General features: G+C 54.3%; 54 protein-coding genes, 1 pseudogene and 1 riboswitch (2 of these 56 cut by a window edge). Of the genes and pseudogenes, 25 read left to right on the forward strand and 30 right to left on the reverse strand.

Annotation, left to right across the window (positions count from 1 at the left end; genetic code table 11):
• The 3 genes from glnP to ybiO all read left to right on the forward strand — a co-directional run.
• Window positions 1-34: the final stretch of a glutamine ABC transporter permease GlnP gene (glnP, locus tag F4V72_RS14470; protein ID WP_001159076.1), read on the forward strand. It extends 626 nt beyond the left edge of the window; 34 of the gene's 660 nt are visible here — the last part of the coding sequence; its start codon lies off the left edge, out of view; its stop codon occupies window positions 32-34.
• A complete protein-coding gene (gene glnQ / locus F4V72_RS14475) occupies window positions 31-753 on the forward strand; it encodes a glutamine ABC transporter ATP-binding protein GlnQ (protein ID WP_023246504.1) in 723 nt (240 codons plus the stop codon). The genes glnP and glnQ overlap by 4 nt, the downstream gene beginning before the upstream one ends.
• Window positions 754-871: 118 nt before the next feature.
• Window positions 872-3,094, forward strand: a complete 2,223-nt coding sequence (gene ybiO / locus F4V72_RS14480; protein WP_121767792.1) for a mechanosensitive channel protein — start codon at window positions 872-874, stop codon at window positions 3,092-3,094.
• Here ybiO and rlmF read toward each other — a convergent pair.
• Complete coding sequence (gene rlmF / locus F4V72_RS14485) at window positions 3,091-4,017, reverse strand: 23S rRNA (adenine(1618)-N(6))-methyltransferase RlmF (protein WP_023246502.1); 927 nt, start codon at window positions 4,015-4,017, stop codon at window positions 3,091-3,093. The genes ybiO and rlmF overlap by 4 nt on opposite strands.
• 204 nt (window positions 4,018-4,221) lie before the next feature.
• On the opposite strand from rlmF, the gene F4V72_RS14490 reads away from it, so the two are divergent.
• A complete protein-coding gene (locus F4V72_RS14490) occupies window positions 4,222-4,488 on the forward strand; it encodes a DksA/TraR family C4-type zinc finger protein (RefSeq protein WP_053510071.1) in 267 nt (88 codons plus the stop codon).
• A gap of 284 nt (window positions 4,489-4,772) precedes the next feature.
• A complete protein-coding gene (gene ybiJ / locus F4V72_RS14495; protein WP_000849089.1) occupies window positions 4,773-5,033 on the forward strand; it encodes a DUF1471 family protein YbiJ in 261 nt (86 codons plus the stop codon).
• A 154-nt stretch (window positions 5,034-5,187) separates the two neighbouring features.
• Here ybiJ and ybiB read toward each other — a convergent pair whose 3' ends face one another.
• Window positions 5,188-6,162: a DNA-binding protein YbiB gene (ybiB, locus tag F4V72_RS14500; protein WP_136058395.1), complete on the reverse strand. Its 975-nt coding sequence runs from the start codon at window positions 6,160-6,162 to the stop codon at window positions 5,188-5,190.
• A gap of 29 nt (window positions 6,163-6,191) precedes the next feature.
• Window positions 6,192-8,336 (reverse strand): ATP-dependent DNA helicase DinG, encoded by a 2,145-nt coding sequence (gene dinG, locus F4V72_RS14505; RefSeq protein WP_136058396.1) that lies wholly within the window; start codon window positions 8,334-8,336, stop codon window positions 6,192-6,194.
• 68 nt (window positions 8,337-8,404) lie between these two features.
• Here dinG and F4V72_RS24145 point away from each other — a divergent pair, with 68 nt between their 5' ends.
• On the forward strand, window positions 8,405-8,554 hold the full coding sequence (locus F4V72_RS24145) for a hypothetical protein (RefSeq protein ID WP_170245763.1): 150 nt from the start codon (window positions 8,405-8,407) through the stop codon (window positions 8,552-8,554).
• Window positions 8,555-8,557: 3 nt separating this feature from the next.
• Here the strand turns inward: F4V72_RS24145 and rhlE are convergent, their stop codons facing one another.
• A complete protein-coding gene (gene rhlE, locus F4V72_RS14510; RefSeq protein ID WP_070804209.1) occupies window positions 8,558-9,919 on the reverse strand; it encodes an ATP-dependent RNA helicase RhlE in 1,362 nt (453 codons plus the stop codon).
• Between the two features lie 229 nt (window positions 9,920-10,148).
• On the opposite strand from rhlE, the gene cecR reads away from it, so the two are divergent.
• The 5 genes from cecR to F4V72_RS14535 are packed head-to-tail and all read left to right on the forward strand — an operon-like array spanning window position 10,149 to window position 15,808.
• Window positions 10,149-10,823: a transcriptional regulator CecR gene (gene cecR, locus F4V72_RS14515; protein WP_053510082.1), complete on the forward strand. Its 675-nt coding sequence runs from the start codon at window positions 10,149-10,151 to the stop codon at window positions 10,821-10,823.
• Window positions 10,823-11,818 (forward strand): secretion protein HlyD, encoded by a 996-nt coding sequence (gene hlyD, locus F4V72_RS14520; RefSeq protein WP_053510083.1) that lies wholly within the window; start codon window positions 10,823-10,825, stop codon window positions 11,816-11,818. The genes cecR and hlyD overlap by 1 nt, the downstream gene beginning before the upstream one ends.
• A complete protein-coding gene (locus tag F4V72_RS14525; protein WP_079836655.1) occupies window positions 11,811-13,547 on the forward strand; it encodes an ATP-binding cassette domain-containing protein in 1,737 nt (578 codons plus the stop codon). The genes hlyD and F4V72_RS14525 overlap by 8 nt, the downstream gene beginning before the upstream one ends.
• Window positions 13,540-14,670 carry an ABC transporter permease gene (locus F4V72_RS14530; protein ID WP_023246492.1) on the forward strand — a complete coding sequence of 377 codons (1,131 nt, stop codon included), beginning with the start codon at window positions 13,540-13,542 and terminating at the stop codon, window positions 14,668-14,670. The genes F4V72_RS14525 and F4V72_RS14530 overlap by 8 nt, the downstream gene beginning before the upstream one ends.
• Before the next feature lie 31 nt (window positions 14,671-14,701).
• Entirely contained in the window at window positions 14,702-15,808 is a 1,107-nt protein-coding gene (locus F4V72_RS14535) for an ABC transporter permease (RefSeq protein WP_000469042.1), read from the forward strand.
• On the opposite strand, the gene F4V72_RS14540 is transcribed toward F4V72_RS14535, so the two are convergent.
• On the reverse strand, window positions 15,770-16,180 hold the full coding sequence (locus F4V72_RS14540; RefSeq protein ID WP_023246491.1) for a YbhQ family protein: 411 nt from the start codon (window positions 16,178-16,180) through the stop codon (window positions 15,770-15,772). The two genes, F4V72_RS14535 and F4V72_RS14540, sit on opposite strands and share 39 nt — an antisense overlap.
• A 132-nt stretch (window positions 16,181-16,312) precedes the next feature.
• Between F4V72_RS14540 and F4V72_RS14545 the strand changes: the two genes are divergently transcribed.
• The 3 genes from F4V72_RS14545 to F4V72_RS14555 are packed head-to-tail and all read left to right on the forward strand — an operon-like array spanning window position 16,313 to window position 19,271.
• Window positions 16,313-17,071 carry an endonuclease/exonuclease/phosphatase family protein gene (locus tag F4V72_RS14545; RefSeq protein ID WP_053510087.1) on the forward strand — a complete coding sequence of 253 codons (759 nt, stop codon included), beginning with the start codon at window positions 16,313-16,315 and terminating at the stop codon, window positions 17,069-17,071.
• Window positions 17,068-18,309 (forward strand): cardiolipin synthase ClsB, encoded by a 1,242-nt coding sequence (gene clsB / locus F4V72_RS14550; RefSeq protein WP_053529665.1) that lies wholly within the window; start codon window positions 17,068-17,070, stop codon window positions 18,307-18,309. Before F4V72_RS14545 ends, clsB begins: the two co-directional genes overlap by 4 nt.
• Window positions 18,309-19,271, forward strand: coding sequence for a lysylphosphatidylglycerol synthase transmembrane domain-containing protein (locus F4V72_RS14555; RefSeq protein ID WP_001129825.1), 963 nt, complete (start codon window positions 18,309-18,311; stop codon window positions 19,269-19,271). The genes clsB and F4V72_RS14555 overlap by 1 nt, the downstream gene beginning before the upstream one ends.
• 93 nt (window positions 19,272-19,364) lie before the next feature.
• On the opposite strand, the gene F4V72_RS14560 is transcribed toward F4V72_RS14555, so the two are convergent.
• The 6 genes from F4V72_RS14560 to moaA form a co-directional block, all read right to left on the reverse strand.
• The gene (locus F4V72_RS14560) at window positions 19,365-20,069 is read right to left on the reverse strand and encodes a Bax inhibitor-1/YccA family protein (RefSeq protein ID WP_000373611.1); all 705 of its coding nucleotides are present in this window, start codon (window positions 20,067-20,069) and stop codon (window positions 19,365-19,367) included.
• Between the two features lie 47 nt (window positions 20,070-20,116).
• Window positions 20,117-20,569, reverse strand: coding sequence for a molybdopterin synthase catalytic subunit MoaE (gene moaE / locus F4V72_RS14565; RefSeq protein ID WP_053529664.1), 453 nt, complete (start codon window positions 20,567-20,569; stop codon window positions 20,117-20,119).
• 1 nt (window position 20,570) lies between these two features.
• Window positions 20,571-20,816, reverse strand: a complete 246-nt coding sequence (moaD, locus tag F4V72_RS14570; RefSeq protein WP_170245764.1) for a molybdopterin synthase sulfur carrier subunit — start codon at window positions 20,814-20,816, stop codon at window positions 20,571-20,573.
• Entirely contained in the window at window positions 20,809-21,294 is a 486-nt protein-coding gene (moaC, locus tag F4V72_RS14575; RefSeq protein WP_023248171.1) for a cyclic pyranopterin monophosphate synthase MoaC, read from the reverse strand. The genes moaD and moaC overlap by 8 nt, the downstream gene beginning before the upstream one ends.
• A 2-nt stretch (window positions 21,295-21,296) precedes the next feature.
• A complete protein-coding gene (gene moaB, locus F4V72_RS14580) occupies window positions 21,297-21,809 on the reverse strand; it encodes a molybdenum cofactor biosynthesis protein B (RefSeq protein WP_053510092.1) in 513 nt (170 codons plus the stop codon).
• Window positions 21,810-21,830: 21 nt separating this feature from the next.
• Window positions 21,831-22,820: a GTP 3',8-cyclase MoaA gene (gene moaA / locus F4V72_RS14585; protein ID WP_136058398.1), complete on the reverse strand. Its 990-nt coding sequence runs from the start codon at window positions 22,818-22,820 to the stop codon at window positions 21,831-21,833.
• Window positions 22,808-22,951, reverse strand: a riboswitch (molybdenum cofactor riboswitch). (Overlaps the previous gene by 13 nt.)
• Window positions 22,952-23,215: 264 nt before the next feature.
• On the opposite strand from moaA, the gene yvcK reads away from it, so the two are divergent.
• Window positions 23,216-24,124, forward strand: a complete 909-nt coding sequence (yvcK, locus tag F4V72_RS14590; protein WP_023248174.1) for a uridine diphosphate-N-acetylglucosamine-binding protein YvcK — start codon at window positions 23,216-23,218, stop codon at window positions 24,122-24,124.
• 92 nt (window positions 24,125-24,216) lie between these two features.
• On the opposite strand, the gene slrP is transcribed toward yvcK, so the two are convergent.
• From slrP to bioB, 6 genes are all read right to left on the reverse strand, one after another.
• The gene (gene slrP / locus F4V72_RS14595) at window positions 24,217-26,490 is read right to left on the reverse strand and encodes an SPI-1 type III secretion system effector E3 ubiquitin transferase SlrP (protein ID WP_080070652.1); all 2,274 of its coding nucleotides are present in this window, start codon (window positions 26,488-26,490) and stop codon (window positions 24,217-24,219) included.
• A gap of 528 nt (window positions 26,491-27,018) precedes the next feature.
• Window positions 27,019-29,040: an excinuclease ABC subunit UvrB gene (uvrB, locus tag F4V72_RS14605; RefSeq protein ID WP_114048682.1), complete on the reverse strand. Its 2,022-nt coding sequence runs from the start codon at window positions 29,038-29,040 to the stop codon at window positions 27,019-27,021.
• 649 nt (window positions 29,041-29,689) lie between these two features.
• The gene (gene bioD, locus F4V72_RS14615) at window positions 29,690-30,376 is read right to left on the reverse strand and encodes a dethiobiotin synthase (protein WP_023248176.1); all 687 of its coding nucleotides are present in this window, start codon (window positions 30,374-30,376) and stop codon (window positions 29,690-29,692) included.
• Window positions 30,369-31,124 (reverse strand): malonyl-ACP O-methyltransferase BioC, encoded by a 756-nt coding sequence (bioC, locus tag F4V72_RS14620; protein ID WP_023248177.1) that lies wholly within the window; start codon window positions 31,122-31,124, stop codon window positions 30,369-30,371. The genes bioD and bioC overlap by 8 nt, the downstream gene beginning before the upstream one ends.
• Window positions 31,108-32,265 carry an 8-amino-7-oxononanoate synthase gene (bioF, locus tag F4V72_RS14625; RefSeq protein WP_136058399.1) on the reverse strand — a complete coding sequence of 386 codons (1,158 nt, stop codon included), beginning with the start codon at window positions 32,263-32,265 and terminating at the stop codon, window positions 31,108-31,110. The genes bioC and bioF overlap by 17 nt, the downstream gene beginning before the upstream one ends.
• A complete protein-coding gene (gene bioB, locus F4V72_RS14630) occupies window positions 32,262-33,302 on the reverse strand; it encodes a biotin synthase BioB (protein WP_000090726.1) in 1,041 nt (346 codons plus the stop codon). The genes bioF and bioB overlap by 4 nt, the downstream gene beginning before the upstream one ends.
• Window positions 33,303-33,388: 86 nt before the next feature.
• Here bioB and bioA point away from each other — a divergent pair, with 86 nt between their 5' ends.
• Window positions 33,389-34,678, forward strand: coding sequence for an adenosylmethionine--8-amino-7-oxononanoate transaminase (bioA, locus tag F4V72_RS14635; RefSeq protein WP_150342469.1), 1,290 nt, complete (start codon window positions 33,389-33,391; stop codon window positions 34,676-34,678).
• Between the two features lie 57 nt (window positions 34,679-34,735).
• A complete protein-coding gene (locus F4V72_RS14640) occupies window positions 34,736-35,212 on the forward strand; it encodes a kinase inhibitor (protein WP_000767415.1) in 477 nt (158 codons plus the stop codon).
• Between the two features lie 84 nt (window positions 35,213-35,296).
• Here the strand turns inward: F4V72_RS14640 and hutH are convergent, their stop codons facing one another.
• The 5 genes from hutH to hutI form a co-directional block, all read right to left on the reverse strand.
• A complete protein-coding gene (hutH, locus tag F4V72_RS14645; protein WP_070801867.1) occupies window positions 35,297-36,817 on the reverse strand; it encodes a histidine ammonia-lyase in 1,521 nt (506 codons plus the stop codon).
• A gap of 1 nt (window position 36,818) precedes the next feature.
• The gene (hutU, locus tag F4V72_RS14650) at window positions 36,819-38,504 is read right to left on the reverse strand and encodes a urocanate hydratase (protein ID WP_053510107.1); all 1,686 of its coding nucleotides are present in this window, start codon (window positions 38,502-38,504) and stop codon (window positions 36,819-36,821) included.
• Between the two features lie 196 nt (window positions 38,505-38,700).
• Window positions 38,701-39,426: a histidine utilization repressor gene (locus F4V72_RS14655; RefSeq protein WP_136058400.1), complete on the reverse strand. Its 726-nt coding sequence runs from the start codon at window positions 39,424-39,426 to the stop codon at window positions 38,701-38,703.
• Window positions 39,427-39,471: 45 nt separating this feature from the next.
• Complete coding sequence (gene hutG / locus F4V72_RS14660; protein ID WP_023248184.1) at window positions 39,472-40,413, reverse strand: formimidoylglutamase; 942 nt, start codon at window positions 40,411-40,413, stop codon at window positions 39,472-39,474.
• Window positions 40,410-41,633: an imidazolonepropionase gene (gene hutI / locus F4V72_RS14665; protein WP_136058618.1), complete on the reverse strand. Its 1,224-nt coding sequence runs from the start codon at window positions 41,631-41,633 to the stop codon at window positions 40,410-40,412. The genes hutG and hutI overlap by 4 nt, the downstream gene beginning before the upstream one ends.
• 237 nt (window positions 41,634-41,870) lie before the next feature.
• On the opposite strand from hutI, the gene F4V72_RS14670 reads away from it, so the two are divergent.
• Complete coding sequence (locus tag F4V72_RS14670) at window positions 41,871-43,154, forward strand: putative acyl-CoA thioester hydrolase (protein WP_023248186.1); 1,284 nt, start codon at window positions 41,871-41,873, stop codon at window positions 43,152-43,154.
• Window positions 43,155-43,247: 93 nt separating this feature from the next.
• On the opposite strand, the pseudogene F4V72_RS14675 reads toward F4V72_RS14670, so the two are convergent.
• Together F4V72_RS14675 and pgl are read right to left on the reverse strand one after the other, a co-directional pair.
• Window positions 43,248-43,885: pseudogene (locus F4V72_RS14675) on the reverse strand (hypothetical protein); the annotation flags it as partial.
• 15 nt (window positions 43,886-43,900) lie between these two features.
• Complete coding sequence (gene pgl, locus F4V72_RS14680) at window positions 43,901-44,896, reverse strand: 6-phosphogluconolactonase (protein ID WP_053510113.1); 996 nt, start codon at window positions 44,894-44,896, stop codon at window positions 43,901-43,903.
• Between the two features lie 163 nt (window positions 44,897-45,059).
• On the opposite strand from pgl, the gene F4V72_RS14685 reads away from it, so the two are divergent.
• Window positions 45,060-45,878, forward strand: coding sequence for a pyridoxal phosphatase (locus F4V72_RS14685; RefSeq protein ID WP_063390949.1), 819 nt, complete (start codon window positions 45,060-45,062; stop codon window positions 45,876-45,878).
• Here the strand turns inward: F4V72_RS14685 and modC are convergent, their stop codons facing one another.
• The 4 genes from modC to F4V72_RS14705 all read right to left on the reverse strand — a co-directional run bounded on the left by modC (window position 45,879) and on the right by F4V72_RS14705 (window position 48,718).
• A complete protein-coding gene (modC, locus tag F4V72_RS14690) occupies window positions 45,879-46,937 on the reverse strand; it encodes a molybdenum ABC transporter ATP-binding protein ModC (RefSeq protein ID WP_023248191.1) in 1,059 nt (352 codons plus the stop codon).
• Window positions 46,938-46,939: 2 nt separating this feature from the next.
• Window positions 46,940-47,629 carry a molybdate ABC transporter permease subunit gene (modB, locus tag F4V72_RS14695; RefSeq protein WP_136058401.1) on the reverse strand — a complete coding sequence of 230 codons (690 nt, stop codon included), beginning with the start codon at window positions 47,627-47,629 and terminating at the stop codon, window positions 46,940-46,942.
• Window positions 47,629-48,402 carry a molybdate ABC transporter substrate-binding protein gene (gene modA / locus F4V72_RS14700; protein WP_023248192.1) on the reverse strand — a complete coding sequence of 258 codons (774 nt, stop codon included), beginning with the start codon at window positions 48,400-48,402 and terminating at the stop codon, window positions 47,629-47,631. Before modA ends, modB begins: the two co-directional genes overlap by 1 nt.
• A 166-nt stretch (window positions 48,403-48,568) precedes the next feature.
• Window positions 48,569-48,718, reverse strand: a complete 150-nt coding sequence (locus tag F4V72_RS14705) for an AcrZ family multidrug efflux pump-associated protein (protein ID WP_053510115.1) — start codon at window positions 48,716-48,718, stop codon at window positions 48,569-48,571.
• A gap of 128 nt (window positions 48,719-48,846) precedes the next feature.
• Between F4V72_RS14705 and modE the strand changes: the two genes are divergently transcribed.
• The 6 genes from modE to galM all read left to right on the forward strand — a co-directional run bounded on the left by modE (window position 48,847) and on the right by galM (window position 55,647).
• Window positions 48,847-49,635, forward strand: coding sequence for a molybdenum-dependent transcriptional regulator (gene modE, locus F4V72_RS14710; protein WP_023248194.1), 789 nt, complete (start codon window positions 48,847-48,849; stop codon window positions 49,633-49,635).
• Between the two features lie 67 nt (window positions 49,636-49,702).
• The gene (modF, locus tag F4V72_RS14715; protein WP_136058402.1) at window positions 49,703-51,175 is read left to right on the forward strand and encodes a molybdate ABC transporter ATP-binding protein ModF; all 1,473 of its coding nucleotides are present in this window, start codon (window positions 49,703-49,705) and stop codon (window positions 51,173-51,175) included.
• 213 nt (window positions 51,176-51,388) lie between these two features.
• Window positions 51,389-52,405 carry a UDP-glucose 4-epimerase GalE gene (gene galE, locus F4V72_RS14720; RefSeq protein WP_053510119.1) on the forward strand — a complete coding sequence of 339 codons (1,017 nt, stop codon included), beginning with the start codon at window positions 51,389-51,391 and terminating at the stop codon, window positions 52,403-52,405.
• 10 nt (window positions 52,406-52,415) lie between these two features.
• Window positions 52,416-53,462: a galactose-1-phosphate uridylyltransferase gene (gene galT / locus F4V72_RS14725; protein ID WP_136058403.1), complete on the forward strand. Its 1,047-nt coding sequence runs from the start codon at window positions 52,416-52,418 to the stop codon at window positions 53,460-53,462.
• Window positions 53,463-53,464: 2 nt separating this feature from the next.
• Window positions 53,465-54,613, forward strand: coding sequence for a galactokinase (gene galK / locus F4V72_RS14730; protein ID WP_079795965.1), 1,149 nt, complete (start codon window positions 53,465-53,467; stop codon window positions 54,611-54,613).
• Complete coding sequence (gene galM, locus F4V72_RS14735) at window positions 54,607-55,647, forward strand: galactose-1-epimerase (protein ID WP_136058404.1); 1,041 nt, start codon at window positions 54,607-54,609, stop codon at window positions 55,645-55,647. The genes galK and galM overlap by 7 nt, the downstream gene beginning before the upstream one ends.
• 37 nt (window positions 55,648-55,684) lie before the next feature.
• Here the strand turns inward: galM and chbG are convergent, their stop codons facing one another.
• Both chbG and F4V72_RS14745 read right to left on the reverse strand, forming a co-directional pair.
• The gene (gene chbG, locus F4V72_RS14740) at window positions 55,685-56,431 is read right to left on the reverse strand and encodes a chitin disaccharide deacetylase (protein WP_079817489.1); all 747 of its coding nucleotides are present in this window, start codon (window positions 56,429-56,431) and stop codon (window positions 55,685-55,687) included.
• A gap of 15 nt (window positions 56,432-56,446) precedes the next feature.
• Window positions 56,447-57,671: the 3' portion of a 6-phospho-beta-glucosidase gene (locus F4V72_RS14745; protein ID WP_070801865.1), read on the reverse strand. Its footprint extends 128 nt past the window's final position; 1,225 of the gene's 1,353 nt are visible here — the last part of the coding sequence; its start codon lies beyond the right edge, outside the window; the stop codon is at window positions 56,447-56,449.

The following is a 57,671-nucleotide window of genomic DNA, read 5'->3' on the forward strand; positions in this document are numbered from 1 at the left end:
GCGTCGTCTTGAAAGAAGGATGAAAATCCTGTGATTGAATTTAAAAACGTCTCCAAGCACTTTGGCCCCACCCAGGTGCTACATAACATTGATTTAAACATCCGTCAGGGCGAAGTGGTTGTGATCATCGGCCCTTCCGGTTCGGGTAAATCCACGTTATTACGCTGTATCAACAAACTGGAAGAGATCACCTCCGGCGATCTGATTGTCGATGGTCTGAAAGTCAACGATCCTAAAGTAGACGAACGGCTGATTCGCCAGGAAGCCGGCATGGTGTTTCAACAGTTTTATCTGTTCCCGCATCTGACTGCGCTCGAAAACGTTATGTTCGGCCCTTTGCGCGTGCGTGGCGCGAAGAAAGAAGAAGCGGAAAAACAGGCGAAAGCACTGTTAGCGAAAGTTGGACTGGCGGAACGGGCGCACCACTATCCCTCCGAGCTTTCCGGCGGTCAACAACAGCGCGTCGCCATTGCCCGAGCGCTGGCAGTGAAGCCAAAAATGATGCTATTTGACGAGCCAACCTCCGCTCTGGACCCTGAACTGCGCCATGAAGTGCTGAAAGTAATGCAGGATCTGGCGGAAGAAGGCATGACCATGGTCATTGTCACTCACGAAATCGGCTTTGCCGAAAAAGTCGCCTCACGGCTGATTTTCATCGATAAAGGCCGTATTGCCGAAGATGGCAGTCCGCAGGCGTTGATCGAAAACCCGCCAAGCCCACGTTTACAGGAATTTTTACAGCACGTCTCCTGAGATATCGCCCTTCCTGCCCTGTGGCAGGCAGGGCATCATGGAATAGTCCCATTTCATTTTCCCTCCCCTGTGCCATCTATACTTAGTGTTTTGCGTCTCTTTTCTCACTGGAGGAGTCATGCGGTGGACCCTGTTCATCCTGTTTTGTCTACTGGGCGCGCCTGCCCATGCGGTCGCCATACCCGGCGTGACCACAGGGACATCAACCAGCCAGCAAACAACACCAGAGCCCAGCCCTGAACAAAAAAAAGCGGCCTATGCGGCCCTGGCTGACGTACTGGAAAACGAGGCTTCACGTAACGAATTGATAGCGCAACTACGCGAAGCCTCAACCACGCCGCCGACCGAACCGGCGCCAGCGCTTGCGCCGCCTGCGGCCAAAGATGAGAAAACGGTACTGGAGAACGTCACCACCATCACCCGCCAGTACGGCGACGCTTTCGCCACCCGTTTCGCCCAGCTTTATCGCAACATCACCGATGCACCGCACAAGCCGTTTAACTCGCAGACCTTCACTAATGCGTTAACCCACTTTTTATTTCTGGCAGTCGCAGTATTTGGTTTTTATAGCGTGATACGGCTTTGCGCCCTGCCGTTATATCGAAAAATGGGTCTGTGGGCGCGCAAGAAAAACCGTGAACGCAGCAACTGGCTACAGCTCCCGGCGATGATCGTCGGCGCGTTTATTATCGACCTCCTGCTACTGGCGCTCACATTATTTATCGGTCAGATGCTCAGTGATAATTTCCATGCCGGAAGTCGAACTATCGCTTTTCAGCAAAGCCTGTTCCTGAATGCCTTCGCACTGATAGAGTTCTTTAAAGCGATTCTGCGGCTTATTTTTTGCCCTAATGTACCGGAATTACGTCCATTCACGATTCAGGACGCGACAGCGCGTTACTGGAATCGCCGTATGAGTTCGCTTAGCAGTTTGATTGGCTATGGGCTAATTGTTGCCGTTCCGATTATTTCCAACCAGGTGAATGTTCAGGTTGGCGCGATGGCTAATGTGGCGATCATGCTCTGCATCACTATCTGGGCGCTGTACCTGATCTTTAAAAACAAAGCTGAGATTACGCAGCATTTGTTAAGTCTGGCGGAACGATCGTTAGCCTTTTTTAGTCTGTTTATCCGCGCCTTCGCGCTGGTGTGGCACTGGCTGGCCAGCGCTTACTTTATCGTGCTGTTTTTCTTCTCGTTATTCGATCCCGGCAATAGCCTGAAGTTTATGATGGGCGCGACCGTCCGCAGTCTGGCGATTATTGGTATCGCGGCGTTTATCTCCGGTATGTTTACCCGCTGGATAGCGAAAACCATCACCCTGTCGCCCCATACGCAACGCAATTACCCGGAATTACAAAAGCGGCTTAACGGCTGGCTCTCCTCGGCGCTAAAAGTCGCACGCTTTCTGACCGTCTGCGTCGCCGTCATGCTGTTGCTCAACGCCTGGGGGCTATTCGATTTCTGGCACTGGCTACATTATGGCGCGGGGGAAAAGATGGTCGATATCCTCATCCGTATCGCGTTAATCTTATTCTTCTCTGCCGTGGGATGGACGATTCTCGCCAGTCTGATTGAGAATCGCCTGGCCTCCGATATTCACGGTCGCCCGCTGCCCAGCGCCCGCACGCGCACGCTGCTGACGCTGTTTCGCAATGCGCTGGCGGTGATTATCAGCACCATAACCATCATGATCGTGTTATCGGAAATCGGCGTCAATATCGCGCCATTGCTGGCTGGCGCGGGGGCGTTAGGTCTGGCGATCTCTTTCGGTTCGCAAACCCTGGTGAAAGATATTATTACCGGCGTCTTTATCCAGTTTGAAAACGGGATGAATACCGGCGACTTAGTCACCATAGGCCCACTGACGGGGACGGTCGAAAGAATGTCGATTCGTTCCGTCGGCGTGCGGCAGGATACCGGGGCATACCATATTATCCCGTGGTCCTCGATCACCACTTTCGCCAACTTTGTGCGGGGTATCGGCTCTGTTGTCGCCAACTATGACGTGGATCGCCATGAGGATGCGGATAAAGCGAATCAGGCGCTGAAAGACGCGGTAACGGCGCTGATGCAGACGGAGGATATTCGCGGGCTGATTATCGGTGAACCCACATTCGCCGGTATTGTCGGTTTAACGAACACGGCGTTTACTTTACGCGTATCGTTCACCACCCTACCGCTCAAGCAGTGGACGGTGCGTTTTGCCCTTGATAGCCAGGTGAAAAAGCATTTTGATCTGGCCAATGTTCGCGCGCCGGTACAAACGTATCAGGTTCTGCCCGCCCCCGCTGGCGGCCCGTCGCCTGATTCTCTGCCGCCGCGCGAACCGACGATTTAGCGTTTACGGGTGATAAAACGGCGACGCTGGTCGTCATCCATAAAGGTCCAGGCAATAAAGCGGCTTTGCTTTTGCCCCTGGGCCATCTCTTTTTTCACCACTTTCACCGCGCCAGCCTCCGTCAACGCCCGGTAAAGCGGCGGTAAATTCTCGCCACGCGACACCAACGTCGTAAACCACAACACCTGACGGCGGAAGGCTTGGCTTTCAGCAATCATTTTTTTAATAAAAGCGACTTCGCCGCCTTCACACCATAGCTCCTGCTGTTGACCGCCAAAGTTCAGCGCATCATCTTTATTCTGCCCCAAATTGCGGCGCTTACGCTCGCTGCCCGCGCGGGCTGCGGCGGCGGAGTCGTGAAAAGGCGGGTTACAAAGCGTTGCGTCAAAAGATTCATTTTTATGAATGATACCGGTAAAAATGGCCGCCGGATCTTTTTGCCGACGCAGACGAATCGCGCGGCTTAACCCCGCATTTGCCTGAATGATAGCCTGCGCGCTGGACATCGCTGCGTCGCTGACTTCACTACCGGTAAATCGCCAGCCATATTCATGTACGCCAATAAGCGGATAAATACAGTTAGCGCCCACGCCCACGTCCAGAATGGTTGCCTGCGCCGGAATACTCCCTGTCGTTTCACCAAGCAGATCCGCCAGATGGTGAATATAATCCGCACGACCAGGCACCGGCGGACATAAAAACCCTTGAGGAATGTCCCAGTGTGTGACGGCATAAAAATGCGCCAGCAATGCCTTATTGAGCGCTTTTACCGCTTGCGGATTAGCAAAATCAACGCTCTGTTCACCTGCGGGCGTGCGGGTAAGAAAGGAGGTCAATTCCGGCGTGGTCTGACACAGTGCGGCGAGATCATAACGGTGTTGATGGCGGTTGCGCGGGTGTAACCCCGGTTTCTGGGCGGACATGGCATTCTCCTTTTAGCAGCGGCGTAAGATACCCGTATAACGCCACGGGGTAAATATACCACCGCGAATTCCCTGTCTCGCTCGATTTATCGGATACCTGAATATCATTGGCTCTGCTCATGGTCTGAAAAGGTCGTGCGATGCGATTTTTTCGCCTGACGGCGCTACACTTAACCTCAGGCACCCTACAATCAGGAGAGCGTGATGGCATCCGGCTGGGCAAATGACGACGCAGTGAATGAACAAATCAACAATACCATTGAAGATGCCGTTGCCCGCGCTCGCGGCGAACTTCCGCACGGCGAAAGTCTCGATGAATGCGAATCTTGCGGCGACCCTATCCCTGAAGCGCGGCGTAAAGCCGTACCGGGCGTTCGGTTATGTCTATCCTGCCAGCAGGAGAAAGATTTACATAACGCAACATTTTCAGGATATAATCGCAGAGGTTCAAAAGACAGCCAGTTACGCTAACCTTTCTTTACCTAAACCGCCAGTATTATCTATTCCTTTACGCTCATGCTTTTTAGCGTTCTGCGTCGCAGAATGTGCCGTTAACCTCGGTTCTGTAAAGCCAGATGACAAGAACGGTAAATTCCACCGTTGAATTAATTAATAATCAATAGGTTATTTGTCATTCAAAAATTTTGAGCAAGGCCGTCAATTCTATTCGATTTTATCTTTCGCAAAAAACCGTGATACTCATCACATCGACGAAACAACGTCCCATAAACAGAATAACCTGCGAGAGATGAACCATGAAAACCATTAAATATGCTGTTGCAGCCATCGCGCTTTCCACCCTTTCTTTTGGCGCTTTTGCCGCAGAACCGGTTAGCGCTTCTCAGACGCAAAACCTGCATAAAATCGGCGTAGTTTCTGCCGACGGCGCCACCACGCTGGATGGCCTGGAGGCTAAACTGGCCGAAAAAGCCGCTGCTGCTGGCGCAAGCGCTTATAACATCACCTCCGCCGTGGGTAATGACAAAATGAGCGGTACTGCGGTGATTTATAAATGATTTACCTGCCCGCCAGATTTCAGGCTGTAACATCGCTGTTGTTTGGATTCTGACGGGTATTACCCTCGTCTGCTTGCCAACAGACCCACTGCTCCAACCCTCATTAACCCTGTTTGTTACCCTTATTTGCCCGTCCGCCACTGGACGGGTTTTTTTATTCGCTAAAAGTCTGTTCGACTCGCGCAAGCCCGTCTTTTAACGTCGCCGCCTCTCCCGTCGCAACCAGACAACAGACCATTTGCGTTTTTAATGATTGCGGCACCGGCTCGCGTCCGGCAACGCAGCGCTCAATCCAGCGCGCGGTGATTTCAGGATCTTTATTCGCAGGCAGTGAAAACGGCTCGTCGTGCGTGTCGCTCTGACGCTCATGTAGTACCTGCACGCCGCGGCTATCAATCAGGCTGATTTGCGGACAGCGTTGCGGGTTGGCATAGACTTCACCTTCGGTGCCATGCATCAGCAAAGCCCGCCCGCCAATGCGGCTAAAGAAGGTCGCCACACGCGGTACATATTCAGGATGAGAAACGCTTGATAAACGCAGCGCGGCATCCTCAGCAAACGGCGTCGCCAGTTTAGCCAGTGAATGCGCGCTGTTGCGCACGCCCATCCGCCAGCGCATCGCCAACTGTTTTTCCAGTGGCGGACAGAGCGCGCTCACCGGGATAAACACCGGCTGGTGTCCGTCCAGTTTGGCCTGCGCTTGTCCGCCGTGTAGGGTGGGTACAATCCCCATCAGCTCAAATAGAGTTTCCGTCAGTACGCGGGTCGGATCTTCACTGACGCCGTGTACTACGACTGGAAAGCCCAACTTATGCAGCAGGATAGCCAGCAGCGGCGTTAAATTCGCCTGTTTACGCGCGCCGTTATAGCTGGGAATGACAATCGGCAGCGGCTTATCCGCGGGCGGTGTCAGCTTAATGGTATGATTCTGCATGGCTTCATAAAAGCCCAGCATTTCGGCTCCGCCTTCGCCTTTAATACGCAGCGCCATCAATATGCTGCCCATTTCCAGGTCGGGGACGTCGCCATTCAGCATTCGGGTATACAAACCGCGCGCGGTATCCAGATCCAGATCGCGAGCGTGATTTTTACCTCGCCCGATCTCTTTGATGATCCTGCGATAATCCATTGAAAGCTCCTTAAAGTGTGCTCACAGCATTAACGCCGTCGGCGGCGTGCAGGTTTTGCTTTTGGTTTTACTATAACGTCTGGCACGGCAGGCTGCTCTATCGGAAAAACAGGTAAGGCATTCAGTAAACGCTGTCCGTAGTTTTTGGTCAACAAACGCTTATCATAAATGACCACTTCTCCCCGACAGGCGTGGCTACGGATCAATCGCCCTACCTGCTGAATTAAATTAAAAGACGCGCTTGGTAAGCTTTGTACCTCAAACGGATAACGATTCAGGCTTTTTAGCCATTCGCCTTCAGTGATCACGACCGGGCTGTCGATCGGCGGGAAGGCAATTTTATGGATATGGACCTGCGTCAGTAGCTCGCCTTTAAGATCCAGCCCTTCGGCAAAAGACTGAAGCCCAACCAGCACGCTGCGTTCGCCGTTCTCCACCCGTTTACGGTGCAGCTCCACCAGCCGGTAACGCGGCTGATCACCCTGGACTAAGAGGAGTAAGCGCACCTCAGCGACATGCTCCAGAAAACGCTGCATCGCCCGCCCGCTGGCGAATAGTACCAGCATACCATGATGTTTTTTGCTCTCCAGTTGCTCGCGAAAATAGGCTGCCATTTCGGCAATATGCTGCTCTTCGTTATCAATGGTGGGTTCGTAGCGCATTTGAGGAATCACCAGTTTCCCCTGCTCCACATGATTAAACGGCGAATCCAGCGCCACAAAGCGGTCGCCGGCTTTTTCTTTTAAGCCGCTCATTTCCTGCAGGCGCGAAAAGCTATTGAGCGAGCGCAGTGTCGCCGAGGTGACAATAATGTGCGGTACACTGCGCCATAACAACCTTTCCAGCTGATCGCTGACGCGGATGCCCACACAATGGAACCAGACGTGGAGCTGCCCTTCGCGTATTTCGCGCGTCGCCCATTTGGAGACCGGTGCGCCTGAAGACTGCGCCATCGAAGCCAGCCGCCATAATTTACTTTGCGCCTCGAACATTCCCAGCGCCCGGTTCATCTGTAAAATCACCCGATGCAAACGCACAATATCGTGCGACCCGGTTTTTTCGCTGAGATCGTTGAGAAAGGATTCCGCCAGCCCACGCAGCGTTTCGGTCAGCTTCGCCAGCCGCTGGCAGATTTCCATGACCTCAGCGGGCAACTCGCCCATTGCAAAACGGTGCTCCGCCTCCTGCGCTACGGGCATATACAGATTAAGAATGGCATTGAGCGAGGCGATCAGTTCGTATACCTCCTCACAATGGGCGTTAAGTCGCTCAGGGTTCGCTAACGGCGGCGTGGTTTTAGGACGAAATTGCTCCATGCAGGTCGCCACCAGTTTGCTGAACAGATCCAGTTGCAGGCGATACCAGGAGGCGGTAATTTCCGCGCTCATCTCCAGCGCGTCGCGAGCGACATCGGGCAGATGATGACCTTCATCCAGTACTAACAGCAGATGCTTTGGTTCCGGTAGTACGGCTTCGCTTTCCATCGCCGCCATTACCAACGCGTGATTCGCCACCACGACTTCCGCTTCCTGTATTTCACGTCGGGCGACAAAGAATGGACATTCGCGGTAATAGTGACAGTTGCGGTTCAGACAACTGGCTTTATCGGTACTTAATCGCCGCCACAGATCGTCGGCAATAGCAATGTCGGTATGATCCCGCAGACCATCCCATTTGTAACCGTCAAGATCCCCTTTCAGCCTGGCGCAGCGCTTTTGTTCTTCCTGATTGTTAGGCGTCAGTTCGTCATCAAGAAAGGTGAGCAGATCCTGCTGCGTAGGCTCGCTACTGGCGAGCGCCGCCAGGTTTCGCGGACACACGTAACGCCCGCGGCCAAAGGCGGCGGTAAAGCGCAGATCGGGGATGATTTTTCGTAGCAGCGGCAAATCTTTGCTAAAGATCTGATCCTGTAACGCCACGTTAGCGGTACTGACCACCAGCGTTTTTTGCTCTTCCCGGGCAATGGCGATACCGGGAATAAGATAGGAAAGGGTTTTCCCGACGCCGGTCGGCGCTTCAATAGCCAGATGTCTCCCTTCTTCCCCGGCCAGCGTTCTGGCAACGTCAGCAATCATCTGCCGCTGCGGCGCACGGGGAATAAAGTCGGGAATCTGTTCCTGAAGCGCCTTATACCAGGCGGCGATTTGCGCTTTCAGCGCAGCGGTCAATGCCATGAGAAAACCTGAAGTACTGTATAAATAGCCACTATTGTGTCACATTTCAGGGGCGGGAAGTACCTTTTTTGCCGGTTCTGGAATACGGCTCGCAACGCCGCTTTAATCTGCCGGATGGCGGCGGCAAGCGCCTTATCCGCCTTATCCGCCTATGCCGCGTATGCCGCGTATTACGCAGGCCCGGTAAGCGTCGCGCCACCGGGCATGTTGCCGGATAAAATTTACTGGGCAGGCGTGATTCTGCGCGGGCGACGCGGCGGACGTGCTTTGTCGCCAGCGGGTTTCCCCTCGCCTGTGCGCGGTTTTGGTTTCGCCTTCGCCGCCCCGCTATCCTGACGTCGCGGCTGCTGACTGCGCCCCGCTCCCCCCTGACTTTGACCGCGTCCACGACCGCCGCCGCCGCGCTGCTGACGACCATTCTGAATCGGCTCCGCTTTAATCGACGGGTCCGGCTCATAGCCCGGCGTCGTAATGCGTGGGATCTCTTTTTTCAGCAACTTTTCGATATCACGCAACAGCTTATGTTCGTCAACACAGACCAGCGACAGCGCCTCGCCGGTTGCCGCCGCGCGACCGGTACGGCCAATACGGTGTACATAATCTTCCGGCACGTTCGGCAGTTCATAGTTGACCACGTGCGGCAGTTCTTCAATATCCAGACCACGCGCCGCAATATCCGTCGCCACCAGCACGCGGATATCGCCGGATTTAAAATCGGCCAGTGCACGGGTACGTGCGCCCTGCGATTTATTACCGTGGATCGCCGCGCTGCGAATACCGTCTTTATTAAGCTGTTCCGCCAGATGGTTCGCGCCATGTTTGGTGCGGGTGAAGACCAACACCTGCTGCCAGTTGCCCTGGCCAATCATTTGCGACAACAGTTCGCGCTTACGTTTTTTATCCACAAAGTGCACGTGCTGCGTCACCTGCTCTGAGGCCGTGTTGCGGCGCGCCACTTCGATTTCCAGCGGGTTGTGCAACAGCTTTTCGGCGAGCGCTTTGATGTCATCGGAGAAAGTGGCGGAGAACAACAGGTTCTGGCGTTTTGACGGCAGTTTCGCCAGCACGCGACGAATGTCGTGAATGAAGCCCATATCCAGCATACGGTCGGCTTCATCCAGTACCAGAATCTCAATCTGATCCAGCTTCACGGCATTTTGATGTTCCAGATCAAGCAGACGTCCCGGCGTCGCCACCAGCACATCCACCCCGCCGCGCAGTTTCATCATCTGCGGATTGATGCTTACGCCGCCAAATACCACCAGCGAGCGAATGTTGAGATATTTACTGTAATCTCTGACATTTTCGCCAATTTGCGCCGCCAGCTCGCGGGTTGGCGTGAGGATCAACGCACGCACCGGGCGACGACCTTTAGCGTGCGGCTGATGGGTAATCAGATGCTGCAACAATGGCAAGGTAAAGCCCGCCGTTTTACCGGTCCCGGTCTGGGCGCTGGCCATCAGATCGCGGCCTTCCAGCACGGCGGGAATCGCCTGCTGCTGAATAGGGGTAGGTTCACGGTAACCCTGCTCGGCAATGGCGCGCAGGATATCAGGGTTTAATCCCAGGGAATCAAAAGACATAACTACTCCGGACCGCCCCGACCGTTACCGGTGTAGTTTTCAGGGAGATGCTCAAATTTGGAATGACAAAAACCACAATGTCATGAAGGGGCGGAGTGTAGCAGTTTTTGTGATGCGGCGCATAAATTATCCCGAAAGGTGGCAAAGACAAATTAATCGACCACACTGGACAAGTGCCATTATGAGTCATAATCTTAATCAATCGATTGATTAAGAATTAGGGCGTGTGATGAATATTCCCACCACGACCACCAAGGGCGAGCAGGCGAAAAGCCAGCTAATTGCCGCCGCGCTGGCGCAGTTTGGCGAGTATGGCCTCCATGCCACCACGCGCGATATCGCCGCGCTGGCGGGGCAAAATATTGCCGCCATTACTTACTATTTCGGCTCAAAAGAGGATTTATACCTCGCCTGCGCCCAGTGGATTGCCGATTTTCTTGGCGAAAAATTTCGCCCCCATGCTGAAAAAGCGGAACATCTGTTTAGCCAGCCTGATCCTGACCGGGACGCCATACGCGAGCTCATTCTGCTCGCCTGCAAGAACATGATTATGCTGCTGACGCAGGAAGACACCGTTAACCTGAGTAAATTTATTTCACGCGAGCAGCTCTCTCCCACGTCGGCCTATCAACTGGTTCATGAACAAGTTATCGCTCCGTTGCACACCCATCTGACAAGATTGGTTGCCGCTTATACCGGCTGCGACGCCAATGATACGCGCATGATTTTGCATACCCATGCCTTACTGGGCGAAGTGCTGGCGTTTCGTCTCGGCAAAGAAACTATTTTGTTACGTACCGGCTGGCCGCAGTTTGATGAAGAAAAAGCGGAGCTGATTTACCAGACGGTAACCTGCCACATCGATCTTATTCTGCACGGTTTAACGCAAAGGAGTCTGGACTGATGAAAAAACCTGTCGTTATCGGACTGGTAATCGCAGCTATCGTCGCTGTGGTTGCTGGTGGAACCTGGTGGTATCAAAGTCGGCAGGACGATGGGCTGACGCTATACGGTAATGTCGATATCCGTACCGTCAATATCAGCTTTCGCGTCGGCGGCAGGCTGGCGTCGCTGAATGTTGATGAAGGCGATACTATCAAAGCCGGACAGGTGCTCGGCGAACTGGATCACGCGCCATACGAAAACGCGCTGATGCAGGCGAAAGCTGGCGTTTCGGTCGCTCAGGCGCAATACGATTTGATGCTGGCAGGCTATCGCGATGAAGAGATAGCCCAGGCCGCCGCCGCCGTCAGACAGGCGCAAGCCGCCTATGACTACGCGCAAAACTTTTATAACCGTCAGCAAGGATTGTGGAAAAGCCGCACCATTTCCGCTAATGATCTGGAAAACGCCCGCTCATCGCGCGATCAGGCGCAGGCAACGCTGAAATCCGCACAAGATAAACTGAGCCAGTACCGTACCGGTAATCGCGAACAGGATATCGCCCAGGCGAAAGCCAGCCTGGAACAGGCAAAAGCCCAACTGGCGCAGGCGCAGCTTGATTTACAAGACACCACGCTTATCGCGCCTGCCAACGGGACCTTGCTCACCCGCGCGGTCGAGCCGGGCAGTATGCTGAACGCCGGCAGCACGGTATTAACGCTCTCGCTGACCCGCCCCGTCTGGGTGCGCGCCTACGTCGATGAACGCAACCTCAGTCAGACGCAACCGGGGCGCGACATTCTGTTGTATACCGACGGACGTCCTGACAAACCTTACCACGGCAAGATTGGTTTCGTTTCACCGACCGCGGAATTTACGCCGAAAACCGTCGAAACGCCGGATCTGCGTACCGATCTCGTCTATCGCCTGCGTATTATCGTCACCGATGCGGACGATGCGTTACGCCAGGGGATGCCGGTCACGGTGAAATTTAATGACGAGGCACGGCATGAGTGAGGCCGTTATTACACTGCACGGTCTGACGAAGCGCTTTGCGGGAATGGATAAACCCGCCGTCGCGCCGCTCGACTGTACCATTCATTCCGGTTATGTCACCGGGCTGGTAGGGCCGGACGGCGCAGGAAAAACCACGCTGATGCGTATGCTGGCGGGCCTGCTCAAAGCCGATGGCGGCAGCGCGTCCGTATTGGGCTTCGACCCGATACAAAACGACAGCGAGCTGCACGCGGTTCTGGGCTACATGCCGCAGAAATTCGGTCTGTATGAAGATCTTACCGTCATGGAGAACCTTAATCTCTATGCTGATTTGCGCAGCGTTACCGGCGAGATACGGGAAAAAACCTTTGCCCGTTTGTTGGAGTTTACCGCCCTCGGCCCTTTTACTGGCCGTCTGGCGGGAAAATTGTCCGGCGGGATGAAGCAAAAACTGGGGCTGGCCTGTACGCTGGTCGGCGAACCGAAAGTGCTGCTGTTGGATGAACCGGGCGTTGGCGTTGACCCGATTTCACGGCGCGAGTTGTGGCAAATGGTCCACGAACTGGCGGGCGACGGGATGCTGATTTTATGGAGCACCTCCTATCTGGATGAAGCCGAACAGTGTCGCGACGTGCTGCTGATGAATGAAGGCGAATTGCTCTATCAGGGCGAACCTAAAGCGCTGACGCAAACGATGGCCGGTCGCAGCTTTCTGATGAGCAGTCCACAGGAAAACAACCGTAAGTTGCTACAGAGAGCGCTCAGACTACCACAGGTGAGCGACGGCATGATTCAGGGGCGTTCGGTACGCCTGATCCTGAAAAAAGAGGCAACTGCAGCAGATATTCGTCAGGCCGAAGGGATGCCGGAAATCACCCTCAATGAGACCGCGCCACGCTTCGAAGATGCGTTTATCGATCTTCTTGGCGGGGCGGGAACCGCGGAGTCTCCGCTGGGTTCAATCCTCCATATGGTTGAAGGCACTCCCGGCGAAACGGTGATTGAAGCGCAGGAACTGACGAAAAAATTTGGCGATTTCGCGGCCACGGACCATGTTAATTTCGTCGTACAACGCGGCGAGATTTTTGGCCTGCTCGGCCCGAACGGCGCGGGTAAATCAACCACCTTTAAAATGATGTGCGGCCTGCTGGTGCCGACGTCCGGCAAGGCGCTGGTGCTGGATATGGACCTGAAAGTCAGCTCCGGCAAAGCCCGTCAGCATCTGGGCTATATGGCGCAAAAATTTTCGCTTTACGGCAACCTGACGGTCGAGCAGAACCTGCGTTTTTTCTCTGGCGTCTACGGTTTGCGGGGCCGCGCGCAGAATGAAAAAATTCAGCGCATGAGCGAAGCGTTTGGTCTGAAAAGCATTGCGGCGCATCCCACCGATGCGCTGCCGCTGGGCTTTAAACAGCGTCTGGCGCTGGCCTGCTCGCTGATGCACGAACCGGATATTTTATTCCTTGATGAACCAACATCCGGGGTTGATCCCCTCACCCGCCGTGAATTTTGGCTGCATATTAATAGCATGGTGGAAAAAGGGGTCACGGTAATGGTGACGACCCACTTTATGGATGAGGCGGAATATTGCGATCGCATTGGACTGGTTTATCGTGGAAAGCTTATCGCCAGCGGTACGCCGGACGATCTCAAAGCGCAGGCCGCCGATGAGCAACAGGCCGATCCGACGATGGAGCAGGCCTTTATCACTCTCATCAATGACTGGGATAAGGAGCATATACATGAGTAAGTCTCTCTCCTGGCGCCGCGTGCGTGCGTTGTGCGTCAAAGAGACGCGCCAGATCGTTCGCGATCCCAGTAGCTGGCTGATTGCGGTGGTGATCCCGCTGCTGTTGCTGTTTATTTTCGGTTACGGCATTAACCTCGACTCCAGCAAGCTACGAGTGGGGATTCTGCTTGAACAGCAAAGCCAGGAGGCGCTGGATTTCACTCATGCGATGACCGGTTCACCCTATATCGACGCGACCATTAGCGATAATCGCCATGAATTAATTGAAAAAATGCAGGCCGGACGCATTCGCGGACTGGTGGTGATTCCGGTGGATTTCGCGCAACAAATGGCGCGCGCCGGTGACAGCGCGCCAATTCAGGTTATTACCGATGGCAGCGAGCCAAACACCGCCAACTTCGTTCAGGGTTATGTTGAAGGCATCTGGCAAATCTGGCAACAACAGCGGGCGGAAGATCGCGGCGACACTTTTGAACCGCTCATCGATGTTCAGACGCGCTACTGGTTTAACCCGGCGGCGATCAGTCAACATTTTATTATTCCCGGGGCAGTGACCATTATCATGACGGTAATTGGCGCGATCCTCACCTCGCTGGTCGTTGCCCGCGAATGGGAGCGTGGCACGATGGAGGCGCTGCTCTCAACCGAAGTGACGCGTGTTGAACTGCTGCTGTGTAAGCTTATTCCCTATTACTTTCTCGGTATGCTGGCGATGCTGCTCTGCATGCTGGTATCGGTGTTTATTCTCGGCGTACCGTATCGCGGTTCGCTGGTGATTCTGTTTATCATCACCAGTCTGTTTTTACTGAGTACGTTGGGGATGGGGCTGTTGATTTCCACCATCACTCGTAACCAGTTTAACGCCGCGCAGGTGGCGCTGAACGCCGCCTTTTTACCCTCGATTATGCTGTCCGGGTTTATCTTTCAGATAGACAGTATGCCTGCGGTGATCCGCGCGGTGACCTATATTATTCCGGCGCGCTATTTTGTCAGTACCCTGCAAAGTCTGTTTCTGGCTGGCAATATTCCGGTCGTGTTAGGCATTAACGTACTGTTTTTAATCGCCTCGGCGGTGATGTTTATTGGCCTGACGTGGCTAAAAACCAAACGACGGCTGGACTGATGATTTGCTATCCGGCACTGAGGGCAAGACTATGTTTCATCGTTTATGGACGTTAATCCGCAAAGAACTGCAATCGCTTTTACGCGAACCGCAAACGCGCGCGATCCTGATTCTGCCGGTGCTGATTCAGGTTATCCTGTTTCCGTTCGCCGCGACGCTTGAAGTCACTAACGCGACCATCGCCATTTATAACGAAGATAACGGCAAACATTCGGTAGAACTTACCCAGCGCTTTGCCCGCGCGAAAGCGTTTACCCATGTGCTGTTGCTGAACAGTCCGCAGGAGATCCAGCCGACTATTGATACGCAAAAAGCGCTGCTGCTGGTGCGCTTCCCGGCGGATTTCTCGCGGAATCTGGATACCTTCCAGCCTGCGCCGATGCAACTCATTCTTGATGGACGTAACTCCAACAGCGCGCAAATCGCCGCCAATTATCTGCAACAGATCGTCAAGGAGTATCAGCAGGCGTTGATGGACGGCAAGCCAAAGCCCAACAATAGCGAACTGGTGGTACGCAACTGGTATAACCCGAATCTGGACTACAAGTGGTTTGTGGTGCCCTCGCTGATCGCCATGATCACCACTATCGGCGTGATGATCGTTACTTCGCTGTCCGTCGCCCGCGAGCGTGAACAAGGCACTCTGGATCAACTGCTGGTCTCTCCGCTCACTACCTGGCAGATTTTCGTCGGTAAAGCGGTGCCGGCGCTGATTGTCGCGACCTTCCAGGCTACGATCGTGCTGGCTATCGGCATTTGGGCGTACCAAATCCCCTTCGCCGGTTCGTTAGCGCTGTTTTATTTCACGATGGTGATTTACGGGCTGTCGCTGGTAGGCTTTGGCTTGCTGATATCATCGCTTTGCGCCACGCAACAGCAGGCGTTTATCGGCGTCTTTGTCTTTATGATGCCGGCGATTTTGCTCTCGGGTTATGTCTCACCGGTGGAAAATATGCCGGTCTGGCTGCAAAACTTGACGTGGATAAACCCTATCCGCCACTTTACTGATATTACTAAGCAAATTTATCTTAAGGACGCGAGTCTGGGGATTGTCTGGGGAAGTTTGTGGCCGCTACTGGTGATAGCGGCCACCACAGGTTCAGCGGCGTATGCGATGTTTAGACGCAAAGTGATGTAGCTTTTTATCTTTCGCCAGTAGCGAAACCACGGCGGGCCCGGCCAGGATAGCCAGCCCCGCCAGCGCCAGTAAAACATTATTTTGCAATACGCGGGATAGCAGCCAGAGGACAATCAGCGCGGTGCCGAAGTACCAGGTGGTAGTCAGCTCTTCCAGCACATCCGCCACATCGCGCCAGCGTTGCTCATGATGACGCTGCAACGCCAGCATCAGCAGTACCGTCACGCCATAAAGCATGCATAATCCCAGGCCGACGCGCACTAATGTGCCGCTCATCCAGCCTATTACCAGCATCGCCACTACCAGTAAATGCAACATAATCTGCCAACAACCGAGGCCGGTTGCGACACGAACGCGTTGTTGCCACTTCATGGCTTTTCTCCTGAAGCATTTTTCTCTCATTATTCAGAGTACCGAACTTTACGGAAAATTCCGTAAGACCGCATCTTTTTGTGACGACGACTACACTATTTCAATCAGGATAGTGACGCGGACAGGAAGAAAATGACTCAACACACGCGAAATTTTTCATTCAAAGTGCTCACGATTAATACGCACAAAGGTTTTACCGCCTTTAATAAACGCTTCATCCTGCCGGAGCTACGCGACGCCGTCAGAACGGTCGGCGCCGATATCGTCTGTCTGCAAGAAGTGATGGGTGCGCATGAGGTGCATCCGCTGCATATCGAAAACTGGCCGGACACCACCCATTATGAATTTTTGGCCGACACCATGTGGAGCGATTTCGCCTATGGCCGCAATGCGGTCTATCCAGAAGGCCACCACGGTAATGCGGTTCTTTCTCGCTATCCCATTGAACATTATGAAAATCGCGACGTCTCGGTCGACGGTAGCGAAAAACGCGGCGTGCTCTATTGCCGCATTACGCCGCCCATGCTCAACCACCCTATCCACGTCATGTGCGTGCATCTCGGCCTGCGGGAGAGCCATCGGCAGGCGCAGTTAACCATGCTGGCGGGATGGGTGAATGCCTTGCCGGAATCAGAACCAGTACTGGTGGCCGGAGACTTTAATGACTGGCGGCAAAAGGCCGGCCCGCCGCTAAACGCAGCCGGGCTGGAGGAGATATTCACCCGCGCCCACGGTCGACCGGCGCGCACTTTCCCGGTGAGTATGCCGCTGCTGCGACTCGATCGTATTTACGTCAAGAATGCTAACGCCAGTTCTCCTACGGCGCTACCGCTGCGGAACTGGCGACATTTATCAGACCATGCCCCCCTTAGCGCGGAGATCCATCTATGAAATGCGGCTGGCGTGAAGGTAATCAAATTCAGCTACTGGAAAACGGCGACCAGTTCTATCCTGCCGTGTTTACGGCTATCGCTCAGGCACAGCAAAAAATCATTCTGGAAACCTTTATCTTATTTGAAGATGAGGTGGGCAAAAAACTCCATGCCGCTCTGCTAAAAGCCGCACAGCGCGGCGTAAAAGCCGAAGTATTACTCGACGGCTACGGCTCTCCCGATCTCAGCGACGCGTTTGTCGGTGAGTTAACCGCAGCGGGCGTTATTTTTCGCTATTACGATCCCCGCCCGCGTCTACTGGGGTTGCGAACCAATATCTTCCGCCGAATGCACCGCAAAATTGTGGTGATTGATGATCGTATTGCCTTTGTCGGCGGCATTAACTATTCCGCCGAGCATATGTCGGATTACGGCCCGCAGGCGAAACAAGACTACGCGGTACGGGTCGAAGGGCCTGTAGTGGCCGATATCCTGCAATTCGAAGTCGAGAACCTGCCGGGGCAAAGCCCTGCGCGCCGCTGGTGGAAACGCCATCATCAGGCAGAAGAAAACCGCCAGCCCGGCGAGGCGCAGGCGCTGTTTGTCTGGCGGGATAACGAAGAGCATCGCGACGATATCGAACGTCATTATCTGAAAATGCTGACCCAGGCAAAGCGTGAAGTGATTATCGCTAACGCCTATTTTTTCCCCGGCTATCGCTTGCTCCACGCAATGCGTAAAGCCGCCCGCCGTGGCGTGAGCGTAAAACTGATTGTCCAGGGGGAGCCAGACATGCCGATTGTCAAAGTCGGCGCGCGGTTGCTCTACAACTATCTGGTGAAGGGCGGCGTACAGGTTTATGAATACCGTCGCCGTCCGCTGCACGGCAAAGTGGCGCTGATGGACGATCACTGGGCCACGGTAGGGTCAAGTAATCTCGATCCGCTCAGCCTGTCGCTTAATCTTGAAGCTAACCTGATCATTCACGATCGCAATTTTAACCAGACCCTGCGCGATAATTTACAAGGCATCATCGTGAATGATTGTAAGCAGGTCGATGAGTCAATGCTGCCGAAACGCACCTGGTGGAACCTGACCAAAAGCGTGCTGGCGTTCCACTTTTTACGCCATTTCCCGGCGCTGGTCGGCTGGCTACCTGCGCATACCCCGCATCTGGCGCAGGTTCCCCCACCTGCCCAGCCAGAAATGGAAACCCAGGATCGCGTTGATCCAGAAAATACAGGAGTGAAGCCCTAATGGCTAAATCGCATCCGCGCTGGCGGCTGGCTAAAAAAGTGCTGACCTGGCTGTTTTTTATTGCGGTCGTCGTTCTGCTGGTGGTTTATGCTAAAAAGGTCGACTGGGGCGATGTCTGGACCGTCATCCGCGACTATAACCGCACGGCACTTTTAAGCGCCGTGGGACTGGTGATCGTTAGCTATCTTCTGTACGGCTGCTACGACCTGCTTGGACGGCTTTATTGCGGCCATAAACTGGCGAAGCGGCAGGTTATGCTGGTATCGTTCGTCTGCTACGCTTTTAACCTGACGCTCAGCACCTGGGTCGGCGGGATCGGAATGCGTTACCGACTTTACTCCCGCCTCGGCTTGCCAGGCAGTACTATCACGCGTATTTTCTCGCTCAGTATTACCACTAACTGGCTGGGCTATATTCTGCTTGGCGGCATCATTTTTACCTTCGGCGTTGTCCAGCTTCCCGACCACTGGTATATCGATGAAGGCACGCTACGTATTCTCGGTATCGTTTTATTGTTGATTATCGCGGTCTATCTGTGGTTTTGCGCCTTTGCAAAGCGGCGGCATATGACGATTAAAGGGCAGAAACTGGTGCTGCCGTCATGGAAATTCGCGCTGGCGCAGATGGCGATCTCCAGCGCGAACTGGATGGCGATGGGCGCCATAATCTGGCTGCTGATGGGCCAGGATGTGAACTATTTCTTTGTACTGGGCGTACTGCTGGTGAGCAGTATTGCGGGCGTCATCGTACATATTCCGGCAGGCATCGGCGTGCTGGAGGCCGTATTCCTCGCGTTGCTGGCGGGCGAACATACGTCGCAAGGCACGATTATCGCCGCCCTGCTCGCTTACCGCGTGCTTTACTATTTTATTCCCCTGTTGCTGGCGCTGGTGTGTTATCTGGTCCTGGAGAGCCGGGCGAAAAAGCTGCGGGCGAAAAACGAACGGGCGATGGCGAAATGATCGTGCGAAACTGCCTGATGGCGCATAGCTTTCAGGCCTACAAAGTGCCGTAGGCCTGATAAGGCGCTGCGCATCGCCATCCGGCAATGAAACTTAGCGACGGTTGCCAAAAATACGCAGTAACATCAGGAACAGGTTGATAAAGTCCAGGTACAGCGTTAACGCGCCGAGAATCGAATACTTACGCAGATTAGCACTATCGCGGGTATCTATTTGCTCGCCGATATTTTTCAGTTTCTGCGTGTCGTAGGCGGTCAGACCGACAAACACAACCACCCCGATATAGGTTACCGCCCACATCAGCGCTTCGCTCTTCAGCCAAAAATTGACCAGCGACGCCAGAACGATACCAATAAGCGCCATAAACAGCATATTGCCGAAACCGCTAAGATCGCGTTTAGTGGTGTACCCGTACAGGCTCATGGCGCCAAACATTCCCCCCGTCACCACAAACGTGCTGGCGATAGAGGAGTAGGTGTAAACGATAAAAATACTGGATAACGTCAATCCGGTTAGCGCCGAATAGAGCATAAACAGCGTCGTCGCCATTCCGGCGCTAAGTTTATGCACCAGTCCCGACAGAACAAACACCAGCGCAAGCTGAGCAATGATTAACCCAAAGAAGGTGATCTTACTGGAAAAGACAAACATCATGACGGCTGGCGTATTAGCCGCATACCACGCGATAAACGCGGTCAGTAACAGTCCGACCGTCATCCAGCCATACACTTGCGCCATATAGGTCTGCAGGCCAGAACGCGCCTGCACTATTGAATCAGATCGTGGAAATCTGTCCATGATAAACTCCTGTGTGGAAATGATACCCTAAAGCGTATCACATTATGCTACCAACGTTTCGCCGACTGCTGGTCGCTGTCGCGCGCTTCAACCCAGCGATCGCCTTCCGGCGTGGCTTCACGCTTCCAGAACGGCGCACGGGTTTTCAGATAATCCATAATGAACTGACCGGCGTCGAACGCGCTACTGCGGTGCGCGCTGGTGACGCCGACAAACACGATCTCATCGCCCGGCCATAATTCGCCAACGCGATGAATCACCGTTACCCGACCCAGCGGCCAGCGGGAGCGCGCCTCAGCGACGATCTCCGCCAGAGCTTTCTCTGTCATGCCAGGATAATGCTCCAGCGTCAGCGCCTTAACGCTATCGCCCAGGTTATGATTGCGCACTTTTCCGGTAAAGGTGACGACCGCGCCGTCTTCGTCGCGCGCCGCCAGCCAGGGATATTCCTCCCCGATGCTAAACGGCGCAGGACCGACTATAATTCGCGTTTCACGCATGTTAGCCTCCCGTGACTGGCGGGAAAAACGCCACTTCATCGCCCACCGTCAGCGGATGGTCAAAACTCACCAACGTCTGGTTGACCGCCGCCAACAGCTTGCCGTCTTCCAGCGCCATCGCCCAACGATCGCTCTTTGCCGCCAGATGCTGTCGCAGCGACTCAACGGTGGAAAAATCTGCTGGAAGATCCAGCGCGTCAGTTCCTGTAAGCTCGCGAACCTGGGCGAAGAAAAGCACCTTAATCATGCGCATCCACCTTAAAATCCCCTGATTTGCCGCCGCTTTTCGCCAGCAGACGCACCGGACCAATCACCATATCTTTTTGTACCGCTTTGCACATGTCGTAGATGGTTAACGCTGCGACGGACGCCGCGGTTAACGCTTCCATTTCGACGCCCGTTTTACCGGTCAGGCGACACAGAGACTCAATACGCACGCGGCGATGCTCCGGCTCGGCCTGAAGCTGAACCTCCACTTTACTTAGCAGTAGCGGGTGGCACAGCGGGATCAGCTCCCAGGTGCGTTTGGCGGCCTGAATACCGGCAATACGAGCGGTCGCGAAAACATCGCCCTTGTGGTGTTTGCCATCAATAATCATCGCCAGCGTCTCACTACGCATGGTAACGAATGCTTCCGCCCGCGCTTCACGAACGGTTTCCGCTTTGGCGGAAACGTCCACCATGTGCGCTTCGCCTGCGGCGTTTATATGGGTTAATTGCGACATCGTTATTTCTTTAAATGAGGATGAAAATTACATGGGCGCGTACGGGCATCCAACTGCGGCGCAATGATATTCTCCCATGCGGTTCTGCACGCTTTTGTGGAGCCCGGCATGGCGAAAATCAAGGTGTTATTCGCCACGCCAGCTACCGCGCGCGACTGCAGAGTTGCGGTGCCGATCTCTTCAAACGAGAGCATTCGAAACACTTCGCCAAATCCTTCCACTTCACGATCGAACAGCGGCAACAGCGCTTCCGGCGCCTGATCGCCTTCGGTCAAACCGGTCCCGCCAGTCATCAATACGACCTGCACCTCATCACTGGCAATCCAGGCGGAAACCTGGGCGCGAATCGCGTAACGGTTCTCTTTAACGATGGCTTTTGCCACTACTTGATGCCCGGCCTCCTGCGCCGAATCACGCAGATAATGACCGGAGGTATCGTCGTCTTCGCCGCGTCGATTGGAAACAGTAAGAATAGCGATGCGGGTCGGGATAAATTCAGCGCTTACCTGACTCATCTGAAATCTCCTTATTAAGGATTAACCGCCAATGTAGGATAAATTTTGCGTAATACCAGTATTGCTCTGGTGAAGGAAATGGGTCTGCTTTTTCTCCCGCAACGCGTCGGAAATACGTTCCTCAAGCGCGTATTGCTGCACGTCATCCTGCAACAGGTCGCGCAAACTCAAGCCGCCGTCGCCAAACAGACATAAATGCAGCTTACCGACGGACGAAACGCGCAGGCGGTTACAGGTGGCGCAGAAGTCTTTTTCATACGGCATAATGAGGCCGATCTCACCGGCATAATCGGGGTGACAAAAAACCTGCGCCGGGCCATCGCTACGCTGGCGTTGCTGGTGGATCCAGCCGCGCGTAATCAGCTCGTCGCGCAGTACCTGACCAGAAATATGATGTTTACGGAAGAGGTCGCTCCCCTCGCCCGTCTCCATAAGTTCAATGAAGCGTAGCTGAATGGGGCGAGGCTGAATCCATGCAAGGAAGGTATCCAACTGATGGTGATTCACATCGCGCATCAGCACGGTATTGACTTTCACCTTTTCGAAACCGGCGTCAAAGGCGGCATCGATGCCCGCCATCACCTGGCGGAATTTATCCTGACCGGTAATCGCATGGAACTGACGCGCATCCAGACTATCCACGCTGACGTTGACGCCCGTCAGACCCGCTTCGCGCCAGTTCGCAGCATCACGCGCCAGTCGATAACCGTTAGTTGTCACCGCGATCTGGCGAATAGCGTCATTTTCACCTACGGCGGCAATGATGTCGGTAAAATCGCGACGTAATGAAGGCTCGCCGCCGGTAAGACGCACCTTTTCCGTGCCAAGACTGGCAAAAGCGCGCGTAACGCGACGAATTTCATCGACGGTAAGGAAACCATTGTTAGTGACGCCGCCTGGTTTGTAGCCATCCGGCAGACAGTAGGTGCAACGAAAGTTGCACACATCGGTAATCGACAAACGTAAGTAATAAAACTTACGCGCGAAAGCATCGGTAAGTTGTGAAGCCATGTACACCTTTCCAAATACGGGAGGCGGAGTCATTTCTTCCTGCGCCCTGGTGGCAAACGCTGAACGTTGTCACGGCCAAAACACCGTATCAAAATGACCCAGGTGCAGAGGCTAGAGTGTTTACTGTGGTTATGCCGATACTAGCGTGTAAATGACAATTTCGCCATCCCGCTTTCGCTATATAAACATATACATAGCGACATGATCGTGCTATTTAACGACAGAATACGTGAAAATCGCACTTTTATATTGATATACATCATTTAGCGGTGACAACGTCCTCGCTAAAAAGGGGTAGTTAAAAACAATTTATCGACTTTTAGCCTGCTAGCTAATTGCTGAAAACCCGCCATTTGCGCTACTGTAACGCTGTTTATCTGACTTCAGGAATTTTTATGCGCAATCGTACGCTGGCTGACCTGGATCGTGTCGTCGCCCTCGGCGGAGGGCATGGATTAGGACGCGTCCTCTCCTCGCTTTCTTCATTAGGTTCACGCCTGACCGGTATTGTTACTACCACGGATAACGGAGGGTCAACTGGCCGTATTCGCCGTTCGGAAGGCGGGATCGCCTGGGGCGATATGCGCAACTGTCTGAACCAGTTAATTACCGAACCCAGCGTCGCATCCGCTATGTTTGAGTATCGTTTTGGCGGTAATGGCGAACTTTCTGGTCATAATCTCGGAAATTTGATGTTAAAGGCGTTAGATCACCTGAGCGTGCGGCCTCTGGAAGCGATCAATCTAATTCGTAATCTGCTTAAAGTGGACGCGCAGCTGATCCCGATGTCCGAACTACCGGTAGATCTGATGGCGATTGACGAACAGGGGCATGAGGTTTACGGCGAGGTGAATATCGATCAGTTAGCGACGCCGCCGCAGGAGATCATGTTAACGCCAAACGTTCCGGCGACGCGGGAAGCGGTACAGGCCATTAATGACGCGGATTTGATTCTGATTGGCCCTGGCAGTTTTTATACCAGCCTGATGCCTGGCCTGCTGCTGGATGAACTGGCGCAGGCACTGCGGCGCACCCCGGCGCCAATGGTGTATATCGGCAATCTGGGCCGCGAATTAAGTCTGCCCGCCGCCAGTTTAACGCTGGTCGATAAGCTGGCGATGATGGAACAATATATTGGCAAAAAGGTTATTGACGCAGTGGTGGTTGGACCGAAAGTCGATGTCAGCGCGGTTAACGACCGGGTGGTGATTCAGGAAGTGCTGGAGGCCAGCGATATCCCCTATCGCCACGATCGTCAGTTATTACATAATGCGCTGGAAAAAGCGCTACAGGCGTTGGGTTAATGACATTTACCGGATGACGCTGCGCTTATCAGAAGCCTGTTTACACCGAATGGTAAACAGGCTCTCTCCCCCTTCTGATAAACTGCGCTCAGCTATCGCCAGTAGGCGCTCATGAGCGAGCTCACCCCTTTTTTCATCAATACATTCTCCATGTTCTCAGTAAAGAGGGTCTGATTAATCTCTTCCATTATCCGCATCCCAGTCATGCGCTCTGCGTCAGGATCACCTGCTATTCCTAACGCTTCCAGTTCAGCGTTGACTCGGATCTGATACTCATCCGTTTCAATACACTCAGCCCTTTTATCCATCATTTCACGCCACTCTTCTGGCGCTATACGCTCCAGCACTTTATGCCACGGCCCCCATAACGCAAACCATTTGTGAAAATCGCTATTTTCAGCAATTTTTATCCTTATTTCCGCCTCGTCCAGGTCAGACTCAGTGATACCCGAAACGTTATAGAACCGCATATCCCGAGTCATTGTTGTCAGCGACAGCGACTCTCGTAACTGATTCTGAAAACCCAGAAATACTTCAATTTCGTCAATAAAAAACAGCCGTTTTACCTTTTCTCTCGCGAGCGATTCTATTTGCTCCAGCCGAAAGATTTCACGCCCCGCCATAATCAGTTCCGCTAATTGGCTATCAAAGGCGCCTCTTTCAGCATCATGAACCAACGTCGCTTCCTGCATTTGGTGGTATGTCAGTGTGACCCGATCTTCACAGCTTATCGTTGCATCCATCGCTATAATAAATGCGGTTTCTCTTAGTGCGCTATCATCAGCCAGGCGCATTAGCCAGGCGGAGACTTGTTCCTTAAAATCCGGGTGTCTGGTATTCTGCGTATCACCAAGATAGTCCAGGAATCTGCTGAAAGCTGCAGCGTTTGCCTCTGCCTCAAACGCCCGCCATTTGTTGACATCTTCCTCCTCGAGACAGGTTAGCCAACCCTGGACAGCTTCATGCAGTGGTCGTGTTACCCGAACAATTGAAAAGTCGCCCATGGCGAAGAATACCTGGGGTCCCTGATAATCTACAGAGGACATCAGCCGCTGCATATTCTGTATTGTTCGTTCTGAAAAAGGATTATATTCTACGATTATTCTTGTAGGTTGAGGTCCTTCACCACGAAAATGGGGTAACGACTCCGGGAGACGGACCAGGTGATTGCGAGAGGCCTGCATGACTTGTAATGCCACCGGGAGGTTTTCCGGTAGGTTAATCAATTCGTTACGGGAAACGTCCAGATTTATTATCGTGGGAGGTAGTGTTTCAGGCAGAACAGTAATCTGATTTTTACTTACATCCAGAACCTGTAATTCTGTTGGTAACGATGCGGGCAGACTGGTTAAGTCATTTTCGCCGGCCTCCAGAGTCTTCAAGCCCGGCGGCAGTGTTTCGGGCAGAGCGGTTAACGAATTACTCTGCACATTCAAATGGGTAATCCCTGACGGAAAATGTTCTGGCAGTGTCCCTATGCTGTTAGCATAAACGCTCAGGTACAGAAGTTCCTCAGGTAGATTTTCAGGTAGGCAACTAATTTTATTATGAAAAAGATCCAGCGATTGAAGCGCTGAAGGCAAACGTCCCGGTAATTCAGTAATAAAGTTAATGCTCAGATCCATTTTCTGTATGGTATCCGGTAACGTGGCAGGGATACTGGTTAGCTGATTACTTCTGGCATACAGGGTCTTTATATTTCCCTGTAAATTTTCCGGCAAACTTTTCAGTTGATTGTTATCGAGTATCAGAGTAGTTATCTGCTCAGGAATACAGGCGGGTATAGTGGTAAGTCCTAATATTTTCAGACGGAGTTCCGTCTTATTATTTTTCAGGCAGTCACGCATCCGTTGTACGGCTTCTTCACGACCTTGAGCCTCTTTCGGTGGCGCCTCTTTTGCCCACTCAGACCAGATTAAATCATAATTCACAGCACCTTTGGGGCTGAAGCCTGGAGCGCCACTCGCCTGCTCGCTTTCTGTCTCACGGGTATAGGTTACCGTCTCTCCCCCGCACTCAACGGTATAACTATCTGTATTAAAAATTATAGACAGGATCTCCTGACTATTTTCATTCAAAATACAGTATTGGTCTGTCCCCCCTCTACTACATTGAATATTATCCGCATACGCTGGGAAAGCTAACGTCCTCAAACATTCAAACTTACTTTTGATCTCTTCTGGCGAGGCGGTTTCAGGTGGATGACAAAGATAAGCGATGCAGCTTTGTACTTCAATCTGATATTCTGAAGCGAAAAAAATACTAATTTTACTCCATATCTCATCTTCCGGAAGTACCTCTTTTAATTCCTCGTTACTAATACTTTGATTCCTTACAGCAGATTGCGTATTGGTGATATTAAACATATTTTCCCTCCCTGATCTGGAAGTAACCCAAAGTAGCGGATACAGATATTCTCAACTTTAAATAAAAGGCCATATTAGTTATTATTTTGGGCTAGTCACCCAGTATTCTTAGCACCTTACTTATAAACGCCAGGACTTCCATCACCCCATTTTTACGTAGGATGATGTAATCTGTTGCCATAACACTCTTCCAACGAACTCACATAAGATTAAAATGACGACCATAAGAATAGCTATACCGATAATACGAAGCAGTTTTTCTCATAGCTGGGGAGACAGGTACTTTTAGCGTTGAGCTCGACCTCAACGCTAATTTTCTTCAGTAGTGACTGAACCACCTAAGTTACTGTTTTTTTTGATCTTTTAGGCAATCTCGTTGGTCAACGCCTGTAACTGTTTTCCGTTCCTGACTAACTCAGCCCTTGCTGTTGGACTAAAACTATCAAAAGCAGGCAATTATACAGGTGATGTATGTACCCCTTACCTGATGCTACTCACAATGCGAAAGCGCCGACGATCGACGCGTTGTCAGGATGCCGCGATAAACAACTCGCGTAGCTGATGCAACTGGTCGCGAATTTGCGCGGCTTCTTCAAACTCCAGATTTTGCGCGTGCTTCATCATTTGCCCTTCCAGCTCATGAATTTTCTGCTGCAACGCTTTCGGCGTCATATCCAGTTCGACAATCCCGGCTTTTGCCGTAGAACGGCCCTTGCCTTTCCCCTTCGCTTTGGTTTTCGCAATGTTCTGCCCCAACGCCAGGATGTCGACCACTTTTTTGTTCAGCCCCTGCGGAGTGATACCGTGTTCTTCGTTGTACTTCTGCTGCTTCTCGCGACGACGCTCGGTTTCACCAATCGCCTTCGCCATCGACGGCGTGATTTTATCGCCATACAGAATCGCTTTACCGTTAACGTTACGCGCCGCGCGACCTATGGTCTGAATCAGGGAACGTTCGGAGCGCAGGAAGCCCTCTTTATCGGCGTCCAGAATCGCCACCAGCGAGACTTCCGGCATATCCAGCCCTTCGCGCAGCAGGTTAATCCCCACCAGAACGTCAAACTCGCCCAGACGCAAATCACGGATGATTTCCATGCGCTCCACGGTATCAATATCCGAGTGCAGGTAACGCACGCGCTCGCCGTGCTCTTCCAGATATTCGGTCAAATCTTCCGCCATCCGTTTGGTGAGCGTAGTGACAAGGACGCGTTCATTAATGACCGCACGTTGACGGATTTCGGAAAGCAGATCGTCCACCTGGGTTGCCACCGGACGCACTTCAATGATCGGGTCCAACAGCCCGGTCGGTCGCACGACCTGATCCACCACCTCATCACCAGATTTCTCCAGCTCATAGTTGCCAGGCGTGGCGGAAACATAGATGGTTTGCGGCGCCAAGGCTTCAAACTCTTCAAACTTCAGCGGACGGTTATCCAACGCCGAAGGCAGACGGAAGCCATACTCGACCAGCGTCTCTTTGCGCGCCCGGTCGCCGCGATACATGCCGCCTATCTGCGGGATCGTGACGTGGGACTCATCCACTACCAGCAGTCCATCGGCGGGCAGATAATCGAACAAGGTTGGCGGCGGTTCGCCCGGCCCACGACCCGACAGGAAGCGGGAATAGTTTTCAATGCCTGAGCAGTAGCCCAGCTCGTTCATCATCTCTAAATCGAACTGCGTGCGCTGGCTTAATCGCTGCTCTTCAAGCAGCTTATTATTCGCCAACAGGACCTTACGCCTGTCCGCCAGCTCATCTTTTATCTCTTCCATCGCCTGCAGAATACGCTCGCGCGGCGTCACGTAGTGCGTTTTGGGATAGATGGTATAACGTGGCACCGTTGACTCTACCTGCCCGGTTAACGGGTCAAACAGCGACAGACGTTCCACTTCTTCATCAAACAGCTCAACGCGTAGCGCAATGTCGTCAGATTCAGCCGGGAAGATGTCGATCACTTCGCCGCGCACGCGAAAGGTACCGCGCTGAAAAGCTTGATCGTTACGGGTGTATTGCAATTCCGCCAGCCGACGCAAAATTGCACGCTGGTCAATCAGCATTCCGACCGTCAGATGCAGCATCATTTTCAGATAGAGATCCGGATCGCCCAGCCCGTAAATAGCGGACACGGAAGCCACCACCACGACATCGCGTCGCTCAAGCAGAGCTTTCGTTGCCGACAACCGCATTTGCTCAATATGTTCGTTTACCGAAGCGTCTTTTTCGATAAACGTATCCGAACTTGGCACATACGCTTCCGGCTGATAGTAGTCATAGTAGGAGACGAAATACTCCACCGCGTTTTCCGGGAAAAACTCTTTCATTTCGCCGTAGAGCTGCGCCGCCAGGGTTTTATTGGGCGCAAGCACCATCGTTGGCCGCTGCAAGTCAGCAATGACGTTGGCAATGGTGAATGTCTTCCCGGAGCCGGTTACGCCCAATAGCGTCTGATGCGCCAGCCCGTCCTCCAGTCCCTCTTCCAGGCGACGTATAGCGTCCGGCTGATCGCCAGAAGGTTTAAAAGCGGAATTCAGTTTGAACGGTTTACTCATGGGCGGCTACCTGAAGGTGTGAGCGGGCAGGTGTATAATTTTACTCCTGGCGGTGAATATTGCCAATAAAAAATACTGGATGAAAAAACAGTAACACTTTAATGTATAGTGGCTATCGGCAAATAACCCACGCCGTCGCGAGGCAAAATGTAGACAGTCGCGGAATAAAATTCCAGCAGCATGCGGTTATCCCCAGACCAGAGTCTTTTTTAACATTTGTCAAGACGTATGATGAAAGTTTTATGTCAATGCCTCCCCCTTCCTTTACAACCATTGATTTTATATAACTCGCTGTCTAAAAAGGGATATTTTCTCAAGCCGTCTTTCGCGCCAATTTAGTCGCAGGCCGCGTCGCCTCTCGCTTACGTTGTGTTTTCTAACTCTAATACACAAGGTTATCCACAGGAATAGTGGATAACTGCTTCCAGCCCGTATCCCCTGCCGCCTGGCAAAATCAGCGCCGGACGTTTTCGCCGGGCGATAAAAAAAAATTATCGCTATTTTTGGCTGATTATTGGCTAACGTAGCGGGAAAAACTGATGCGTACACGCTCACATTTTGCACATTTTTATCAGGATGAAGCCAGGAGGGTCTGGCGAAAGAACAGCAGGATCGTCTGATCCTGCAAGAAGGCGGTTTTTAAGCGAGGTTATGCCCGCTCCAGGGGGCTAAGTTCAAGATACTGTCCTGTTGCAGCCTGAGAGGGGGAAACGCCCAGCCACGGAATTTCCCCTAATAGCGGGGCCGGTATGACGCGGCGAAGCGTAGCGAGATATTCACCATGACGCGCGCCCGGCGGCTGTACGTCGTTGGCTATCCATCCGGCAAGCGGCAACCCGGCCTGTTTTACCGCCAGCGCCGTCAGCATGGCGTGATTAATACAGCCCAGCTTGACGCCAACGACCAGAATCACCGGCAACCGCTCCGCCTGTACCCAGTCGGCAAACGTCAGTGTGGCAGAGAGCGGCGTAAACCAGCCGCCTGCCCCTTCTGTCAACACCCAATCTGCCTGCGCCTCCAGCGTTCGCAATCCACGTGATAACACCACCGCCTCTATCGTCCGGCCTTCGTCGGCGCTAACGATGTGGGGAGAGGTAGGCTCGGCAAAAGTATAAGGATTGATAGCAGAATAAGGTTGCGGCAGGCTGCTGTTACGCTGCAAGGCCAACGCATCGCTATTGCGTAGCCCGTCGGTTGTCATTTCGCTGCCGGAAGCGACGGGCTTATAGCCTACGGTTTGATAACCTAACTGCGTTGCGGCCTGCAATAAGGCGCAACTGGCGACCGTTTTACCGACTTCGGTATCAGTACCGGTGACGAAATAGCGTTTAGTCACGTTCAATCACTCCCATAAAAAGATGGTACGTCAGCGGATATTTCCCCTGCCGCTGCGGCCATGCCAACTGAATTTTTCTAAGCCGGGCGCGGGTTAACACATCAGACTCCCGCCCTTCATGAAGATGAGTGGCGCCAATTCCTTTGAGCGAGCGCATCGCGCTCAGGGCATCCTCAAACCACAATGTCATCGCCTGAGTATGACGATACGCCCGCCAGCCGCGCAGCGCGTGGTCAATTGCCTCTTCCGGCAAAAAGCTATTCGCGTGAGCGCGATTATCGACGGCCTGCCATGCCTGACGCAGTTCCGGCAACGATCCCTGGCACAACGTGGTAAATGCCACCACGCCGCCGGGCCGTACGACCCGGTACAACTCGCTCAACGCGTCGCGTAAATCACCGCACCACTGGACCGCCAGGTTGCTCCAGGCCAGGTCAAAAATGCCGGCGTCATGGGGAATCGCTTCGATATCCGCCAGCAAATAGTGATGCGCCGCCTTACGATCGCGCGCCTGTTGCAGCATCGGCAGCGAAAGATCCAGGGCAGTCACTTCGCTCCCCCGTTCACGCCAGTAACGGCTCATACGTCCGGGGCCACAGCCTGCGTCCAATACACTGGCAAAGTGGCGGCCTGCCAACAGCGTCAGCAGCGCATCCGCGCTGTGTTGCTGCAAAGAGGCGTGCTGTTCATATTGCGATGCGGCCCGGCCAAACGCCGCCGCAATAGCCTGCTTATTCACCTGCGCCATGCAGCACCTCCAGAAGACGATCAATATCGCACGCTTCATGCGCCTGCGTTAACGTTAAGCGCAGGCGCGCCGTACCGACAGGCACCGTCGGCGGGCGAATCGCCGTCGCCCAGCATCCTTGTCGACGCAGCGCCTCCGCCAGGCGCAGCGCGCGGCTGTTATCGCCCACCATTAACGGCTGGATGGCACTATGGGCATTCAGTAGCGTAAATCGGGACGCGTTAACGCCCGCCCGAAAGCGCTGAACCAGAGCGGCGAGTTTTTCGCGCCGTTCACAACCTTCATCGCTACGGATCACGGCCAGCGAGGCGCTTAACGCCTGCGCCTGCGCGGGGGGCATACTGGTGCTGTAAACCAGATGACGGGCGAATTGCAGCAGATAATCCGCGACGCTTTCCGAACAGAGCACCGCGGCGCCGCTGACGCCAAATCCTTTACCGAAAGTCACCACCAGCAACTCAGGCTTCACCCCCTGTTGCCAGCAGGTGCCCCGCCCCTCATCGCCAGTCACGCCGATGCCGTGCGCATCATCAACCAACAGCCAGGCATGATGCTTGTGGGCAATGTGCTGGATTTCCGCCAGCGGCGCGCTATCGCCGTCCATACTGTACATACCTTCCGTCACGACCAGTTTCTGACCCAGGCAGGGCGATTGCAGTAAACGCGACAGATGCCGCGTATCATTATGGATAAAGCGACGAAGCTGCGCCGGACTCTGATTAGCGGCCTCCAGCAACGAAGCATGACTCAACCTGTCGGCCACAATCCGGTCGTTTTTTTTCATTAACGCGGTAATAACCGCCTGATTCGCCGCAAAGCCAGAGATAAACAGCAACGCGCGCGGATATCCTAACCATTGCGCCAGTTCCTCCTCTAACGCCTGGTGCGCCACGGAATAACCGCTGATATGCCCCGACCCGCCGCTGCCGACGCCAAAACGCGTCGCCGCCTGTTGCCAGGCGCGAATGATCTGCGGATGCTGACTTAAGCCGAGGTAATCATTGCTGGAGAAGTTAAGATACTGTCGCCCGTTCGCTACCAGCCAGCGTCCGGTGCCCTGCGACACCACATAGCGGCGGCGCAACGTATCCGTCGCCCGACGCGCCGTCAGCGCATCGTCGACGCGTTGTTGCCAACTCATAATGCTGCCGCGTTGTAATAATCATCAGTGTCCGGCGTCATCAGCGTCTGCTCCAGACGTTGCTGCTGCTCGTTATCGCCCGCCAGCACCCTGGTCTGCTGCGGATTCAGTCCCAGCTTGCGGAATAACTGCAGATCCTTGTCCTCTGCCGGATTTGGCGTAGTTAACAATTTGCAGCCATAGAAAATCGAGTTCGCCCCGGCCATAAAACACATCGCTTGAGTCTGCTCGTTCATCTGTTCACGCCCTGCGGAAAGACGCACGTATGAGGTCGGCATCATGATGCGCGCCACGGCGATAGTACGAATAAAATCAAACGCATCCACGTCATCGTTATCCGCAAGCGGCGTGCCTTTCACCTTCACGAGCATGTTGATTGGCACACTTTCCGGCGGCGTCGGCAGATTCGCGAGCTGCAACAACAGTCCGGCGCGATCGTTGACCGTTTCGCCCAGACCGACAATGCCGCCGGAGCACACTTTAATCCCTGCTTCACGGACTTTTTCCAGCGTGTCGAGGCGCTCCTGATAGGTACGGGTGGTGATGATATTGCCGTAAAACTCCGGCGAGGTATCGAGGTTGTGGTTGTAGTAATCCAGCCCGGCGTTAGCCAGACGCTGCGCCTGGCTCTCGTTCAACATGCCGAGCGTCATACATGTTTCCAGCCCCATCGCTTTGACGCCCTGTACAATCTGCTCCAGATAAGGCATATCGCGTTCATGCGGATTCTTCCAGGCCGCCCCCATACAGAAGCGGGTCGAACCAGCGTTTTTCGCTTTGCGGGCGGAGTCCAGTACCTGCTCGACCTCCATTAAACGCTCGGCTTCCAGTCCGGTTTTATAGCGCGAGCTCTGCGGGCAGTATTTACAATCCTCCGGGCAGGCGCCGGTTTTGATCGACAGCAACGTGCTGACCTGTACCTGCTGCGGATCGAAATGCTGGCGATGAATTTGCTGCGCTTCAAACAGCAATTCCAGCAGTGGTTTTTCAAATAATTCGGTTACTTGCGACAGTGTCCAGCGTGGGTGGCGAGCCATCGGGCTTCTCCAAAATATGTTGTTTGTTTTTGATATGGTGTAGACTCGTAAACCTAAATCTTTTTAATTTGGTTTACAAGTCGATTATGACAACGGACGATCTTGCCTTCGATAAACGCCATATTTGGCATCCTTACACTTCCATGACCTCGCCGCTGCCGGTATATCTCGTTGAGCGGGCCGAAGGCTGCGAACTGATCCTCGCCTCGGGCGAACGCCTGATTGAGGGGATGTCCTCCTGGTGGGCGGCCATTCATGGTTACAACCACCCGCAATTGAACGCGGCGATGAAATCGCAAATTGACGCCATGTCGCATGTGATGTTCGGCGGCATAACCCACAAGCCTGCGGTGAATCTGTGCCGTAAACTGGTCGCGATAACGCCTGAGCCGCTGGAGTGTGTCTTTTTGGCCGACTCCGGTTCGGTGTCGGTGGAGGTGGCCATGAAGATGGCGCTGCAATACTGGCGGGCGCGGGGCGAATCGCGTCAGCGTTTCCTGACGTTCCGCAACGGTTATCATGGCGACACGTTCGGCGCGATGTCAGTGTGCGATCCGGATAACTCCATGCACAGCTTGTGGAAAGGCTATCTGCCAGAAAATCTGTTCGCGCCGGCGCCGCAAAGCCGGATGGATGGCGAATGGGATGAAAGCGACATTGCGCCATTTGCCCGCCTGATGGCCGCGCATCGCCATGAAATAGCTGCCGTGATTCTGGAACCCATCGTCCAGGGCGCGGGCGGGATGCGCATATATCATCCACAATGGCTCAGGCGTATCCGTAACATGTGCGATCGCGAAGGCATTCTGCTGATTGCCGATGAAATAGCCACCGGGTTTGGCCGTACCGGCAAACTGTTTGCCTGCGAGCACGCCGGGATCTCGCCGGATATTCTGTGTCTCGGCAAAGCGTTAACCGGCGGCACCATGACCCTCTCGGCAACGCTCACCACACGCCAGGTTGCAGAGACTATTAGCAACGGCGAGGCGGGGTGTTTTATGCATGGCCCGACGTTTATGGGGAATCCGCTGGCCTGCGCCGCCGCCTGCGCCAGCCTGACGCTGCTGGAAAGCGGCGAATGGCGCCAACAGGTGGCGTCCATCGAGTCTCAGTTACGCGCTGAGTTAGCCCCCGCACAACGTTCGCCCTGGGTGGCGGATGTGCGGGTGTTGGGCGCGATTGGGGTGGTTGAAACCACACATCCGGTCAATATGGCGGCGCTTCAGCGCTTCTTCGTCGGGCAAGGCGTCTGGATCAGGCCGTTCGGCAAACTAATCTATCTGATGCCGCCCTACATTATTCGTCCAGAGCAGTTGCGCCGTCTGACCCAGGCGGTTAATGACGCGGTACACAATGAAACATTTTTTAGCCATTAATCAGCGGTAAGCGGCGCGGCTTCTGGCTACACTTCTGGTGAGTCAAAAGGAGAGCGCATGAAACTTATCAGCAACGATCTGCGCGATGGGGATAAACTTCCTCATCGTCACGTTTTTAACGGTATGGGCTATGATGGCGATAATATTTCGCCACATCTGGCCTGGGACGAAGTACCGATGGGCACCAAAAGTTTTGTCGTGACCTGTTACGATCCTGACGCGCCAACCGGCTCCGGCTGGTGGCACTGGGTGGTGGTTAACCTCCCGGCGGATACACGCGTACTGACCCAGGGGTTCGGCTCAGGTCTGGTGGCCGTACCAGACGGCGTCATTCAGACGCGTACCGATTTCGGTAAAGCGGGTTACGGCGGCGCGGCGCCGCCTAAAGGGGAAACGCATCGCTATATCTTTACGGTTCACGCGCTGGACGTCGAACGTCTTGACGTTGATGAAGACGCCAGCGGCGCAATGGTTGGCTTTAACGTGCATTTCCATTCGCTCGCCAGCGCCTCGATAACGGCGATGTTCAGTTAAACGCTGTGCCGGATGGCGGCGTAAACGTCTTACCCTGCCAACGGGTTGGGTAGGTCGAGTAACCGCCTCGCCATGCGGCAGCATTCACATAAAGTCCGGCACCAGACGCTGTAACGCGCCTTGCGCCAGCAGCGTCGTCGCACACTCAATATCGGGCGCGAAAAAACGATCCTGCGTATAGTGCGCCACCTGTTCGCGCAGTATCTGCCGCGCCTGTTCCAGTAACGGGCTGGAGGTTAACCCTTCCCGTAAATCTATCCCCTGACAGGCAGCCAGCCACTCCACGGCAATGACGCCGCGGGTATTCGCCGCCATTTCCCAGAGTCGCCGCCCTGCCGACGGGGCCATTGAGACATGATCTTCCTGATTCGCCGAGGTCGGCAGGCTATCCACGCTGTGCGGGTGCGCCAGCGCTTTATTCTCGCTGGCGAGCGCCGCGGCGGTGACCTGGGCAATCATAAAACCGGAATTAACGCCGCCATTTTTCACCAGAAACGGCGGTAGCTGCGACATATGTTTATCCATCATCAGCGCGATGCGCCGCTCCGACAGCGCGCCGATTTCCGCTATCGCCAGCGCCAGATTATCCGCCGCCATAGCGACCGGTTCAGCATGGAAATTACCGCCGGAGATCACCTCCCCCGCATCGGCAAAGACCAGAGGATTATCGGACACCGCGTTGGCCTCAGCTAATAGCACCTCTTTCGTCTGGCGTAACTGGGTCAGACAAGCGCCCATCACCTGCGGCTGGCAACGAAGGGAATACGGGTCCTGAACTTTATTGCAATGGTGATGTGATTCAGCAATGGCGCTGGTATCGGTCAACAGATGCCGGAACAACCGCGCGGCGTCAATTTGCCCCTGCTGTCCGCGCGCGGCATGAATACGCGCATCAAAAGGACGGCGCGATCCCAGTACGGCTTCGGTGGTCAGCGCGCCGCAGACGACGGCGGAGGCAAATAACTCCTGCGCCTCAAATAAGCCGCGCAGCGCGAAGGCCGTTGACGCCTGGGTGCCGTTAAGCAACGCCAGCCCCTCTTTGGCCGCCAGCGCGACAGGCTCCAGTCCGGCCTTTTTTAGCGCCATCTGCGCCGGAAGCCATTCGCCCTGCCAGCGCGCTTTTCCTTCGCCAAGCAGCGTCAGCGACAGATGCGCCAGCGGCGCTAAGTCGCCCGACGCGCCGACCGACCCTTTTGCCGGAATCAGCGGATACACTCCGGCATTCACCAGAGCGATGAGCGCTTCTATCACGCTCAACCGAATCCCGGAAAACCCGCGTGCCAGACTATTGATTTTCAATACCATGATCAGACGTACCATCGCGTCATCCAGTGGGTCGCCTACGCCCGCTGCGTGAGACAACACCAGCGATCGCTGTAGATTTTGCAAGTCTTCATCGGCGATGCGCGTCTGCGCCAGCAGGCCGAAACCGGTGTTGATGCCGTAGGCGGTACGCCCTTCGGCAACGATACCATTGACGCACGCGACGCTGGCATTAATGCCGTCAATGGCGCTGGCGTCCAGGCGAAGCTGTACCGGATGACGCCAGACGTCGTACAGTTGAGAGAGGCTTAACTGCCCCGGAGTGAGTGTCATGGTATTCATATCAGCCTTTCCCCTGCGTCGCCGCAACCATGGGTAGATGTAAACCTTGCTCAACAGCGCATTCCACCGCGAGATCATACCCGGCATCGGCATGGCGCATGACGCCCGTCGCCGGATCGTTGTGTAACACGCGGCGAATACGCGCAGCGGCCTCGTCAGTGCCATCACAGACAATCACCATACCGGCGTGTTGCGAAAAACCCATCCCCACCCCACCGCCATGATGGAGCGATACCCATGTCGCCCCGCTGGCGGTATTGAGCAACGCATTTAACAACGGCCAGTCGGAAACCGCGTCGGAACCGTCGCGCATCGCTTCGGTTTCACGGTTAGGGCTGGCGACAGAACCGGAATCCAGATGATCGCGGCCAATCACAATGGGCGCGGATACCTCGCCGCAGCGCACCATTTCGTTGAATGCCAGCCCCAGTTTTTGCCGCCACTCCAGGCCTACCCAGCAGATACGCGCCGGTAGTCCCTGAAAATGAATGCGCTCGCGCGCCATATCCAGCCAGTGATGCAGATGTTTATCCTCAGCCACTATCTCTTTGACTTTGGCATCGGTTTTATAGATATCCTGCGGATCGCCGGACAACGCCACCCAGCGAAACGGCCCGATTCCTCGACAAAAAAGCGGACGAATATAGGCTGGCACAAATCCCGGAAAATCAAAGGCGTTTTCCACCCCCATCTCTTTCGCCATCTGGCGAATATTGTTGCCATAGTCAAAGGTCGGCACGCCCATTTTACTGAATGCCAGCATCGCCCGAACGTGCGCCGCCATTGAACGTTTCGCCGCCTGCATCGTCCCCTGGGGATCGGATTGCGCGTTTTCCTGATACTCCTCCCAGCGCCAGCCGGAAGGCAAATAGCCATGTAGCGGATCGTGGGCGCTGGTCTGATCGGTCACCAGGTCCGGGCGCACGCCACGATTAACCAGCTCCGGCAGGATATCCGCCGCGTTCGCGCACAGGGCCACGGACACGGCTTTCCCCTCGCGGGTGTAGTGCGTAATGCGGGCCAGAGCGTCATCCAGCGTGGCGGCCTGCTCATCCACGTAGCGAGTACGCAGACGAAAATCGATACGGCTTTGCTGGCATTCAATCGTCAGCGAACACGCTCCGGCCAGCGTCGCAGCTAGCGGTTGCGCGCCGCCCATGCCGCCCAGTCCGGCAGTAAGCACCCAACGTCCCGCCAGCGTGCCGTTATAGTGCTGACGCCCCGCCTCGACAAAGGTTTCATATGTTCCCTGCACGATTCCCTGGCTGCCGATATAGATCCAGCTTCCGGCCGTCATCTGACCGTACATCGCCAGCCCTTTCGCATCCAGTTCGTTAAAGTGTTCCCATGTCGCCCAGTGGGGGACAAGGTTGGAGTTGGCGATTAATACCCGCGGCGCGTTGTCGTGCGTTTTAAATACGCCGACCGGTTTGCCAGACTGAATAAGCAACGTTTCGTCCGCCTCCAGCCGGGTTAGCGAATCAACAATAGCGTCATAGCATTCCCAGTTGCGCGCGGCGCGACCAATTCCGCCGTAGACCACCAGCTCATGCGGATTTTCCGCCACATCAGGATCAAGATTATTCATTAACATCCGCAGCGGGGCTTCAGTTAGCCAGCTTTTCGCCGTTAATACCGTGCCTCTGGGAGCGCGGATAGTCTGCTGACGACACTTACTTTCAGGCATAGCAATGACTCCTCATTATTATCGGTCTGCCATCGCCGAATAACGCTAAAACGTCACTATCAGGCACTGCCGCAGACCCACAGATAAGAACCAGACATATACTTGTCTATACAAGTAAGAACAAGAATAAAATTAACAAAAATAATACAATTTCGTTATATTGTGTCAGCAATCACGTTTTCCGGCAGCGGCCCGCTCAGGAGATAAATCGTCCCTGTAACCGGTAGCGCGCCCCGGGGAAAAGTAAGCGGGCGTGAGAGACAATCTGCGACGCGGACCAGGTCGTACGACGAATGAGCAGGCAGGGCTCATGCTCTTTGATAGTTAACCACGCGCACTCTTGCGCCGTGGCGCGCACCGCCTCCACAATATGTTCCCCTTCCGTTAGCGGCGCGATCCGCGACAAATAAGCGTGTGGAGTGGTCTGACGGTAATCCTGCGTCAGGTAATCCACGGCAATATCCGCATTCACGCAGCGATCTTCAATTTGTACCGGCAGATCGTTTTCATAATGCACCATGATGGAATGGAAAATGACATCGCTCTCATTGACGTTGAGAGCGCTGGCCTGTACGACGTTTGCCCGCACGCGCTCCAGCGTCAGTACCTCACAACGATGCTGATGATGACGGGCGGCAATCTCCTCGGCGATACTGCGGACTTCAAACAGCGCGGACTGGCCTTTTGGTTCGGCGACAAACGTCCCCACGCCCTGTAAACGCACCAGCCACCCTTCATCCGTCAGCTCGCGTAGCGCCCGGTTGATGGTCATTCGGCTAAAGCCATACTGGGCGACCAGCTCGGCTTCAGACGGAATGCGATCGTGCGGTTGCCAGACGCCGCCGGCAATTTTTTTACAGATGTCCTGTTTCACCATTTCGTAAAAAGGGGCAGGTGCAGAACGGGATCGGGATGAATACATGCGTGAAGCCTTCCTTATGCAGATAGTATTTTCCGGGATGACAGATTAACGCCACCAGTGCGCAATTTGCCAGCCAAGCCGCGCCGCCACGCGCGCCGCTGCGCCATCTTCATCAAAGTGTGGATTAAATTCAACCAGATCCGCCGCCTGTAATTTTCCGCTGCGGCAAACCGGCTCAATTAAACGCAGAACCTGTATCAGCGGCACGCCCGGAGCGGCGGGAGCGGAGACGGCCGGCATTTCCCAGACAGGCAATACGTCGAGATCGATAGTCAGATAAATTTTATCCACCTTGTCGATAAACTGCGTCATCTGCGCCAGAGCGTCATGGCAGTCCAGATCCTCCACCACGGTAACATTCCGCCGCGTCGCTTCCCGCCATAACGCCCGCGTATTCGCCGCACGGCTCACGCCGAAACAGGCATAATGAAACGCGCGGCGCTGCGCGTCGCATAGCTGCGCCAGTTGACGAAACGGCGTACCGGACGTCGCCCGATCGGCCTGACGGAGATCCAGATGCGCATCAAGATTAATGATCCCTACGCTCTCCTGCGCAAACGCGTCCAGCACACCCGCGCCGTGTCCAAACGCGGTTTCATGACCGCCGCCCAGCACCAGCGTGTGCATCCCGGCCCGCAGACAACGGCTTACCGCATCGCGCAAAGCCTGCTGCGCGCCTTCCAGATCGGGCGTCGGCGCAACCCAATTGCCTAAATCCACCAGCCGCTCATGACCATCATGGCAGGCCATATTCGCCAGCGCTTTACGCAACGCGTCCGGGGCGCCTGCCGCGCCGGGACGGCCTGCATTGCGTTTTACCCCTTCATCGCAGGCAAATCCCATTAACGCGATCTGTTGCGGCCAGTTTTCGGGCACAAAAGCCTCGCTGCGCGTTACGGTCTGAAACAGACGCCGTGCATCCGGCGCTTCTGTGCTGTCATCGCGCCCCTGCCAAAGCGCCAGGGAAGCCGGATACCATTGCATCATGTGATTTGCCCCCGGTATACCCGCTGATATAAAGGATTACGTCCCGGCTCATACACTATCTCTACCGGTTGTTCAGCATCCCATACGACAAAATCCGCCCGGTAGCCGGCCCTGATCTGCCCATGCGTCGCCTGTCTTCCTAGCGCGCGTGCGGCATGGCGTGTAACGCCCCCCCATGCCTCTTCCGGTGTCAGACCAAACTGTACGCAGGCCATGTTCATCGCCAGATGCAAACTGCAAAACGGGCTGGTGCCGGGATTGAAATCGCTGGCGACGGCGACAGGCACCTGATAGCGGCGTAGCAGTTCCACTGGCGGACGCTGCGTCTCGCGCAGAAAATAAAACGCGCCGGGCAATAGCACGCCGACAGTACCGCCGTCACGCATCGCCGCGACGCCCGCTTCATCAAGATATTCGATATGATCCGCCGATAAGCCCTGATAACGACTCACTAACTGCGCGCCGCCCAATAGCGAAAGCTGCTCAACATGGCCTTTAACGGGAATACCTAACGCCTGCGCCGTCTGCAATACGCGCTCACTCTGCGCCACATTAAAGCCGACGCTCTCGCAAAAGAGGTCTACCGCATCAAATAGCCCTTTTTTCCATAGCTGCGGAATCATCGTCTCGCAGACCAGAGCGATGTAGCCGTCCGGATCGTCACGATACTCCGCTGGCGTGGCATGAGCGGCAAGCAGCGTGGGGCTAATGTCGATAGCGTTTTCGGCGGCAAGCTTTGCAGCGACGCGCAACAGCTTTTCTTCTGTCGCCAGTTCCAGACCGTAGCCGGATTTAATCTCCAGCAGCGTGACGCCTTCGTTGGCAAGACGCATCATGCGTTCGCGCGCCAGCCAATAGAGCGTCTCCTCCGCACAGGCGCGGGTCGCTGATACCGTCGCGTTAATGCCGCCGCCCTGAGCGCTAATATGCTGGTATGACGCGCCGTTAAGCCGCTGCTCCCACTCTCCGGCGCGGTTGCCGGCAAACACCAGATGCGTGTGGCAATCGATAAGTCCCGGCGTTACCAGTCGTCCCTGCATATCATGAATATTGTCCCCGCTGACGGGAAGCTGCGTCTCTGGCACGATATCGCAAATATGCCCTCCGCGCACAATCAGCGCCTGGTTATCCACCAGCCCATACGGGGCTTGCCGCTGCGGGTCCATTGTCGCCAGCCTGATGTTTCGCCAGACAGTATCGCCCGGTAAAAGTTGCCGCATTCCTGTCGCTCTCTTGCCTGTCATGAGTTGTATAGACATTTATTTTCTTTCTGCTCCAGATTGTCAACTCAAAGTGCGAAAGTTGTTACTTAATTGTGACAAAACCATCTGATGCTAAAGGTGTTTCCAGCCTGAAAAGGAACTTTTTACCTTTTCGCCTTCCCGTTTCGTTCAACTTAGTATAAAAAAGCAGGCTTCAATGGATGTCATTTAACTTTTTCAAGCCCGGAGCAACCTGTGAATACATTATCGGTTTCCCGTCTGGCGCTGGCAGTGGCTTTTGGCGTGACGCTGAGCGCCTGTAGCTCTACGCCACCCGATCAGATCCCTTCCGATCAAACCGCGCCTGGCACCGCCTCGCGCCCGATTCTGTCGGCAAAGGAAGCGAAAAACTTCGTTGCGGCGCACTATTTTGCCTCCCTGACGCCGAATACCGCCCCGTGGTCGCCGTCGCCGATTACCCTACCCGCGCAGCCTGACTTTGTCGTGGGTCCGGCAGGTACGCCTGGCGTTACGCACACCTCGATTCAGGCCGCCGTCGATGCGGCAATGGTTAAACGCACGAACAAACGCCAGTACATCGCTATTATGCCGGGCGACTATCAGGGGACCGTGTATGTTCCCGCCGCGCCGGGAAGTCTGACCCTGTACGGGACCGGTGAAAAACCGATCGATGTGAAAATTGGTATGGCGATTGATGGTGAAATGAGTGCCGCTGACTGGCGCCGCGCGGTGAATCCCGGCGGGAAATATATGCCAGGTAAACCCGCCTGGTATATGTTCGATAACTGCCAAAGCAAACACGCTACGACGATCGGTGTGATGTGTTCTGCCGCGTTCTGGTCGCAGAATAACGGTCTGCAGCTACAGAATCTGACCATCGAAAACACATTGGGCGACAGCGTCGATGCTGGAAACCATCCGGCGGTGGCGCTGCGTACCGATGGCGATAAGGTCCAGATTAACAAGGTAAATATCCTTGGCCGCCAGAACACCTTCTTTGTGACCAACAGCGGCGTGCAGAACCGTCTGCAAACCGATCGCCAGCCGCGTACGCTGGTGACGAATAGCTATATTGAAGGTGATGTGGATATGGTTTCCGGACGCGGCGCCGTGGTGTTCGATAACACCAACTTCCAGGTCGTCAACTCACGCACACAGCAGGAAGCCTACGTCTTCGCCCCGGCGACGCTGTCCAATATTTACTATGGCTTCCTGGCGATCAACAGCCGCTTTAACGCATCCGGCGATGGCGTTGCGCAGCTTGGCCGCTCGCTGGATGTCGACGCCAACACCAACGGTCAGGTGGTGATCCGCGACAGCGTGATTAACGAGGGCTTCAACGTCGCCAAACCGTGGGCCGACGCGGTCATCTCGAAACGTCCGTTTGCCGGAAATACGGGAACCGTGGATGACAAAGGCGAGGTGCAGCGTAATCTGAACGACACTAACTACAACCGCATGTGGGAATACAACAACCGCGGTGTAGGCAGTAACGTGGTGGCGGAACCTAAGCAGTAATCGCAGTTCCGGTTCAGGCTTATAAACGGGCCGCCGCATCAGATGCGGCGGCCCGTGGTTTTACTGCAAGCGGTGTTTATTGAAATTGATCAGGCTTGCCGCCTGTTCCCGCACCGAGCCGTCCCCCGGTTTAACGGCATAAATCAGGCTCCCTATCCCGGTATCCTCGGGGCGTACATTTTCCTGACCAGCAATCTGCTGAATACACGCGAACATCGGGGCCAGTTCGGCGGCCTCGCCGTCCTGTCGCCGTTTTTCCAGCGCGGCGACGGCTTTACTTCTGCCGACATAGCCCGGACGCGGTGCGAGAGGGTAAATTCCGCCAGCCCCACCGGATTTGAGCGGTAAGAGGAAGTCTCGCCGGAAGGGAGCGACTCGTCGGTGGTAGTCACCTTATCGAGAATTTTCGAGCAGACCCTGAATAGAGTATTCTCTGTCAGCGTGCCTGACGCCAGCCAGTCTTTAATGTTGGGTCCATAAATAAGCGTCTGCTGCGTCATGCGCGCCGATTCTATTTCCGTCTGGCGAAGAATATCCGCCAGATTTTCATTTAAAGTATCGCTTTCATAGACGTTGCTGGGGTGGAAAGGCAGCGCGATCATCGCCAACGCAACATCCTGCGGCCCTACATACGCCGCCGGCTGGCCGGTCAGATACACGGCGACCACATCGGGATAATCAATATCCCAGGTATCATTCAGCAGTTGTTTAACAAGCTCGCCGCCGCCATCCGGCAGACAGCGTCTTTAGTACGCGTTCACCACAACCCACATCGGCCCCTGGCCGACGGCATAACGACCTTTTTCCGTCAGCAGTCCCTGGGTGCCTGTAATTTCATAGACCGCGATATGATGTGACTTTTGACCCGCAGCAATCAGGTATTTCCCGCTGTGATCGATATTAAAGCCGCGCGGTTGGGCTTCCGTCGGCTGGAAGCCTTCAACGCTCAGTACGCTGCCGTCTTCGGAGACGCTGAAGACGGTAATCAGACTGGCGGTGCGGTCACAGGCATACAGATGCCGTCCATCCGGCGTAATATGAATATCCGCCGCCCAGCGCGTATCGGAAAAATCGGCGGGCATCATATCCAGCGTTTGTACGCACTCTATCTCGCCATGCGGATTTTTAAGCTGCCAGACATCCACCGAACTGTTCAGCTCATTGACGCAATACGCATATTGTTGATTCGGGTGGAAGGCCATATGGCGCGGGCCAGCCCCTTCAACCGTATTCACTTCCGCCGGCTCCTGGGCCACCAGATGACCGTCATCGCTTAGCGTAAACAGACAAATGCGATCCTGTTTCAGTGCAGGCACCCACAGAGTACGGTTATCAGGCGTAATATTCGCCGAGTGACATCCGTCCAACCCCTCCACCACATCCACCAGCTCAACCGGCAGACCATCCTGTAAGCGCGTCACGCTGACATTACCGGCGTTATACGATCCGACAAAGACAAAACGACCATGATGATCGGTAGAAATATGGGTCGGGCTACCCGGCAGGGCGGATTCGGCGGCAAACGTCAGCGCGCCATCATCCGGCGCAATACGATACGCCAGCACACGAAACTCCGGGCGCACGCCGACATAGAGGTAGCGTTTATCCGGACTGACCACCATCGGCTGAACCTGACCGGGCACATCCACTACCTGCACCAGTGTCAGCGTCCCTTCGTGATTCAGGCTCCAGACGTGAATTTGCTGACTCTCAGGACTGGCGGTATAGACTGTTTGTTTCATGAATACTCCTTTGCATATGGCATGTAGCTGCAATGACAGGATACAGCTTAACGTAGTCGCTTTTGACGGCAAATGCTGAATTCAGACGCAGAATTTTGTCTGCTTACCGTCCCGGTGTACCATGCCGACAGACGGAATTATTACTCTTAATCTGGAAAAAATTATGACTGCACGCGTGATTGCCCTCGATTTAGACGGAACGTTATTAACTCCGCAAAAAACCTTACTCCCCTCCTCACTCGATGCGCTTTCACGCGCCAGAGAAGCGGGCTTTCAACTTATCATCGTTACCGGCCGCCATCATGTTGCTATTCATCCTTTTTATCAGGCGCTGGCGCTGGAAACACCTGCTATTTGCTGCAACGGCACCTATTTGTATGATTATCAAGCGAAAACGGTGCTGGATGCCGATCCTATGCCCGTGGATAAGGCGTTGCAGTTGATTGATTTACTGGATGAGCATCAGATTCACGGCCTGATGTATGTTGATGACGCTATGCTTTACGAGCGCCCGACCGGTCACGTCGTGCGTACCTCCCGGTGGGCGCAAACCTTGCCGCCGGAACAACGTCCGACCTTTACGCAGGTCTCTTCGCTGGCGCAGGCGGCGCGCGACGTGAACGCCGTGTGGAAGTTTGCGCTTACCGATGAAGATATTCCCAGGCTACAGCGGTTCGGTCAGCATGTTGAACAGGCGCTTGGCCTGGAGTGCGAATGGTCATGGCACGATCAGGTGGATATCGCTCGCCAGGGCAATAGTAAAGGCAAGCGCCTTACCCAGTGGATAGAAGCGCAGGGATGGTCAATGAAGAATGTGATCGCTTTCGGCGATAACTACAACGACATCAGTATGCTGGAGGCGGCAGGCACCGGCGTTGCGATGGGGAACGCCGACGATGCAGTGAAAGCGCGCGCTGACGTCGTGATCGGCGATAACACCACCGATAGCATCGCAAAATTTATTTACACGCACCTGCTATAGTCAGGCGGTGATAGAAACGCTTTTCACCTGCGCGTAAAGCCACAGGCCAGGCTTGATACTCAGCTCATCCCTGGCCCATGGACTTATTCGCGCCCACAGCGTTCTACCGCCTATCTCAAGCTGGACTTCCACCTGTCCGTTATCGTCATAACAATTCGCCACTTTTGCCCGCAATACGTTGCGGATACTGGTCTGCTGCGGCGGCTGTAGTACCAACGAGACATCCGACGCCTGAATACGAATACGCAGCGTGGATTGCAGCGGCTGACTGAGTTTATTCACCCACAGGTGCTGGTCGCCAAGCGCCAGGGCGGTCATAGCGTAATGCGGGTGATGCTCCAGTACGCTAACTTTCAGAATACTGCTCTGTTGCTCTTTTGGCAGCCACGGGTGCATGACGCTGCTGCCCCAGACCTCTTCCAGCGGGCCAAACGCTTTAACCTGACCGTCTTCCAGCACCATGACTTTATCCGCCAGGTGGAGAATTTCATCGAGAGAATGGCTGACATACAGCATGGGAATATTGATTTCCCGCGCCAGCCGTTGCAGGTACGGCAGTAATTCGCGTTTACGCGGGATATCCAGCGAGGCCAACGGTTCGTCCAACAACAACAGCTCCGGGGCGGTGAGCAATGCCCGGCCTATCGCCACGCGCTGTTTTTCTCCGCCGGACAAGCTCCCCGGCAGGCGGTCAAGCAACGCCTCAATTCCCAGCAGTGACACCAGTTTGTCAAACTGACCGCTCATGCTTTTCGCCATGCCATAGCGCAAATTGCCGCGTACTTTGTAATGAGGGAACAGGCGCGCATCCTGGAAAACATAACCGATGCGGCGTTTTTCCGGCGTTAAACAGATGCCGTTTTCCGCGTCATGCAACACCCGGCCATTCAGCGCAATGCGTCCTTTTTGCGGGCGAGTCAAACCGCTGATGGCATTAATCAGCGAGGTTTTTCCTGCGCCGGAGACGCCAAAGATAGCCGTGATTCCACTGGCTGGCAGCGTTTCGTTGAGGGTTAAACAGTGCGTTCCCAGCGTCTGGGAAAAATTAAGCTCCAGCATGGTTAGCGCCCCGTCCGTTCACGGCTAATCTGCGCCAGCCATTCAGAAATCAGCAGCGAAATCAGAGCTAATACAATCGAAATCACGCACAGCCTCGCCGCCGCGCTCTCCCCGCCAGGCGTCTGGATCAAGGTATACATGGCGGAAGGTATGGTGCGGGTTTCGCCCGGAATATTGGAAACAAAGGTAATGGTCGCGCCAAATTCGCCAAGCGAACGGGCAAACGCCAGCACCGTACCGACAATAATGCCCGGCAGGGTAAGCGGTAAGGTGATAGTCAGAAAAACGCGCCAGCGCCCGGCGCCCAGCGTTCTGGCGGCCTGTTCAAGCTTGATATCCACACCCTCCAGCGCCAGCCGAATGGCCCGCACCATCAGCGGGAAGGACATCACCGCCGCCGCCAGCACGGCGCCGCGCCAGCTAAAGGCAAACGTGAGACCGAACCAGTCATACAGCCACTGACCAATAAACCCGCGTCGCCCCATCGACACCAGCAGCAGATAGCCGACCACCACCGGCGGCAGCACCAGCGGCAGATGCAGGACGCTATCAAGTAAGGCTTTGCCCGGAAACCGGCATCGCACCAGTAACCAGGCAAAAAAGATCCCAAACGGCAGGCTAAACAGCACGGCCAGGGAAGACACTTTCAGGCTAAGAAAGACAGCCTGCCATTCTGGATCGGTCAGTATCATTACTTCGTCGTAAATCCATAACGTTTAAAGATTGCCGAGGCCTGCGGTCCTTTCAGGTAATCATAGAACGCGCTGACGGTCGCATTTTTATGCCCCTCCACGATAGCGATGGGGTATTCCACTTTTTTATGTGAATCTTCCGGGAACGTCGCCACCACGTTGACTCCCTTGCTGGCGACCGCATCAGAACCGTATACAATGCCCAAAGGCGCTTCGTTACGTTCGACCAGCGCCAGCGCGCCGCGCACATCTTCGCCCGGCGCCAGTTTCGGTTCAAGCGTTTGCCATGCGCCCAGCTTTTGCAGCGCTTCTTTGGCATAAATTCCCGCCGGTACGTGTTGCGGATCGCCCACCGCCAGACGCCCGCCGTTCAGCAGACGAATCCAGTCCGTTTTGTTGTCGATGGTAAACGGTTTCTGCTCGCTGGCTTTCGGCGCCACCACCACCAGGCTGTTGCCAAGCAATGTTTCACGCGTCGCGGTATCCACCGCTTTTTTATCGGCTGCGTAATCCATCCACTTTTGGTCAGCAGAGATGAACAGGTCCGCCGGCGCGCCCGCTTCTATCTGGCGCGCCAGTGTTGAAGAGGAGGCGAATGAGGAGACCACATCCACATTTTTCTCTTTTTTATATTCTGCCGCAATGTCTTGCATCGCGTTCGTTAGCGACGCGGCGGCAAATACGGTAATCTTGCCTTCATCCGCCAGCGCATGACCAGCGATGGCGAAAGATAATGTAGCCCCTGCGACCAGGCGTAACCAGGAATGAGCCATCTGTAACTCCTTTTGTGTTCCGTTATGTAAATGATAATATAACGATAATTCCAGGGGTTTCCCAGCGGTTATTCATACCCATTAACGATTAAACACAGAAAATATCGGCAGGAAAAGCAGGATCTTGAGTAACAAAAACGCCCGACTGAGCGGGCGTTTGGGGAAATCAGCGGTTCTGTCTGGACTGGTCTTTCTGACCGATACCGGAAAAAATGTTGAACACCTCACCCAGACCGTAAATCAGACCGAGGATGACGGCCATCACTACCGGTACCATGATGACGGCAAATACCAGACTTTTTAATAACTCTAACATGGGCAACTCCAGATATAGTCCTTTTTATATTCTAACCGCATAACCCAGAAAAGCACTCCCCTTTTGTGCGGTCGGCTTTGCGCTGGCGCGCTTTTCAGTCACAATAGCCTTTTTACCAGGAGCTGGTTATGCAGGCCGAAATCCTTCTTACCCTGAAACTTCAGCAAAAGCTTTTTGCCGATCCCCGACGTATCTCTCTGCTGAAACACATTGCGCTTTCCGGCTCTATTAGTCAGGGCGCGAAAGACGCGGGAATCAGCTATAAGAGCGCCTGGGATGCGATAAATGACATGAACCAGCTTAGCGAACATATGCTGGTTGAACGCGCGACGGGCGGCAAAGGCGGCGGCGGCGCGGTATTAACCCGCTATGGCCAGCGTCTGATCCAGCTTTACGATCTGCTGGGCCAAATTCAGCAAAAAGCGTTCGATGTGTTAAGCGACGATGACGCCCTGCCGCTTGACAGTCTGCTGGCCGCCATCTCCCGCTTTTCACTGCAAACCAGTGCCCGCAACCAGTGGTTCGGCACCATTACCGCACGCGATCGCGATCAGGTACAACAGCATGTCGACGTATTGCTGGCCGACGGCGAAACGCGGCTCAAAGTCGCGCTGACGGCACAAAGCGGCGAACGACTCGGTCTGGAGGAAGGTAAAGAAGTGCTGATCCTGCTAAAAGCGCCGTGGGTTGGCATTACCCGGGATGCAACCATTGCGCGCGCCGCTGACAATCAGTTGTCGGGAACGATTAGCCATATTGAGCGCGGCGCAGAACAGTGTGAAGTGTTGATGGCGCTGCCGGACGGCCAGACGCTGTGCGCCACTATACCCACTGCGGATGCCGCTACGTTAAAGGAAGGCGATGACGTTATTGCCTGGTTTAATGCGGACAGAGTGATTATTGCGACGTTGTGCTAAGCACATTGACATCCGTTGCCGAAAGACGTATCCCTGTCATTCATCGCTGCAAAAAATGGGATGCAAAATGTCATCATTGCAAATTTCGCAAGGCACGTTTCGTCTGAGCGATACAAAAACACTTCATCTGGATTCGCTAACGCTAAATGCGGGCGATAGCTGGGCATTCGTTGGGGCTAACGGGAGCGGGAAGTCGGCGCTCGCCCGCGCGCTGGCGGGTGAACTGCCGCTATTAAAAGGCGAACGCCAGTGTCGGTTTACCCGCATTACTCGTCTGTCCTTTGAACAATTGCAAAAGCTGGTCAGCGATGAGTGGCAACGTAATAACACCGATATGCTCAGTCCTGGCGAAGAAGATACCGGGCGCACTACCGCGGAAATTATTCAGGATGATGTTCACCATCCCGCCCGCTGTGAGATGCTGGCGCAGCAGTTCGGCATTTCCGCTTTACTCGACAGGCGTTTTAAATACCTTTCTACCGGCGAGACGCGGAAAGCGCTGCTGTGTCAGGCGCTGATGTCTGAGCCGGATTTATTGATCCTCGATGAACCGTTCGACGGGCTTGACGTGGTCTCCCGTCAACAACTGGCTCAACGCCTGACGGCGTTGAGCCAGGCGGGTATTACCCTGGCGCTGGTACTCAACCGTTTTGATGAAATCCCGGACTTTGTTCAGTTTGCCGGCGTGCTTGCCGACTGTACGCTGGCGGAAACCGGAACGACGGCAGAGTTGCTGCAACGGGCGTTGGTCGCTCAACTCGCGCACAGCGAGCGTCTGGCCGACGTACAATTACCCGAACCGGACGAACCTCCCGCCCGCCATGCGTTACCCGATGGCGAACCACGGATCGTACTTAACGATGGCGTGGTCTCGTATAACGATCGCCCTATCCTCCACCATCTAAGCTGGCGAGTAAATCCGGGCGAACACTGGCAGATCGTCGGTCCTAACGGGGCGGGTAAGTCTACGCTGCTTAGCCTTATTACTGGCGATCATCCGCAAGGCTACAGCAACGATCTCACTCTGTTCGGTCGGCGGCGAGGAAGCGGCGAAACGATTTGGGATATCAAAAAACATATCGGCTACGTCAGCAGCAGTTTACATCTGGAGTACCGCGTCAGTACCACGGTGCGCAATGTAGTTCTCTCCGGCTATTTCGATTCTATCGGCATTTACCAGGCCGTTTCAGACAGGCAACGAAAGCTGGCGCAACAGTGGCTGGATATTCTGGGAATCGATAAGCGTACGGCGGATGCCCCCTTCCACAGCCTCTCCTGGGGACAGCAGAGGCTGGCGCTGATCGTGCGCGCGCTGGTTAAGCATCCGACAGTGTTGATACTGGATGAGCCGCTGCAAGGGCTCGACCCGCTGAACCGCCAACTGGTACGCCGTTTTGTCGATGTATTAATTCTCCAGGGAGAGACCCAACTGCTGTTCGTTTCCCATCATGCAGAGGATGCGCCTGCCTGTATTACCCATCGGCTGGAATTTGTGCCAGAAGGCGACCACTATCTCTATCGGCAATCTACGTTACCTTAATGCCAACCGGGGCGTGTGAAGCGCCCTTTTTTCGTGCTTTTTCAGATAAAAGGCGTGATCATTCTAAAATCCATTGATTTATCATCAAATTATTGGCGACTATTTGTGAGCTAACTCAAGTGTAAACGATTCCACTAATTTATTACATGTCACACTTTTCGCATCTTTGTTATGCTATGGTTATTCCATACCATATGCTTAACGGAGCGAATTATGAGAGTATTGGTTACAGGTGGTAGCGGTTACATTGGAAGTCATACCTGTGTGCAATTGCTGCAAAATGGTCATGACGTCGTCATCCTCGATAACCTCTGCAACAGCAAGCGCAGTGTACTGCCCGTTATCGAACGTCTGGGCGGTAAGCACCCGACCTTTGTCGAAGGCGATATTCGCAACGAAGCGCTTATAACCGAAATTCTGCACGATCACGCGATTGATACCGTGATTCACTTTGCCGGCCTGAAAGCCGTCGGCGAATCGGTCGCCAGGCCGCTGGAGTACTATGACAACAACGTCAACGGTACGCTGCGGTTGATCAGCGCAATGCGTGCGGCCAACGTTAAAAACCTTATTTTTAGCTCCTCCGCCACTGTTTATGGCGATCAGCCCAAAATTCCTTACGTCGAAAGTTTTCCTACCGGCACGCCGCAAAGCCCCTATGGCAAAAGTAAATTGATGGTAGAACAGATCCTCACCGATCTGCAAAAAGCCCAGCCGGAGTGGAGTATTGCGCTGCTGCGTTATTTCAACCCGGTCGGCGCGCACCCGTCGGGCGACATGGGAGAAGATCCGCAAGGTATTCCGAATAACCTGATGCCCTATATCGCCCAGGTCGCCGTGGGTCGTCGCGAATCGCTCGCCGTTTTCGGCAACGATTACCCGACCGAAGATGGCACCGGCGTGCGCGATTACATTCACGTTATGGACTTAGCCGACGGGCACGTCGTGGCGATGGAAAAACTGGCGGACAAACCCGGCGTACATATTTATAACCTCGGCGCTGGCGTCGGCAGTAGCGTACTGGATGTGGTCAACGCCTTTAGTAAAGCCTGCGGTAAGCCCATTAATTACCACTTCGCACCGCGTCGCGACGGCGATCTGCCAGCGTATTGGGCGGATGCCAGCAAAGCCGATCGCGAGCTGAACTGGCGTGTCACCCGCACGCTTGACGAAATGGCGCAGGACACCTGGCACTGGCAGTCACGCCATCCGCAGGGATACCCAGATTAAGGATGTTGTTATGACCCCATTTAATCCCATCGCTCATCCACATCGTCGTTATAACCCGCTTACCGGTCAGTGGATTCTGGTTTCGCCGCATCGCGCAAAACGCCCCTGGCAGGGGGCGCAGGAAACGCCGTCTCAGCAAATACTACCGGCGCACGATCCGGACTGCTTCCTGTGCGCGGGCAATACGCGTGTGACTGGCGATAAAAATCCCGATTACAAAGGGACTTACGTCTTTACTAACGATTTCGCGGCGCTGATGGCCGACACGCCGGATGCGCCGGACAGCCACGATCCGCTGATGCGCTGTCAGAGCGCGCGTGGCACCAGCCGCGTGATCTGCTTTTCTCCCGATCACAGTAAAACGCTGCCGGAGTTGAGCCTGCCCGCGCTGACGGAAATCGTGAGAACCTGGCAGACGCAGACCGCCGAGTTAGGCAAAACCTATCCGTGGGTGCAGGTCTTTGAAAATAAAGGCGCGGCGATGGGCTGTTCGAACCCGCATCCGCATGGACAGATCTGGGCCAACAGCTTTCTGCCAAATGAGGCCGAACGCGAAGATCGTTTACAAAAAGCCTATTTCACCGAGCAGCGTTCGCCAATGCTGGTGGATTATGTACAGCGAGAACTGGCGGACGGCAGCCGTACCGTGGTCGAAACCGAACACTGGCTGGCGGTGGTGCCTTACTGGGCGGCGTGGCCGTTCGAAACGCTACTGTTACCCAAAACGCATGTCCTGCGCATTACCGATTTAAGCGACGAGCAGCGCGACTCTTTGGCACTGGCGTTGAAAAAGCTGACCAGTCGTTATGACAACCTGTTTCAGTGTTCCTTCCCCTACTCAATGGGCTGGCACGGCGCGCCGTTTAACGGTGAAGAAAACGCGCACTGGCAGTTGCACGCGCACTTTTATCCACCGCTGCTGCGCTCTGCGACCGTCCGTAAATTTATGGTCGGCTATGAGATGCTGGCGGAAACCCAGCGTGATTTAACCGCAGAACAAGCGGCTGAACGCCTGCGTGCGGTCAGCGACATCCATTTTCGCGAATCCGGAGTATAAAAATGAATCTGAAAGAGAAAACGCGCTCTCTGTTTGCTGAAATTTTCGGCTACCCTGCCACCCACACGATTCAGGCGCCAGGCCGCGTCAATCTGATCGGCGAGCACACTGATTACAATGATGGTTTTGTTCTGCCCTGCGCTATCGATTACCAGACCGTAATTAGCTGTGCGCCGCGCGACGATCGTACCGTGCGGGTGATTGCCGCCGATTACGATAATCAGGTGGACGAATTTTCACTGGATGCGCCGATCGTGACCCACGACAGCCAGCAGTGGTCTAACTATGTGCGCGGCGTAGTGAAACACCTGCAACAGCGTAACAACGCATTTGGCGGCGTGGATATGGTCATCAGCGGCAATGTGCCGCAGGGCGCCGGGTTAAGCTCCTCCGCCTCGCTGGAAGTGGCGGTGGGCACCGTCTTCCAGCAGCTTTATCACCTGCCGCTGGACGGCGCGCAAATTGCGCTCAACGGACAAGAGGCCGAGAACCAGTTTGTCGGCTGTAACTGCGGCATTATGGACCAGCTCATCTCTGCGCTCGGCAAAAAAGATCATGCGTTGCTGATTGATTGCCGTACGCTCGGCGCCAAAGCGGTTTCCATGCCGAAAGGCGTCGCCGTGGTGATCATCAATAGTAACTTTAAGCGCACTCTGGTGGGCAGCGAGTATAATACCCGCCGTGAACAGTGCGAAACCGGCGCCCGTTTCTTCCAGCAGCCGGCCCTGCGCGATGTCAGCCTCGAGGCGTTCAATGCCGTTGCCAGCGAGCTGGACCCGGTAGTCGCAAAACGCGTTCGCCATGTATTGAGCGAAAATGCGCGCACCGTTGAAGCAGCAAGCGCGCTGGAGAAAGGTGATTTGCAACGTATGGGCCAACTGATGGCGGAATCCCATGCCTCGATGCGCGATGATTTCGAAATTACCGTCCCGCAGATAGACACGCTGGTAGACATCGTCAAAGCGACCATCGGCGATAAAGGCGGCGTGCGCATGACCGGCGGCGGCTTCGGTGGATGTGTTGTCGCGCTGATCCCGGAAGATCTGGTTCCCGCCGTTCAGCAGGCCGTTGCGCAGCAGTACGAAGCGAAAACCGGTATCAAAGAAACCTTTTATGTATGCAAACCGTCGCAAGGAGCAGGACAGTGCTAAATGAAACGCCCGCACTAGCCCCCGATGGTCAGCCGTACCGCCTGTTAACCCTGCGCAACAGCGCAGGGATGGTGGTAACGCTGATGGACTGGGGAGCCACTCTTCTTTCTGCCCGTATTCCGCTGTCTGACGGCAGCGTTCGGGAAGCATTGCTGGGCTGTGCCAGCCCGGAACACTATTCTGAACAGACGTCGTTCCTCGGCACCTCTATTGGCCGTTACGCGAACCGTATCGCCAATAGCTGCTATACGTTTGCCGGCGAAACCGTACAGTTAAGCCCAAGCCAGGGCGAAAACCAGCTACACGGTGGACCGGAAGGCTTTGACAAGCGCCGCTGGCAAATTGTGAATCAGAACGATCGCCAGGTATTATTCGCGCTCACCTCTGATGACGGCGACCAGGGCTTTCCCGGCCATCTTTGCGCCACGGCGCAATATCGTCTGACCGATGACAATCGAATCTCCATCACCTACCGTGCGACGGTCGATAAACCCTGTCCGGTGAATTTGACTAACCACGTCTATTTTAATCTGGACGGCGATCGGACCGACGTGCGTCAACATAAGCTGCAAATTCTGGCGGATGAGTATCTGCCAGTAGATGAATACGGTATTCCACGTCAGGGGCTAAAATCGGTGGCCAACACCTCATTTGACTTCCGGATGCCAAAAGTCATCGCCAGCGAGTTTCTCGCCGATGACGATCAGCGCAAGGTTAAAGGCTACGATCATGCTTTCCTGCTACAGACGCAGGGTGATGGAAAAAAGCCGGCGGCCCGTCTGTGGTCACAGGATGGAAAGCTACAAATGATGGTTTACACCACTGCCCCGGCGCTACAGTTTTATTCCGGCAATTATCTGGCGGGTACGCCTGCCCGCGGGCCAGAACCTTATGCAGACTGGCAAGGGCTGGCGCTGGAAAGCGAACTGCTGCCGGACAGCCCGAATCATCCTGAATGGCCGCAGCCTGACTGTATCCTTCGCCCCGGCGAGGAGTACGCCAGCCTGACCGAGTATCAGTTTATTCCGTCCTGACGATATGCCCGGCGACGCTAATCCGCCGGGCTATTTATTACAGATCGTTGTAGGTTCCCAGGCGGAAACCTTGCGCCAGAATATCTTGTTTCAACGTCGCTGACGTCAGCACGTCCAGCTCATCCAATCGCGGATAACAATAGCTGCTTTGCAGAGCAATTTTATCGATAAATCCCGGGTGGCACATCAGCTCAACGGACTGTTCTTTCCCTGTTGCTGCGCGTGTCAAAGCCGCAAGAATAAAATGGGCTGAGACATTCTCTGCATAAAAATTGCTGATAAAGTTATCAACGCCTTTTACGCCTTGCGTAGAAATAGCATGCTGTCGATCGAGACGCAACGGAAGTCCGGTTTCTCCCGCAAATCGTACAACATGCTTCCAGACCTGGGGAATAAAATGCGCATGGTGATGGCTATCAATATGCGTAGGCGCTCGTCCAAAGAGCCGGACAAAACCTTCATACTGCCTGTGTAATTCAGTCACTAGTTCATCATCCTGAATTTTCCCTTGTGCGGCGGCCTGCCAGAGCCATTTCCCCAGCATACCTTCTCTTTCCAGCGAAGGCATACTGGACAATGGCGCGCCAAAACTGAGAACAAAATGCAACCCCACGCCAAGCAAAGGAAAATCGGCGCTAATTGCTGCCGCATGTTCAATACCATCGGCATTCATCATAGCCGTTGTTGACGTAACCAACCCGTGACGATGCGCTTCAATAATGCCGTAATTTATGCCAGGACTTAAACCAAAATCATCGGCATTAACAATTAACAGTTTCGTCATTATTCTGACCTTCTATTAATGATCTCGCTGGCGAAGCAAGTTGATCGCATCAGCAAATTGAGGCAAATACGGCTGGTTAGCAAGCAGCATCTCCCGCGCCAATATTTCAGCGCCCTGATCTGAACCGACTAAAGGATTGAGATTGAGCGCCAGTAATACATCATCCATTCGTCCGCTCAAGGCCGCATTGGCGGTTGCAATTTCAAAAATTTTTATCGTGTAAATTAATCCTAAAACTTTCTCGTCAAAATGTGTGATGCGTGGATGCGGTGTAGCCCCATTCTTGCCTAACAGGCAGGTCATTTCTACGGACCAGTCCACAGGAATATTGTTGATATGACCATGATGAGGCACGTTAATATAATGTTCCGTTTGTTTATCATTATAAATTGCATTGATAACCTCACACGCCGCATCGGAATAATAAGAACCACCACGAGATTCCAGTTCCGCAGGCTTACTATTCTGTTCAGGCTTTTTATAAATCCCGAATAGCTGTTTTTCCAATTTCTGTACAACCTGCGCACGAACACTGCCTTTGTAATACTCTCCCATTTCTATTGCCAGCATTTCTTTAGATTTAAAATAATAAAGTAGATAGGAGCATGGCAGTAAATTGAGCGAACGCAGTAGCCCTCCACTAAATGGCAGGCTAAATATGTTTTTAACCGAACTGCCGCTTATAGTACCGGATGTTACCAGATTCATTACCTCAGCAAAACGTGACTGCCCGTTTACCCAAATATTGCCGATAAATACTAAATGATTGAGGCCAAACAGATCGATAGAAAGAGAGTCTTCTTTTGTTAATGACAGAAGGTCCTCAATGAGCATCCGCATCCCTACCGGGACGTTGCAGACGCCAATAAAACGTTTGAAACGAGTATGTCGATAGACGGCTTCTGTTACCATTCCGGCAGGGTTGGTGAAATTAATAATCCACGCCTGAGGACAAATCTGCTGGACATCTTTCACAATATCAAAAATAACGGGAATGGTGCGTAACCCTTTAAATAACCCGCCCGCACCATTAGTCTCTTGCCCAAGATAACCATGTGCCAGTGGGATACGCTCATCCTGCTCACGCGCCTTTAGCTGACCAACCCGGAATTGTGTTGTGACGAAATCCGCATCCTTTAACGCTTCCTGTCGATTTAAACTTTTATAAATCGCTATCGGCACTCCCGCCTGTGCGACCATACGTTGGCAAAGCGCAAAAATAATATCGAGTTTTTCGCTA

The sequence above is a fragment of the Salmonella enterica subsp. diarizonae genome (genome assembly GCF_008692785.1).
In the GTDB taxonomy this organism is placed as follows: Bacteria; Pseudomonadota; Gammaproteobacteria; order Enterobacterales; family Enterobacteriaceae; genus Salmonella; species Salmonella diarizonae.

Excerpts from the sequence above, each read along its gene's own strand:
- ybiO (WP_121767792.1), top strand. The coding sequence starts at position 872 with ATGCGGTGGACCCTGTTCATCCTGTTTTGTCTACTGGGCGCGCCTGCC.
- rlmF (WP_023246502.1), bottom strand. The coding sequence starts at position 4,017 with ATGTCCGCCCAGAAACCGGGGTTACACCCGCGCAACCGCCATCAACAC.
- F4V72_RS14490 (WP_053510071.1), top strand. The coding sequence starts at position 4,222 with ATGGCATCCGGCTGGGCAAATGACGACGCAGTGAATGAACAAATCAAC.
- ybiJ (WP_000849089.1), top strand. The coding sequence starts at position 4,773 with ATGAAAACCATTAAATATGCTGTTGCAGCCATCGCGCTTTCCACCCTT.
- ybiB (WP_136058395.1), bottom strand. The coding sequence starts at position 6,162 with ATGGATTATCGCAGGATCATCAAAGAGATCGGGCGAGGTAAAAATCAC.
- dinG (WP_136058396.1), bottom strand. The coding sequence starts at position 8,336 with ATGGCATTGACCGCTGCGCTGAAAGCGCAAATCGCCGCCTGGTATAAG.
- rhlE (WP_070804209.1), bottom strand. The coding sequence starts at position 9,919 with ATGTCTTTTGATTCCCTGGGATTAAACCCTGATATCCTGCGCGCCATT.
- cecR (WP_053510082.1), top strand. The coding sequence starts at position 10,149 with ATGAATATTCCCACCACGACCACCAAGGGCGAGCAGGCGAAAAGCCAG.
- hlyD (WP_053510083.1), top strand. The coding sequence starts at position 10,823 with ATGAAAAAACCTGTCGTTATCGGACTGGTAATCGCAGCTATCGTCGCT.
- F4V72_RS14525 (WP_079836655.1), top strand. The coding sequence starts at position 11,811 with ATGAGTGAGGCCGTTATTACACTGCACGGTCTGACGAAGCGCTTTGCG.
- F4V72_RS14530 (WP_023246492.1), top strand. The coding sequence starts at position 13,540 with ATGAGTAAGTCTCTCTCCTGGCGCCGCGTGCGTGCGTTGTGCGTCAAA.
- F4V72_RS14535 (WP_000469042.1), top strand. The coding sequence starts at position 14,702 with ATGTTTCATCGTTTATGGACGTTAATCCGCAAAGAACTGCAATCGCTT.
- F4V72_RS14540 (WP_023246491.1), bottom strand. The coding sequence starts at position 16,180 with ATGAAGTGGCAACAACGCGTTCGTGTCGCAACCGGCCTCGGTTGTTGG.
- F4V72_RS14545 (WP_053510087.1), top strand. The coding sequence starts at position 16,313 with ATGACTCAACACACGCGAAATTTTTCATTCAAAGTGCTCACGATTAAT.
- clsB (WP_053529665.1), top strand. The coding sequence starts at position 17,068 with ATGAAATGCGGCTGGCGTGAAGGTAATCAAATTCAGCTACTGGAAAAC.
- F4V72_RS14555 (WP_001129825.1), top strand. The coding sequence starts at position 18,309 with ATGGCTAAATCGCATCCGCGCTGGCGGCTGGCTAAAAAAGTGCTGACC.
- F4V72_RS14560 (WP_000373611.1), bottom strand. The coding sequence starts at position 20,069 with ATGGACAGATTTCCACGATCTGATTCAATAGTGCAGGCGCGTTCTGGC.
- moaE (WP_053529664.1), bottom strand. The coding sequence starts at position 20,569 with ATGCGTGAAACGCGAATTATAGTCGGTCCTGCGCCGTTTAGCATCGGG.
- moaD (WP_170245764.1), bottom strand. The coding sequence starts at position 20,816 with ATGATTAAGGTGCTTTTCTTCGCCCAGGTTCGCGAGCTTACAGGAACT.
- moaC (WP_023248171.1), bottom strand. The coding sequence starts at position 21,294 with ATGTCGCAATTAACCCATATAAACGCCGCAGGCGAAGCGCACATGGTG.
- moaB (WP_053510092.1), bottom strand. The coding sequence starts at position 21,809 with ATGAGTCAGGTAAGCGCTGAATTTATCCCGACCCGCATCGCTATTCTT.
- moaA (WP_136058398.1), bottom strand. The coding sequence starts at position 22,820 with ATGGCTTCACAACTTACCGATGCTTTCGCGCGTAAGTTTTATTACTTA.
- yvcK (WP_023248174.1), top strand. The coding sequence starts at position 23,216 with ATGCGCAATCGTACGCTGGCTGACCTGGATCGTGTCGTCGCCCTCGGC.
- slrP (WP_080070652.1), bottom strand. The coding sequence starts at position 26,490 with ATGTTTAATATCACCAATACGCAATCTGCTGTAAGGAATCAAAGTATT.
- uvrB (WP_114048682.1), bottom strand. The coding sequence starts at position 29,040 with ATGAGTAAACCGTTCAAACTGAATTCCGCTTTTAAACCTTCTGGCGAT.
- bioC (WP_023248177.1), bottom strand. The coding sequence starts at position 31,124 with ATGGCGCAGGTGAATAAGCAGGCTATTGCGGCGGCGTTTGGCCGGGCC.
- bioF (WP_136058399.1), bottom strand. The coding sequence starts at position 32,265 with ATGAGTTGGCAACAACGCGTCGACGATGCGCTGACGGCGCGTCGGGCG.
- bioB (WP_000090726.1), bottom strand. The coding sequence starts at position 33,302 with ATGGCTCGCCACCCACGCTGGACACTGTCGCAAGTAACCGAATTATTT.
- bioA (WP_150342469.1), top strand. The coding sequence starts at position 33,389 with ATGACAACGGACGATCTTGCCTTCGATAAACGCCATATTTGGCATCCT.
- F4V72_RS14640 (WP_000767415.1), top strand. The coding sequence starts at position 34,736 with ATGAAACTTATCAGCAACGATCTGCGCGATGGGGATAAACTTCCTCAT.
- hutH (WP_070801867.1), bottom strand. The coding sequence starts at position 36,817 with ATGAATACCATGACACTCACTCCGGGGCAGTTAAGCCTCTCTCAACTG.
- hutU (WP_053510107.1), bottom strand. The coding sequence starts at position 38,504 with ATGCCTGAAAGTAAGTGTCGTCAGCAGACTATCCGCGCTCCCAGAGGC.
- F4V72_RS14655 (WP_136058400.1), bottom strand. The coding sequence starts at position 39,426 with ATGTATTCATCCCGATCCCGTTCTGCACCTGCCCCTTTTTACGAAATG.
- hutG (WP_023248184.1), bottom strand. The coding sequence starts at position 40,413 with ATGATGCAATGGTATCCGGCTTCCCTGGCGCTTTGGCAGGGGCGCGAT.
- hutI (WP_136058618.1), bottom strand. The coding sequence starts at position 41,633 with ATGCGGCAACTTTTACCGGGCGATACTGTCTGGCGAAACATCAGGCTG.
- pgl (WP_053510113.1), bottom strand. The coding sequence starts at position 44,896 with ATGAAACAAACAGTCTATACCGCCAGTCCTGAGAGTCAGCAAATTCAC.
- F4V72_RS14685 (WP_063390949.1), top strand. The coding sequence starts at position 45,060 with ATGACTGCACGCGTGATTGCCCTCGATTTAGACGGAACGTTATTAACT.
- modC (WP_023248191.1), bottom strand. The coding sequence starts at position 46,937 with ATGCTGGAGCTTAATTTTTCCCAGACGCTGGGAACGCACTGTTTAACC.
- modB (WP_136058401.1), bottom strand. The coding sequence starts at position 47,629 with ATGATACTGACCGATCCAGAATGGCAGGCTGTCTTTCTTAGCCTGAAA.
- modA (WP_023248192.1), bottom strand. The coding sequence starts at position 48,402 with ATGGCTCATTCCTGGTTACGCCTGGTCGCAGGGGCTACATTATCTTTC.
- F4V72_RS14705 (WP_053510115.1), bottom strand. The coding sequence starts at position 48,718 with ATGTTAGAGTTATTAAAAAGTCTGGTATTTGCCGTCATCATGGTACCG.
- modE (WP_023248194.1), top strand. The coding sequence starts at position 48,847 with ATGCAGGCCGAAATCCTTCTTACCCTGAAACTTCAGCAAAAGCTTTTT.
- modF (WP_136058402.1), top strand. The coding sequence starts at position 49,703 with ATGTCATCATTGCAAATTTCGCAAGGCACGTTTCGTCTGAGCGATACA.
- galE (WP_053510119.1), top strand. The coding sequence starts at position 51,389 with ATGAGAGTATTGGTTACAGGTGGTAGCGGTTACATTGGAAGTCATACC.
- galT (WP_136058403.1), top strand. The coding sequence starts at position 52,416 with ATGACCCCATTTAATCCCATCGCTCATCCACATCGTCGTTATAACCCG.
- galK (WP_079795965.1), top strand. The coding sequence starts at position 53,465 with ATGAATCTGAAAGAGAAAACGCGCTCTCTGTTTGCTGAAATTTTCGGC.
- chbG (WP_079817489.1), bottom strand. The coding sequence starts at position 56,431 with ATGACGAAACTGTTAATTGTTAATGCCGATGATTTTGGTTTAAGTCCT.